We start from the raw sequence: 57,671 nt of genomic DNA on the forward strand, positions 1-57,671 counted from the left end.
GGGGGGGGTATAATTACACATATCTTTTATAAGGAGCAGGAGATGGCGACACCAAAAAATAGAGTAGGAAAAAACGGCGATAAAAGAGGAAGAGCAGGAAGTTATAGAACTCCCGCTCAAAGAGCCGGAGATAAAAAGCGTCGTAAAAAGTAGTGATCTCGCGCCGAAATTGGGTGCAAGATTAAAATTTAAAGCGCTGCGAGCCGAAACTCTCGGCGCTTTAATAAATTTTAAATCGTGCAAACAACCAAATGAATAAAATTTTAAAATTTCATCGCAAGAGAAGTTTATGAAATATGAAATAATCGACGTCCATACCGCGCTAGAGATCGTTTTTAAAAATTTTAAATGGACTTTGCTCATTGGAATTTTGCTGTTACCATTAGGCGTGGGTGCCGTGATTTTAGTGCTTTTGCCGTTTCAAAGCATTTTGATTTACAATAAAAACAAAAGATACTTGATCGATATGCAAACAGGCAAAATCACCTTCCCTAGAAGCGATGTTGAAAATAGCATTGTAGCCGTTTTGCTCTGCGCGCCGTATTGGAATTTAATGCGCAGCAGAACCGTCACGGCAGATCAAATCGAGGATATGCGCTTAGAGAAAAAAGAGGTAAAAAGCGCAAATATTTTTAAAATTTTCCTAGCGGTGACTAAATTTTTTAGGATGAGTTCCAAAAATGCTAAAACAGCTAGATTGGGGCGGCGCATTAATGACATCCAAACAAGATATTATCTCTACGTCTTAGGAAACTTCGGCTCGACGGGATTATATTTTTACGATAAACAAAAGCGCGACGAGGTACGTAGCGCCATACGAGAATGCGTGCTTAAATTTAGCGCCAAAAATATAGATAGGAATTTATTCTGAGATGATAATTATAAATCGAATGTTTTCTGGCGGCTATTTGAACGAGAGCTTGGGGCACGAAATCATCAATCTTTTTAAAGCAGACAACGGTAGACACTACATCTACGTAAATCCTTACGGCACGATAAACGAGGATGCGAAGAATGCGCACAAAGTCCTTTTAGTGCGTGCTATCTCGAAGCATTGTTTTGAAATTTTAGCTTGCGCTAGCGAGTTAAAGCCGCTTTTGAGCGATGAGCTTTTTGTCTGCGGCAGAAAGCGCGACGCTAAAGAGGAGCTTAAAAGACAATCTGAAATGATTGAAGCACAAAATATCGCTTACGGCGGTGTGCCTCTAAACGAGCTATTTGAAAGCGAAAACGATAGCCCCAATGCGGCGTATATAACATTTGAGACGTCGAATTTTAAAAAACCAAGATTTAAATTTTACATCGTTGATGATGAGAAACTGATAGACGAAACGCATTTTTTAGTGCCATTTAAATTTTCCTCGCAATCTTTGAAGCAATATGTCCGCCACGAAAGCGTACTGGATAAAATTTTCGCGCCCGAGCTTTGGCAAGAGAACGATACTACGAAGCGGATCGGGCTAAATGAAATTTTAAATTTTAAAGCTAAAGAGCAAAATATCTTAGAGATAATCGGCAAGATGGACGATGAGTTAAGCTTTTCAAATTGGATAGTCTATTATCTGCGAAACGATGCGGAACTATTTTTAAAATTTGCAAGTGAAATTTTACGGCTAAACGTAAGCGAGGATGCGCAAATTTTAAGAGAATACAAAAATATAGATATTTTCATAAAAGATCAAAACCACGCAATCGTCATCGAAAATAAGATCAAATCCGGTATCAACGGGATAAGACACGATTTGCAAAGCGGCGCAATACGCTCTCAGCTAGATAAATACTCAAAGATTGCCGATCAGCAGGATTCAGGCGGCAGAGCAAAGTGCTTTTTGCTTCTACCTGATTATAGCTATGCAGATAAAGAGTTAGCGAAATTTGATGAGTATGGACGCTATTCGGTCATAAGATACAGTGCGCTTTTAAAATTTTTTGAAACTCACGAATGCAGCTTGAAATTCTACGACGAATTCAAAGACGCGCTGCGAAAGCATGCGAGCGAATACAAAAAGGATTTTTATGAAATCATGGGAGAGCGGCTAATTATGATAATTTTGCGGCATAAAGGCTTATCGTCGTAATTTATATTGCGGTGCACAAAAGACATCCTAACATGCATAAATAAATTCCACTATTGATCGATCTGCATAAAGTCCCATATTTCTTAAATAGATTTAAAGCAACATTTAGCTATTATCACGCTTCATTTTTTCACAAAGGAAACCTAATGTTAGAAGGTATCGTTAGAGATAGTATCGGTAAAAGGGCTTCAAAATCCTTAAAACGAGATGGTTATCTAATCGCTAATATTTATGCGAAAGGATTTGAAAATATTAACGCAGCGTTTAAAGTAAACGACTTTATCAAAGCTATGCGCGCAAAAGAAGATCTTCCTTTCGAGGTTAGCGTGGGCGGTAAGACATATCGCGTCATCGTGCAAGAATACCAAAAGCACCCCGTCACAAATACCCTAACTCACGTAGATTTGCGCGTAGTTCAGGATGACGTGGTAAGTAAATATCTAGTGCCGGTTAAGGTAACTGGCGTCGCTAAAGGCTTAAAAAACAAAGGTATTTTGGTGCAATCCAAGCGCCGTATCGCCGTAAAATGCGCAGGCAAAGATCTACCAAACGATTTTACGCTCGATGTGAGCGATCTTGACGTAGGCGATTCGCTTTTGATCCGAGACATTCCGGTAAAAGAGGGCGTCAGCATCATTCTAGACGGCTCGGTAGCGGTAGTCGGAGTTACTTCGGCTAAATAGGGGCGCCTATGATACTGATCGCAGGACTTGGGAATCCTGCTCAGAAATACGCAGACACCAGACACAATGTCGGTTTTATGCTAATCGACGAAATTTTAAAGACGGGCGGCTTTAGCGAGCTTAGTTCGTCTAAATTCCAAGGCGAGCTTTTTAAAAAGGGCTCGCTGCTTCTTTTAAAACCCCAAACTTTTATGAACTTAAGCGGCAACTCCGTAAAGGCGGTGAACGATTTTTATAAGCCCGAGCGCATCATTGTAGTGCACGACGATATAGATTTGGATCTAGGCGCCGTTAAATTTAAAAAAGGCGGCAGTAGCGGCGGGCACAACGGCATCAAATCGATCGATGCGCTAATCGGTGCGGATTACGAGCGCGTGCGTATTGGCGTGGGCAAAAAACAGCAAGGGCAGGATGCGGCAAATTTTGTGCTTGGAAATTTTAACGAAAGCGAGCGCGAGAAGCTGAGCGAGATTTTACCCTACGTCGCGCGCGCAGTAGAGGAGCTCATTTGCTCGGATATAGAGCAGATCGCGCAAAAATTTACGATTAAAAAGGCTAGGGTGTGAAGTTATACGTAAAATACTCGGCTCTTTCCTATCTGAAGTATTTTTTTATCCTTCTAATAGCCCTTGAGTGCTTTTACGTAGGCATCGATGTGCTTACCAATCTCAAAGATTTTCCCTCAAGCGCGAATACCGCTCTTTTGTATATCGCTCTAACCGCAGCGGTCGCGCTTAGTTACACGCTGCCGCTAAGTCTTATTTTTGCGCTTATTTTGATGGGCTTTAATATGATCCGTAGCAACGAGCTGGTGAGCTTTTATGCGCTTGGAGTTAGCAAAAACGCGCTGATAATCCCTCCATTTTTGATCGCACTTGCGATTACTGCAGGCTTTATAGCTTTAAATTCCACCCCGTTTGCATACGCATTAAAATTTCAAAAGAATTTAACCGATTTATCGCCTACGGGAGGAGATATGTTTTTGAAATTTGAGGGTAAATATATCTACATCAAAGCTCTAAACGGCAAAACCGCAAATGATATAACGATCTTTGATATGGGGGATAACTCTGTTGCTTCACGCTCGCGCGCAAGCTCTGGCGAATACGCAGGTAAAATTTGGCATCTGCGCGACGTAAATACTACTACTTTACCAGCGCAGCTTAAACTTGGAGGAAGTGGATTAAAAAGTAAGCTTAGCGCGCAGAGCGAGGCGCTTAAGGGCTTTGATCCAAGCTCAATTGCAAGCGTTTATGATACGAGTAATGTATATTCGATCAGGGATGCTTTGCGTTCGATCCGCACCTTTTCGCATCAAGGCGTGAATATCTCCACTATAAAAGCAAGTTTTTATAATATGATATTTTTTCCGTTATTTGCGCCTTTAGCGGTATTGGTGCTGTATTATTACCTGCCCGTTACGGGGCGATTTTTTAATCTCGCGCTGCTAAGTTTTGGATTTTTTATCGCTACGCTATGCGCCTGGGGCGTGCTTTTCGTGTTAATTAGGTTTTCTCTCAACGGCGTCATCATCCCAGAACTTGGTATTATCGTGCCCATAACAGCGTTATTAGGCTTTGCAGCATTTTTGGTTTTTAAGCATCGTTAAGCCTTGATTTGTTAGAATGGCGCAAAATTTATCGGTGGAAATTCTATGGATTATTCAAGCTTAGCCTGCAAATACGGCACCCCCTTATACGTTTACGATTTTAACGAGATACAAAAGAATTTCATAGCGCTCAAAGAGGCCTTCGCAGCGCGCAAGTCGCTCGTCTGCTTCGCGATTAAAGCAAGCTCGAATTTGAGCATTTTAAAATTTCTATCAGATCTGGGTAGTGGCTTTGACTGCGTCAGCATCGGCGAGCTGCGCCGCGCTCTGTATATCGGCGCAAAGAGCTATAAGATCATATTTTCAGGCGTCGGCAAGCAAGATGGCGAGCTCGAGTTTGCGCTTCAATCGGACATCTTGCTGATAAATTTAGAAAGCGAAGCCGAGATGCTGCGCCTGGAGCGGATCGCGCAAAAGCTAAATAAGCCCGCTCGCATCAGCATCCGCGTAAATCCGAACGTTGACGCCAAGACCCACCCCTACATATCCACGGGGTTAAGTGAGAACAAATTCGGCGTCAGCATCGAGACCGCGCGCAAAATGTATATCTACGCCAAAAAGAGCAAATTTTTAAATCCCGTCGGTATCCACTTTCACATCGGTAGCCAGCTTACAGACATTTCTCCGATCTGCGACGCCGCAAAAATAGTAAGCGATCTACTGCGCGAGCTGAGAGCCCTTGAGATCGATATAAAATTTTTCGACGTGGGCGGCGGAATCGGCATCCGCTACGAGGATGAAAAACAGATCGTGCTCTACGACTACGCGCAGGGGATCTTGCGCAGTCTAAGCGGGCTAGACGTCACGATCGCGTGCGAGCCGGGGCGCTTCATAGCAGGAGCTTCGGGCGTCCTCCTTACCCGCGTACTTTACGAAAAACAAAACTGCGGTAAGCGCTTCGTCATCGTTGACGGCGCGATGAACGATCTCATACGCCCGAGCCTCTACGGCGCGCACCATAAAATCGAGCTTGTAAGCGAGCGCAATTCCGACTGCGAAAGCTGCGCGAGCCAAAGCGACACCGAGAATTCTACGGCGCAGAATTCCACGCCGCAAAACGGCGTTTCACAAAGCTTGCAAGGAAATTTCGCGCCACAGAATTCCTCTAATCTAAGCTCCGCCGTGGATAATTCTGCGCCGCAAAGCTCTGCAGAGAGCTTAAGCCTCTGCGACGTCGTGGGCCCGATATGCGAAAGCGGCGACTTCCTAGCCAAAGGCGTTGTTTTGCCGCCGCTGAGAAATGGCGATCTGCTCGCGATCAAAAGCGCCGGCGCCTACGGCTTTTCGATGTCGAGCAACTACAACACCCGCTGTCGCGCCGCAGAGGTTGCGGTTTACGACGGGCAGGACCGCCTGATTAGAAAGCGCGAGAGCTTTGATGATCTAATCGCGCTCGAAAAGGATCTCGTATGAGCCGCGCGGCGAGCCGTCTAAAACACGGCGCGATCTTAAATTTCAAATCCGAGCGCGCAGCGGCTTTAAATTTTAACGCAGCAGCAAGCACGGCCCTAAATTTTAACGCAGCAGCAAGCACGGCCCTAAATTTTAAACACACCGCTGCTTTAAATTTCAAATCCGAACAAAATGCGTCTCTAAATTTTACGCCAGAACAAAGCCCCGCTTTAAATTTTAATCTCGGCTCTTTAAATTTCAAATCCCGCTGCGACGAATTTTATCGCGTCTTCTTAGCGCGCGGAAGCTACAGCGCAGTAATTGCAAGCGATGAAATTTTAAGTTCGCGCGTTAAGAATTTCAAAGCACAAAGCAGCAAGAGCGGCGGCATGAAATTTCTAAAACCGAAATTTAGGGGCGAGCAGAAGGAGGGTTGTGATGCAAAACATCGATGATCTGCGCGTTTGTATCGACAGGCTGGATGATGAAATTTTGCGCCTTATCGACGAGCGCATGGGGTTTGTCAAAAAGATCGGCGAGCTAAAGCAGACCGCGGGCAGCGCGATCTACCGCCCGGAGCGCGAGCGCTCGATCATCAGCAGGCTGGACGGCGGAAAGGCGCGAAATTTAAGCAAAGAGGCGATCGAGGCGATATTTTTTGAAATTTTCTCGGTTTCGCGAAATTTAGAAAAGCCGCAGATCGTCGCGTTTTTGGGGCCTTTCGGCACCTATTCGCACCAAGCCGCCAAGAGCCGCTTCGGCGCGGTAAGCTCCTATCTGCCGCTCTCAAACATCGAAGCCGTTTTTAAGGAGCTTGATAGCGGCGAGGCCAAATACGGCGTCGTGCCGATCGAAAACAACACCGAAGGCGCGGTGGGAGCGACGCTTGATTGCTTGCGAAAATACGAAGGCGTCAAGATCGTCGCTGAAATTTATATGGATATCCACCACTGCTTTGCGAGCCACTGCGACGACGTAAGCACGGTAGAGCAGATATTCTCGCATCCGCAAGGATACAATCAGTGCCTTAAATTTTTAGACGATCACGGCCTTAGCGGCGTTAAATTTACCGCGACCAAATCGACCGCGCTTGCGGCGCAGATGGCAGCCGCCACGCCGCACTGCGCCGCGATCTGCTCCAAGATCGCCGCCGATCTTTACGGCGTGCCGATGATGTTTCAAAAGATCGAGGACAACTCCGCCAATCGCACACGCTTTTTCGTGCTGAGCGACTTTAAAAACCAAAAGAGCGACCGCAACAAAACGAGCATCCTAGCCAAAACCGACGACCGCCCGGGCGGGCTCGTGGACTTTTTGCAGATGTTTCGCAACGAGGGGATAAATTTAACCAAGCTCGAAAGCCGCCCAGTCAAGCTTAGGGATTTTAAAAGCGTCTTTTATATCGATTTTGAGGGACACATCGACGACGAGCGGGTGGCGCGCGTTCTGCAAAACGCGCAGAAAAATGGCCACGAAATCACATGGCTGGGAAGCTATATAAACGGAGGGGAGTGATGAAATTTAACGAATTTGTAGAAAATTTAAGCAATTACGAAGCGGGCAAGCCGATCGAGCTTGTGGTGCGGGAGTTTGGTATCCGCAAGCAGGACGTGCTAAAGCTTGCCAGCAACGAAAACCCCTTCGGCACGAGCGAGGCGGTGCAGGAGGCGATCGCGCAAAACGCGGCACGCGCACATCTTTACCCCGATGATTCGATGTATGAGTTAAAGGGCGCGCTCGCCTCGAAATTCGGCGTAGAGCCGCAAAATATCATCATCGGCGCGGGCAGCGATCAGATCATCGAGTTTGCGCTGCATGCCAAGCTCAATTCGCGCCGCGCGATACTGCAAGCGGGCGTTACCTTTGCGATGTACGGCATCTACGCAAGCCATTGCGAGGCTAAAGTTTACAAAACGAGCGCGCAGGAGCACGATCTAGCTGAGCTTTTAAAAATTTATAACGCGCACAGGGATGAAATTTCGGTCATCTTTTTGTGCGTGCCGAACAACCCGCTGGGCGAGTGCTTGGATGCGGAGGCAGTGTATGAGTTTGCTCGTAGCGTGGATGAGAACACGCTTTTGGTGATCGATGCTGCGTACAACGAATTTGCGGCGTTTAAAGATGAGCGTAAAAAGCTCGATCCGAAATTTTTAATTCAAAATTTTAAAAACGTGCTCTATCTAGGCACCTTCTCGAAGGTCTACGGCCTAGGCGGCATGCGCGTAGGCTACGGCATCGCGCCGCGGCAAATCATAAGCGCGCTTTATAAGCTGCGACCGCCCTTTAACATCACGACGCTTAGCCTCGCAGCGGTGATTGCGGCGCTAAAAGACGAGGCTTTCGTGCAAAAGAGCCTGCGAAACAACGCCGCACAGATGAGCCGCTTCGAGGATTTTGCGCGTGAGCGAAATTTAGAATTTATCCCTAGCTACGCAAATTTCATCACGTTCAAACTTAGCCCGTCGCTAGATAGTAGCGAGCTTTGCGAGCAGCTTCTGCGCCGCGGCATCATCATTCGAAATTTAAAAAGCTACGGGCTAAACGCCGTACGTATCACGATCGGCACGCCCGAGCAAAACGATCGCGTCTTTGAGGCGCTGGGAGAGATTTGAGTGGATATTAAAAATAAAAGTATAGAGGAGCTACGGGAGCTCTGCACGCAGATCAGAGCACGCATCATCGAAGTCGTGAGTAAAAACGGCGGCCATCTAAGCTCAAACATGGGCGCCGTCGAGCTCATCGTGGCGATGCACTACGTATTCGACGTCACGAGCGATCCGTTTATCTTCGACGTGAGCCACCAAAGCTACGCGCATAAGCTTTTGACGGATCGCTGGGAGGAGTTCGGCTCGCTTAGGCAGTTTGGCGGTATCAGCGGCTACACGAAGCCTAGCGAGAGCAAATTTGACTACTTCGTGGCGGGGCACGCCTCGACGTCGATCTCTTTAGCCGTAGGCGCGGCAAAAGCGATAAACCTAAAGCGCGAAGATCGCGTGCCGGTCGTACTCATCGGCGACGGCTCGATGAGTGGCGGCATGACTTACGAAGCGATGAACGAGTTAGGAGATCTGCGCCTGCCCTGCATCATCATCTTAAACGACAACAAAATGAGCATTAGCAAGCCTATCGGCGCTTTTAGCAAATACTTAAGCCAAGCGATGGCGGGCGAAACATATCAAAAATTTAAATCCCACGTAAGAGAGCTGCTCTCGCACGCTCCGCAAAGCGCTACATACATGGCAAAGCGCTTTGAAAATTCCCTAAAGCTCATTATACCTGGGATGTATTTTGAGGAGCTGGGGCTCGAATACATAGGCCCTGTCGACGGCCACAACCTAGCCGATCTCATATCGGCGCTAAAGACGGCAAAAAGTGCGCGCAAGCCCGTAGTCGTGCACGCTCAAACGATCAAGGGCAAGGGTTACGACAAGGCCGAGGGCTATTTGGAGAGCTGGCACGGCGTAGGGCCTTTCGACATTCAAAGCGGAGAATTTAAGAAAAAATCCGCCGCCAAAAGCGCCACGCAAATTTACGCCGAGGCACTTTTAAATTTAGCCGCTAAGCATGAAAACGTCGTGGGCGTGACCGCCGCGATGCCAAGCGGCACCGGCATGGATAAGCTGATCGAGAAATTTCCCCACCGCTTCTGGGATGTCGCGATCGCCGAGCCTCACGCGCTAAGCTCGATGGCTGCGATGGCGCGCGAGGGTTTTAAGCCGTACGTTACGATATATTCGACCTTCATGCAGCGCGCATTCGATCAGATCGTCCACGACGCGGCGATTATGAATCTAAGCTTAGTCCTTGCGATGGATCGCGCGGGCATCGTGGGCGAGGACGGCGAGACGCACGAGGGGGTCTTTGACGTGAGCTTCTTAAATGCGATTCCAAACGTCAGCATGTGCGCGCCGCGAGATGAGGCGAGCTTTAAGCGGATCGTCGAGTACTCATACGTGCACGAGGGGGTTTTGGCGATCCGCTATCCGCGCGGAAGCTTTATTTTGGGCTGCGATGAGGCCAGCGCATCTGCAGTAGAGCTTGCGAAATCGGTGTTTTTAAAGCGCAGCGATAGCGCGCGAGTGGCGCTGATTGGCTACGGAAACGGCGCGGGCAGAGCATATAAAACGGCTGCGGCGCTGGAGGGGCAGATAGAGGCGGACGTCGTGGATCTAGTCTTTGCAAAACCTTTAGACGCCGAGTTTTTGCGAAGCTTAGCTCGCAAAGATAAAATTTGGTACGTCTTTAGCGACAATGCCAAAAAAGGCGGCGTCGGTGAAATTTTAAGCGCATTTTTGCAAGAAAATGAAATTTCGTACGTAAAGATCGTAAGCTTCGAGTTCGGCGATATCTTTTTACCGCACGGAAAGACCGCCGACGTGGAGCGTAGCTTGGGCTTGGATATCCAAACTCTAACCGAGCGAATATTAAGTGATAAAAAGTATTAGTTAATATCAACTTTGTTTAAAGTAAAATTTGATAATATCACTTTAAAATTTTTTGAAGGACAAAAATGAGCCACGTAGAACTACTCAAAACTTGCGGTTTGAAAGCAACTCCTCAAAGATTGTGCATCCTAAAGGTGCTAGATCGCCACGAACATCCAAGTATAGATGACCTATACGAGGGGATCAAGGAGGACTATCCATCTATTTCGCTAGCGACGGTTTATAAAAATTTAAACACCCTGCTTGACGAAGGCGTCGTAGTCGAGGTCAATGCGCCGAATAAAAAGAGTCGCTACGACATTTATCAGATGCCGCACATCCACGTCGTATGCGAAAAATGCGGCAACGTCATGGATCTTTTCATGGATGATGCCTTTAATAAGGACGTTTTGAAAAACATCGAGCGCAAAGCTGGCAATTTCATCCGCAAGCTAAATATCACCGCTACGGTCGAAGACTGCGAAAGGTGTAGATAGTTTAAAGAATTTTCTGCTATTATTACCCACTTTATTTTTGGAGCGGGTATGCAAACTAAGCGTAAATTTTTATTGAGCGACGATTCGATTCTGCGGACGCTAGAGCGTGCGGGGCTGAAATGTCGCAAGGTAAAGATCGCTTGGTTTTATACTTCGTTCTATCCTGAAATTTACTACATCCGCCAAAACGATGAGTGCTCTTTACACCACAAAAAAGAGGATCTCGACAGACAAACTCTAAATTTTAAAATTTCAAAAGATGATTTCAAAGAGGCTTTAAAAAGCAGGATCGCTCGCGTCGTGCAAAAAAACCGCTACGGCTTTGCTAACGACGAGGCGGAGTTTTGGCTAGAGCTTTACGGCGGCGAGCTAAGCACGCTCGCGATTTTACGAGCGAAATTTCAAAGCGAGGCGGCAAGCGCAAATTTCGATTTTGCAAAAACCTTCGGCAGCAGCGATTTTTGCGAGATCACCGACGACTACCGCTACAAAAGCCGCTATCTGGCGCGCTACGGCATCCCGCCGCGATCTCTTGATTTCGCGCACGCCCGCAGCGTTTTTGAAAAATTTAACCGAGTTAAATTTTTCGCGCCGCCCTATGCGGACAGCGTTAAGCTCGCGCGTTTGGCGCTTGAGCTGGCATGGACGAGGGCGTGCGGCGCAAAGAGCGAATATCAAAAAAGCCTAGCCCCCGAAGCTCTTCACGAGCTGCGCGTGCAGATCCGTAAATTTAGAGCCGTTTTGAAGCTATCCGCGCCGCTTTTCGAAGCTGAAAAAAAGGATGAAATTTTAAAACTGCTCGCAGAATTTATGAGCCGCACCAATCAGCTGCGAGACCTTCACGTTTTTGCGGAGTTTTTAAAGACCGACGATGCGCCTGCGAGCTTTTTACAGCAGCTAAATCTTATCACAAAGCGCTCGGAGGATAAAATTTTAGAATTTCTCTCTAGCGCGGAATTTACGAATTTAAGCGGCGCTATTAGCGGCTTTTTAAACGGCGCGGACGGCATCTACGCACGCAGCGAATATGAAAAAATTTCAAAAAAGTTCGCCTCCGCCCGCCTTTGCAAGATAATTAAAAACTTGCGCGCGGAGCTAAAAAATTTAAAGCAAGGCTCATTGCTACAGGCATTTCACGACGCGCGCATAGGGCTAAAGAGGCTACGATACGCGCTTGAAATTTTTGCAAGAAGCTTTGATGAAGGCTGCGTCAGGGAGCTGTTTAAACGCGCTAAGGCCGCCTGCGAGGATTTCGGCGCGCTGCAAGATATCAGCGTGTGGCAAAATTTCATCGCGATCTATCAAAAAGCAAGCGATAAAAGCGGCGTCGCGTTTGCGTACCTGCTGGCTCTGGACGCCCGCTTAAACGACCGCCGCGCCGAGCTGGAAGAAAAAATTTTAAATGAAAAAGAGCCTCTTTTGCGCGCTCTGAAAAGATCGCTGCGCAAAATCAAAGCATACGAATAAGGAAAACCCGTGCAAAAACAGGAAAAAATCATAAAGATGTTCGATGAGATCGCGCCTACCTACGATCTGGCAAACCGCGCCATCAGCTTCGGCGTGGACGTTTCGTGGCGCAAAAAAGCGGTCGAGCTGACGCTTGAAAAGCTTAAAGGAAAGCTCGTGAGTATCGCCGACATCGCGTGCGGCACGGGCGATATGATAAGCTCGTGGCGCGACGGCGCGGCGCAGCACGGCGTGCAGATCGAGCGGATCGTGGGGATCGATCCTAGCGAAGGGATGCTCGAGGTAGCGAAGCAAAAATTCCCTGGCTGCGAGTTTATCAAAGCAACCGCGGGCGCCACGACGCTAGATGATGCAAGCGTGGATATTTTAAGTATCAGCTACGGCATAAGAAATGTCGTGGAGCTGGACGCGGCGCTTGCGGAGTTTAATCGCGTCATCAAACCGGGCGGTTCGCTCGTGGTTTTGGAATTTACCAAAGCCGCAAGCGGCGGGCTCGCGTTTAAAATCAGAGATTTTTACGTGAGTAAAATTTTACCCAAAATCGGCGCCTTCATCTCGAAAAACAAAGAAGCCTACGAGTATCTGCCAAGCTCCATTGACAGCTTCCTAGACGCCGCGAGCTTTAGCGAAAAGCTCAAAAACGCGGGCTTTGAGCTGCGCGTGCAAAAGGGCTTCAGCTTCGACGTCAGCACGCTTTTCATCGCGGAGAAAATCGCGCAAAAGAGCGACGATGCTTAGCGTAAGCGAGCTAAACGCCCAAGCCAAGGCGCTTTTAGAGACGAGCTTTAGCTTCGTCGAGGTCGAGGGCGAGATCTCTAAGCTTAGAATTCAAAGCACGAGCGGGCATTGGTATTTCACGATCAAAGACGCGAGCGCGGCGATCGATTGCGCGATGTTTAAATTTAACGCCGCGCGGATAAATTTTATCCCCGCCGTCGGCGATAAGCTCATCGTAAGCGGCAAGGTCTCGCTCTACGCTCCCACGGGCGCGTATCAGATCCAGGTCTCAAACATCCGCAAAAGCGGCGAGGGCGAGCTGGAAGCGGCGTTTGCCGCGCTAAAAGAAAGGCTTAGCAAAGAGGGGCTCTTCGATGCCGTGCACAAAAAACAGCTTCCGAAATTTGCCCAAAGCATCGCGATCATCACAAGCGCGGGCTCAGCGGCGCAGGCGGATATGCTTCGCACGGCGCAGGGCCGCTTCGCGCTTTGCAAGATCGATCTGTATAACGCACTAGTGCAAGGCGAAGGCGCGCCTGCTTCGATCATAAGTGCGCTGCGCGCAGCCGACGAGAAGGGCTACGATGCGATCGTCATCGCTCGCGGCGGCGGCTCGCGCGAGGATCTGTGGTGCTTCAACGACGAGGCTCTGGCGCGCGCGATCTACGCGGCCAAAACGCCCGTCATCTCGGCGGTCGGGCACGAGATCGATTTTAGCATCAGCGATTTCGTAGCCGATCACCGAAGCCTCACGCCCACCGCCGCGATGATCGACCTGCTGCCTGATATTTGCGCGATCTTTCAGAGCCTAGACGGCATAAGTGACGCGTTTGATAGGCTGATAAAAGATAAAATTTCATCCGCACAAAACGTGCTGAGCCTTGCAGCTTTAGAGCTTAAATCAAAATCGATCGAGCCAAAAATTTCAGGCTCGCTCGCGGGGCTTTTAAATTTCGAGCTTAAATTTAAAAATTTTATCGGCTCCAAGCTAAGCGCCGCAGAGCATACGCTAAGCGCTAAGGATGAGCTTTTGGCGCAAAAGGCGAAATTTTTTGAGATCACCAAAGACCTCGTTCAAATCCAAAAGGACGGCAAAACGGTGGCCCTAGGTGAGCTTGCCGCGGGCGATGAGTTCGTCCTTTGCTCGCAGCAGCTCAGCAAAAACGCGAAAATCATCTAAAGGAGGCAAAATGGATAGAATTTTAAATTTTAGCGCAGGACCTAGCACCATCCCGCTGGGCGTGCTAAAGCAGGCGCAAGAGGAGCTGCTAAACTACGCGGGGCGCGGATTTTCGATAATGGAGATCTCGCACCGCACTAAAATTTTCGAGGAAGTTTTGCATAGCGCGATGAGCCGCGTGCGCGATCTCTACGGTTTTTCGGATGATTTTACGATTTTGTTTTTACAAGGCGGCGCGAGCCTACAATTCGCGCAGGTACCGATGAACCTATACGCAGGCGGCGTTGCAGAATACGCCAACACGGGCAATTGGACGAGCAAGGCGATCAAGGAAGCAGGCGTGCTCGGCATAAACTACCGCGTGGTCGCAAGCAGCGAGGATAGCAAATTCGACCGCATCCCCGAGGTTAAATTTTCTGACGGCGCCGACTACGGCTACATCTGCTCGAACAACACTATCTACGGCACGCAGTATCCGCAGTTGCCACAATGCAAATGCCCGCTCGTAGTCGATAGCTCGAGCGATCTGTTTTCGCGGCCGGTGGAGCTTAGCAACGTGGGGATGTTTTACGGAGGCATTCAGAAAAACGGCGGCCCCGCGGGCGTGACGATGGTTGCAATCCGCAAGGATCTGCTGGATCGCGCGAACCCCAAAACGCCGATGATCCTGCGCTACAAGACGCAGGCGGACGCGGACTCTATGAGCAACACCCCGAATACTTTCGGAATTTACATGCTAAATTTAATGCTCGGCTGGATCAAGGACGAGATCGGCGGGCTCGCGGCGATGCACGAGCGCAACAAGCGCAAAGCGGCGCTACTTTACGGCGCGATCGATGCCAGCGGCGGCTTCTACCGCGGCCACGCGCAAAAAACTAGCCGCAGCCTGATGAACGTGAGCTTTAATATCGCAGACGCCGCGCTTGAGCCCATCTTCGTCGCGCAGGCGGAGGCCGAGGGTATGATCGGGCTTAAAGGACACCGCGTTTTAGGCGGCATCCGCGCCTCTATCTACAACGCGATAAACTACGAGGATGTTGAAAAACTAGTCACTTTCATGAGCGAGTTTGCGCGCAAAAACGGCTAGCGGCGATTAAATTTAGAGGGTTTGAGCGCAGCTCGCGCTTATAGACGAGATTGTTTAGGATCCGCGCTTGCCTTGTTGCTGAGCTGGTATTTGCCGCAGCCCTCGCTTTTATAGCTGGTATTTTACGGCAGAAATAGCTTTGATGCGGCTTAGATTTCGCCGCTAGAATTTTATTGAAGATGAAATTTTATGATGTTAAAATTTTGCTTTGGATGAAGTCTGGTGGCTTCGATTTTGCAGCGGCAAGCAGACTTGGTGCCGCTGGGATTTATTAGGTAGGATTTAACATCTAAAACGCTATTATCGGTGTTCGAGGAGGGTCGGCGGTTTATTTATTTAGGCGCAGGTTTAGCGTATCTGGCGTCTAAATTTAAGCTTAACCCTAAAAACGGGCAAAATTAAACGAAAGGATTTAAATGAGTTTTAAGAGATTTTTTGCAGTAGCGCTTGTGGTGGGCGCTTGCGCTTCGGTGAGCGCAGAGGCTAGCGCTGCTGGGGATTTTTGTATCAAAAACGGCGGCGAGCTAATCGTCCGCAAAGACGGCAACGGCGTGGACTACACCGTTTGTAAGCTGCCCGACGGCACTATGATCGATGCTGAAGAATTTTATAAAACAGGCGGCGATTTGAGCAAATTTAAGAGCGTAAATCGATAGAATTTTATCGATTGTGAGATTTGCAGCAGCGAAATTTCATAAAATTCTGCGTCAAAATTCCTCTTTAAAATTTAGATGAATTCTAACTAGCAAGCGTTAGCACAAGTAAATTATTTGGGTACCTCATACAAAGTGAGGGCAGCAGAGTGATGGAAGAAATTCAATTCTCCAAACATCAACGATGTGCGGAGATTTTGCTCCAGTAAGGTGCTGAAAACGGCGACTACGCAAAGCAGAAATATTTTAAGCGATTTGACGCGACGTGCAGGAAAGCTACTAGATTGCTTGATTAAGACGCAGATTTTTTGGATATGCGATAAGCGTTTGTGTCCTACTTGCTGAACTTAAATTTTAGCCGTTCGTGGGCGTAGCTCACTTCCTTTTTTTTAAAAGGCTCAAATTTTAGCCGCTTGCGGGTGCTCGTTCGCTTCCTTTGCCTGCGTAAATTTAGCACGTGAAAATCACGACCTCGCCGCACATCGATAGCTTCGCATCGAGCTCCAGTACGTGGTTCTCGTATATGGCGCGCGTACTCGAAATTCGTCATTTTCGCCCCTTTAAATTTTGATCGTCAAAGCGTTTGCGTGGAATTTTACCTAAATTTTGCGCATTTGCCGAATTAAAATTTATGTGCGATGAGACTTTTGTAGAATTTAAAATTTAGCGGTTCGGTTTGGGTTCAGTACTGCGACAAAGCGGCGGGCGATGAGCGACGACGGGTTGTCGTGTGGGCGGTTAGTAGCGGTGGATGGGTATCGCGCGGCGGAGGCGTCGCCCGACGACGGCACCTACGGCACGTGACGACGGGCGGTAGCCGATGATCGCGACCGCAGCGCTCGCAGGCTACTTGCTCGCAGAAGCGGACTTTTCGCGCTCAGGCCGTCGCAAAATGGCGGGCAGCGTATTGGATGACCGCAGCGCTTGTAGCGCCCGTGATGAATGCCGTGTTTTTCATAATTCCTCCTTCGGTAGGAATTTTATTAATTTAGCTCGCCCTTTTACCGCTTGCATTAGTAGTGTCTTTCCATCTACTGGCTGTATCGTCGAAGAGGCGCAAACGCAGTATGCAATGTAATTTTACAGATCTTTTTATTTTGGCTAAAATAAGCAAAATTTTAAAGGAAAGATATGCTGATTTCTTACTTGCTGCGAGATAACCGGAAATTCGCTAAAATGAGAACTAGAATTTCGCGCAGAATTTATAAAGGGAACAAGTTCATCCGCGCCGTCTGCGCGATAGATTTGCTTTTCGCTTTTGCGTTTTCGGCTTGCCTTTTTATTTTTGAGGACGATTGGATAGAGTTTGTACGTAAGTACTATGGTGATAAGTCCTGGATAAAGAGCCTAAGAGCGATCTTGCCTACTGCTTGCGCAGTTTTTTATATTTACGCTATTTGCGTTAGATCGTGGCTACTAAATTCCGCGATATACGATAAGAATAAAAATGTCACTTTCGGCGATTTTAGCATTGAAATTTCAGACGATTTAAAGGGGCAATTTATATTAGTAAGTGAGCGAGATACGCTCATTTACGATGCGGAATTTTGTGAGGTGGTAATGGAGCGCGATTTTTTGGTAATTTTGCTGGAAGGAAGTCTTTTTATCGCCGTACCAAACGAAGCGTTTAAAGAAATAAGCAAGGAGGAATTTGCTGCGAAATTAAACAAAACAATAAGTGAGGCAAAAAGCGAAATTTAAAAAGCTATGGGCAGATAGAACGGATATGATTGCGATCACAATGGAATTTTAGCCGTAATGAAATTTTATCCGTTGCTTGCAAATCTTTTGCTATTTTTGTTTTAAAAATTTTTGCTAAAGGATTTTATTTATGCTTACGAGTGCATAGTAAAAGTACCGCACTAAAATTTATTGAGCTCGGTGATGTACTCTTGAGAGTGCGCCTAAAATATTTTTATGCTCACGCTCCGCACCGCTGCGGCGGTGCGGTAATGAGCGGCGATAGATAAGTTGTCGCGCGGCGACGGGCGGTAGCCGATGATCACGACCGCAGCGCTCGCAGGCCGGTCGCTCGCAAAAGCGCTTTTTTGCATTCATAGCGTGCATTGGCGGCGCAAGGTCGGCGGCATTGTTTGATCCGTTGCGCGCGAAATGAAATTTTATCGTTTAAATTCTAGAGTAAGACCCTGCGCCTGCAGCGGCAAATTTGCTTGTATGAATGAAATTTATCGTCCAAATTTAGTAAAAGATAAAATTCCAAATCGCGCGTGAAGTGGTGTGAAATTTTATTTGGTTTTGTTTCGCCGCGCAGCGGTTTGCACGACTTGCTTTAAATTTTACTTTATCCCCGCAAATGCTGCTTTTGCGTCCGCCAAATCCTTCTCGTCCGGGTGCTTCGCAGCCTCCGCCCAGCGCGCAAGTCGCTCGGGAGTGATAGGGTGGGGCGAGTTGCCGCCGGCCGCCATTTTGCGCATCGTCTCAAGTAGATTCGGATCGATCGCGCCCTGGCAGGCAAACTCCCTTATAATCTCGTTGCCGTTTGCTTTAAGCCCCTCTTCAAAGCCATCCAAACACTTACGCGAATGCTCGCCGTCCGGTTCCGCGCCCAGAGTCATGAAAACGCCAAGCTTCTTGTTGTGAATTTTACGTAAAAAGCGCGTAAATTTCGCCTCGGCCTCGCCCTTATCGACGTAAAAGCCCAAGGCTATAAAGTCGTAGTCATCGACCTCGCCTTCAAAGTCGCGGAAATTTAAGCTTTCGCAGCCTAGTTGTTCGGCGATCGCGTCGCCCACCTTTTTCGTGTTACCCGTTTGTGAGGTGTAAAGCACGATTTTTTTCATACAAAATCCTTTTTCATAATGTTTGCTATCTCTTCGTTGATGTTGTTGCCCCAAAAAACTCCGTCCAAGTTCAAGATCGATTTTTCATCCTTAAGCTTCAAAAGCCCCCAGCTTTGAAATTCTTTGAGCTTTTGCACTACTTCGCCGTAAATATTCGCGCTTAGGGCCTCTTTTAGCTCGTTTAAGCTTACGATCGGGTATTGAAATAGATTGTTTAGCACGCTATATTTTGCCTCGCGCTCATCGATTCGCGAGATCATCTTGTGTCCCGACACGCCGTAAATTCCGAAGCCCGCTACGTGTCCGCCCGCGCCGTTGCCGATAGGCAGGATATCCGTGCCCTTGTGGCTTAGCTTGATGTAGCCGTAGTTATCGCGACCTTTTCGAGCAAGCTTAGTAAGCTCCAAAACCTCGAAATTCCCGCTTTGCAGCAGCGCCTCTGCAAAGGCATGGTGCAGCTTTTTATCAGTCGGCAGATCGTAGTAGGAGGTGTCGATCTTTTTGGATAGCTCCGAGCCATCGAAAAACATCAGCGAGTAAAAGCTGGCGCTATCTAGACCTAGCTCATTTACGTAATTAGCATCTGCGATCGCCTCCTCTACGCTTTCGCTGGGGAAGTTGTAGATGATGTCGCAGCAGAGCATGCCGTCAAATTTTTCTCTAAGCTCCTTTAGTCGCTCGATCGCGCGAGCGGGCTTATGCACGCGGTTTAGAAGCGCGCGCCCCTGTCTACTGAAGGTCTGCACGCCGATGCTAAAGCGATTTACGCCGAAGCTTTGCAGAGCGAGCGCTTTTTGCGTATCTAGATTATGCAGCGTGGTTTCTATGCTGATCTCGCAGTCGTCCGCGATCTTAAAATTTTTATGCAGTGCGTCCAGAACCTTTTCAAAGTGCGCTTCGCTAAATACACTCGGCGTGCCGCCGCCGAAGTAGATGCTTTTAACGTTTTTGGTATCGAAGTAGGGCATCTCGCCGTAGTCTTTGATCTGGCGGATTAAAAATTTAGCGTATTCGTCCAGCTCGTCGCCGAGTTTGGAGCGCATCATCGAACAAAACGAGCAGATGTTGTCGCAAAAGGGCACATGCAGATAGATCACGCAATCGCTGTCTTTGGCGGGCTGCTCCAGCGCGTCGAACAGCTCGTTTTCGCTTGCGGAAACGCTCTCGAAAAGCTTGGAGCGGTGGTGGGATTTAATGCGTTCTTTAAACATCTATTTCGTTGCCTCCGCGTAAATTTCATCCACCGTCTCGCCGATCTGCGGGCTGCCCCGCAAGATGAGCGTCGGGGCTTTTAAAATTTTGCCCGATTTTACCGCTTTAGTGTTGCTAAGAATCGGATTTGCCTTTAAAAAATCCTCCGTCTCGCCACCCACGACGACGATTATATCGGGGTTTTGCTCCAAGATGTATTCGGCAGATACCGAAGGCGTGCTGCCTTTTAGGCCGTCTGCGATATTTTTGGCGCCTAGGCGAGCGAAGATATCGCCGATGAGGGTTTTGTCATTGAAAGCCATAGTGGCGTTTGAGCCGAAAAATAGCGCTACTTTTTTACCGCGAAGAGCGGGTTTGTCTGCAAAAATTCCATCCATCCGCGCGCAAATTTTATCCGCCTCGCTCTCTTTTTTTACGATTGCGGCGACCTTTTTTACGTTTTGGCAGATCTCTGCGGTGGAGTTCGCATCCATCGCAAGGCTCTTAAGCCCTAGCTTTTGCAGATTCTCGCTAACGCCTGCGGAGTGAAAGCTCGTGATGACCAGATCGGGCTTAAGCTCGACGATCTTTTCCATATTCGGCTTTATGTAGGTGCCTACGCTAGGCAGTTTCGCGGTTTCTGCCTCCGGGCGGATCTTACTCATCGAGGTAGTTGAGATCGCAGCGATCTGATCCTGCGCGCCTAAAGCGTAGATGATCTCGACTGCAGCGGGGTCGAGCACTACCAGGCCTTTGGCGAGCGCAAAACTCGCCGAAAGCAAAGCTATAAGAATTTTTTTCACATTTTCTCCTTTTGCGGTAAGATAAATTTGGTTCCCAAATTTTCGACTATCAGGGCGTCAAAGCCGTAAATTTCTTTTATGATCTGCGGCGTAAAAAGCTCGCTCGCGCTACCGCGATACCTTACTGCGCCGTCTTTTAGCATCAAAATTTCATCGCAAAAAAGCGAGGCTAAATTTAGATCGTGCAGCACGATGACGCTCGTTAAATTTAGCGTTTTGGTTAAATTTTCGCAGATCTTCATAGCCTCGATCGCGTAGTTCATATCAAGCGCGCCCGTGGGCTCATCGAGCAGTAAAATTTCAGGCTCGCTTACTAGCGCTCTGGCAAGCAGCACGCGCCCGAACTCGCCGCCGCTTAGCTCAAACGCGCTGCGATTTAAAAATTTCTTCACGTCCAAAAGCTCGGCGATTTGCTCTACCTTGTCGCGGTCGCTCGCATCGTAGCCGCTAAATGCGCTTTTTAGGCGGCAAAATCTGCCCGCAAGTAAAATTTCATTCACGTTCAGTGCGGCTGCGAGGGCTGTTTTTTGCGGCACGAAGCCGATGAGCGCGGCAAGCTCTTTGAGGCTATATTCGCTTGCTTTTTTGCCGTTTATTTCGATGATGCCGCTTGCGGGCTTTAAAATTTGCAATATATTTTTTAGCAAAGTGCTTTTGCCGCAGCCGTTAGGACCCAAAATCCCGTAAAATTTACCCCGCTTTAAATTTAACTCTATGCCTCGCAAGATCGCCCGCTTGCCGTAGCTGAAGTTTAGCGCCGAAATTTTCATGCATGCTTCCTAAACGCGAGGTATAGAAAAAATGGTGCGCCGAAAAAGGAGGTCACCACGCCGATCGGAATTTCTACCGGCGAGAGGGCGTTTTTAGCGATTACGTCGCAAAAAACCAAAAAAACTCCGCCGGTAAGCGCGCTAGCGGGGATCAGCACGGCGTTGCTCGCCGTATGAAGCGCCATGCGAAGCGTGTGCGGAATGATGAGCCCCACGAAGCCTATCATCCCCGTAAATGCGACCGAAAAGCCGATGATGAGCGAGGAGACGATGAGCAGGCTCTTTTTGGACTTCTCGACGTTGAGCCCCAGCGATTTCGCCTCCTCGTCGCCGTTTAAGATGATATTTAGCTCGTGGCGCTTTGCGTAAAAATACGCCATGCAAAACAGCAGCGGCGGCAGCAAAAGCGCGATCTTTTGCCAGTTTGCGCCGCCTAGATAGCCCATCATCCACGCCGTAATCCTAAAACTATCCTCTCCGATTAGATAGACCGCGAAGGATGTAAATGCGCCCAAAAACGACGATACGGCGATGCCTACGATCAGCAGAGTAGAGATCGAGCGGGTATGGGCGGCGAGCTTAAAGATCACGAGCGAAAGCCCGCTGGCGGCCAAAAATGCGAAAATTCCATAAAAAACGTCGCTAAGCCCCAGCAGATAGGCTATGACCGCGCCGAAAGTCGCTGCCGAGGCGATACCGATGATGTAGGGATCTGCAAGCGGGTTTAAAAATACGCTTTGCACCACCACTCCCGAAGTTGCCAGCAGCGCGCCTATTAAAATTCCAAGCACGAGGCGCGGCAGGCGCATTTGCAGCAAGATGAGCTCCTTGGTCTCGTCTATCTCGCCGAAGGTGAAAAATTTCGCGATGTCACCTAGCGAAATGCTCGCCCCGCCGCTGCTTACGGCCACTAAAGCAAGCAATATAAAAGCTACGATTAGAAAGAGATAAAATTTAAAGCTCATAGCCCACCAGGCGAACTATACGCGCAGATTTCGTCGCAGCGGATATTTTTAAAATTTAAGCGGTGCCAGGAATTTATACGCGCGGAATTTATGAAATTCTCGCGGCTGGCGCCATCATTTTTGAAGCTTGCATAGCTTTTGATATCAGCGCGAAAAAGTGCGTAGCCGCACACCTGATCCGGCATAAATTTCCTCCTAAAAGTATTCGCGATTTTTATTAAGAAATTAAAATCGTTATCATGGGATTTTATCGCTTGATTTCTTAAACCGCGATAAATTCCGTAACGGCTAAGAGCTGTGGAGTTAAATTTAGGGCGATTAAATGTTAAAATTTCGCGCGTCTCCAAGCCGTCTATTTAAATTTGAAATTCAAAATTTAGGCGGTAAATTTAAACGCCGAAAGAGCTCTTTTTAATTTCGCGATTCAGCTTTAAATTATAAAAACGCCGATAAAATACGCACTAAATTTTATTTAGCGAGCCCCGCTTTAAAGGCGTAAGTCGTTTTGTTAAACGGCAAACTGCGCCCAAGCCGCTCGCTAAGCTTTAAGGAGTGGGCATGAAAACATGGCAAAAGATCCTTTGGGCGGCGGTCGCCGTCATAGGGGCGTGGTGTTTCGGCGTACTTGCGCTAAATAAAGGCGAGAGCATCAGTGCCGTCTGGCTCGTAGTGGCCAGCGCGTGCATCTATCTGATCGGATACACCTTCTACGGGCGCTTTATCGCGTATCGCGTCTTTGAGCTGGACGATCGCCGCGCAACTCCTGCAGTGATCCGAAACGACGGACGAGATTACGTCCCTACAAACAAATACGTCCTTTTCGGCCACCATTTCGCCGCTATCGCGGGCGCCGGACCGCTCGTAGGCCCGGTAGTGGCCGCACAGATGGGCTATTTGCCCGGTACCATTTGGCTTTTGGTAGGCGTCGTGCTCGCAGGCGCGGTACATGATTTCATCGTGCTCGTGCTATCTACGCGACGCGGCGGCAAGAGCCTCGGCGAGATGATCAAAGAGGAGATGGGCAAGCTCACGGGCGGCATCGCGATGATCGGGATTTTTTTCATCATGCTGATCATCGTGGCGATCTTGGCGATGGTCGTCGTAAAGGCGCTCGCGAACTCGCCGTGGGGGCTTTTTACGATCGCGATGACGATACCGATCGCCATATTTATGGGAATTTACATGAGGTTCTTGCGCCCGGGCAAGGTCAGCGAGGCATCGATCATCGGCTTTATTTTGCTGATGCTTTCGCTTTGGGGCGGGCATTACGTCTCGATCGATCCGTACTGGCACGACGTCTTTTCGCTAAAGGGCGAGACGCTCGCGCTTCTTACGATCGGCTACGGCTTTGTAGCGGCGATCTTGCCGGTGTGGCTGCTGCTTGCGCCGCGCGATTATCTAAGCACTTTCCTTAAACTCGGCGTCATCATCGGCATGGCGGTCGCGATAATTTTCGTCGCGCCCGAGCTTAAAATGCCCGCTACGACGAAATTTATCGACGGCACGGGCCCCGTTTTTGCAGGTCCGATATTTCCATTTTTGTTTATCACGATCGCATGCGGCGCTATCTCGGGCTTTCACGCGCTGATCTCCAGCGGCACGACGCCGAAGATGGTCGAGCGCGAAACCCATACTCTTTTCATCGGCTACGGCTCGATGCTTATGGAAAGCCTCGTGGGCGTAATGGCGCTTGTGGCTGCGTGCATCCTAAGCCCTGGCGAATACTTCGCTATCAACTCGCCAGCCGCGGTACTCGGTAAAGACGCGGTAAGCGCCGCAGCGTATATAAGCTCTATCGGATTTAGCATTACGCCCGAGCAGATCGGCGCCTTGGCCTCAAACGTCGGCGAAACCACGATGATGAGCCGCACGGGCGGCGCTCCTACCTTTGCGATGGGGCTAACGATGCTGCTGCATCAGATCATCGGCGGCAAGGAGCTGATGGCGTTTTGGTACCATTTCGCGATTCTATTTGAGGCGCTGTTTATTCTGACCGCAGTCGATGCAGGTACGCGCACGGGGCGCTTTATGGTGCAAGAAATTTTAGGCAACGTCTATAAGCCATTCTCCGATACCAAAAATTTTCTCTACGGCATCATCGCGACGGTGATCTGCGTGGCGGGCTGGGGCTATCTGCTCTACAGCGGCGTTACCGATCCTATGGGTGGAATTTACACGCTGTGGCCGCTTTTCGGCGCGTCCAATCAGATGCTCGCGGGCATCGCGCTGCTGCTTGCGACGGTGGTGCTTTTTAAAATGGGCAAGCAAAAATACGCCTTCGTCACGATCGCTCCTGCGATCTGGGTGCTTATAACCACGCTTTATGCGGCGATCTTGAAGCTGATGCCGGCTAACGGCGAGCGCGTGCACGACGCGGTAAGCCACGTAGCTATCGCGCAAAATACCGCCGCCAAGCTTGCTAGCCTAAGCGATCCCGCGGCGATCGAAAAGGCGCAGGCTATCATCAGAAATAACGTCATCGACGCCGTGCTATGTGCTCTTTTCGTCGTCGTTACGATCATCGTCATCACTCAAACGATCCGAATGTGCCTTAAAATTTCAAAGGGCGGCGCGAGCGAGGGATATTTCAAGCTAGCAGAAAGCGAGTACGTGGACAGGGGCGTTTATGAAAAAGTTTAAATTTAATCCGCTCGCAGCCCCGAAGGCCGTGGCGAGGTTTTTGGCGCGCGCGGATGCCGCACTTGCGCCGCTCATCGGGCTCGGCGATTACGAGGGCTATCTGAGCCATTTCAGAAGCGTTCATCCGGACGAAATCCCGCTAAGCAGAGCGGAATTTTTTCGCGCGATGCAAGATAGCAAGGCAAAAAACGTCAAGTGCTGATAGCGGCGAAAGGGCGCGGTCGCGCCGTACTCATCGCCGGTCTGCGACGCTTTGCCGTCTTGTCGTAAAATTTCGCCGCGGGTTTGAAATTTTAATTTAGACTAGGGCGCGGATAAAGTGTGCGAACGAGGTTAAATTTAGCACGCCGCACAAACCGCCGCCGAGTGAAATTTAGACTAGCCGCGCGGCGTAAATTTTAAAATGATTAAATTTCAAGGCGCCGCGAAGCCCGCAAGTCTTTTCTGTGGTAGCCAAAAGCTTGCAGGCTTTAAAATTTGAAATTCCAAAATCCGTAAAGCAAGATTTTACGCCGTATCGTTTCGCGGGCGAGATTTATGCCGCAAAATTCGGCGCGCGCAGGGTAAATTTACCCTGCACCGAAGGCGCAAAGTAAATTTAGAATACATTAAGAATATAAGAAAGGAGGAGGGTTTAATATTAAAATTATTTCCTGGCTATTTTTTGATATTCTTTAATTCGAACGCGGTGCATCTGGTATTGCCAGACGATTTTTGGATCTGCTCAAGAAAATAGCGTCATGAGCATGTCTTAGATTAACAGCTTCAACACTATTTTCATCGGCTGGAACTTTCTCTTTATATTTTTCTATGATAGCCTTAGCTTCGTCCAAGTGCTCCATATAATACTTAACCGAATACGCCATACCCTTTTCCTCTACGACCGTTTTGGCATTCACGCAATTCTTATACGAGTTGCTGCCATCTTTAAGAGTGTTGAAATCACACTTTGCCAAAACCTCTTTGGCTTCGTCCAGATGTGCGTCGTAATACTCCTTGGTCTTTACCTCGGTATCATCGCCGCAACCAACTAAAAAAGCAGCTAACACCCCCCCCAGAGGAACATCTTAGGATTTTTCATTTCATTCTCCTTGTTTGAAATTTATCGATATTTTACTATCCGTTTACTTTAAAAAATTTGAATTGCGCGCGCACGCGCCGTTTTAACGCGATTAGTTAAAATTCCGTTTTTAAAATTTACTCGCGCGACGGAATGCGACGTTTTACGTGGTGCCGCAAGATGGAGACCAAACGCGCGCAGTGTAAAAGGACGGCAAAGCAAAAAACTACGAGACGCAAAAGGGCGGCGTAGCAAAACAGCGCGAACGCTTAAAATCGCTCTGACGTGTCCGTAGTAGGCGTCTAAACCGCACTTGTAGCGAAACGATGGCAGGGCAAAACGTAACGCGGCAAAATCGCTCGCGCCGCTACTGCAACAGACGCTACTGTAGCACCTTTTTTAGCGCCAGCGCAAATAGCACGACATAAAGGACGAGCAGCCATTTTTTCTGCGTTTCGCGCCTTGCGTGGTGAGCTTGAGAGGTGCCGAAATACACGCCCAAAAGCCCGCCCACGGCTAGCAGCGCGCCGGCTAGCTGCTCGCCGCTTGCAAGCGAAAATTTTCTAAGCTTCATCTGCTTTTGCTCGTCGTTATCGCCTGCGTAAAATGCGTGATCACCCATTATTAGGACATTTTCGCCGATATCGCGAAGTCTGTTTTGAAGCCTACTTTGCCATAAAATTTTCATCGGTCGCTCCTTCTGTATGCGCGTAAAGAACACAGCGCGATTTATCGATTTTAATTTGCGCTAGCGGTTTTATCGACGTGCATGCTAATACTTGAATTATTGCTTTTAAATTTACACTATTTGCGCGGCGCTCGGTACCTATCAAATCGGCATCTGAGCCGTGCCTTGCAGGCAAATTTATCCGCACAGAGTTTTGACCGGGCTAGAAATAAATTTAACCGCGCGCTGTTTGAGCGAAACCGTAAAATTAGCCTCGCAAATTTAGATCATTTTTTCGGTTTATTTTCTTTGGTATAGTCCACGGCGATGCGCTGGCAGGCGATTTTATCGTTCTTTTCGAGGCATAAAGTCTCCAGCTCCTCGCGGCTGAAATTTTTATAATCTTTGATCGTCTTTTTACCGCCGTCGCCCATCACGAAGTATATGAGAGCCGCTAAAATCGCCATCGCAGCGATTAATCTAAGCATAATTGCCTCCTAAATTTCATAGATTTTTCGCCAAATGTGCGAGCGAATTCGGCGCGTATCTGTTTAAATAGGCAGTCAAATTCTATGCCGTTCGGATTTTGCGAGCAGCGCATTTTTAAATTTAAAGCAAATTAATCTGCTTCGGAAAGTACCTATCCAGCGTCTGCACTACCTGCTCTAACCAGACCTTTCGCTCAGCTTCGTCGCTATCTGCGACCACTCTAAACATCAGCCGCTCAAAGGTTTTCACGCCGCAAAAATCAAAAATGCAGCTTTTCCAAATTTTTTCCAGCGGATCGCCGAATATCTTGTTTTCTCTGGCCTCGGGGGTGTTGGAGGTGTTGAAAACTACGGCGGCTTTAGCCTTTAAAAGTCCTATCGGAAGCCCGCCGCCGTTATCGCCCGGCGCAAAATCGTAGGCTACTCTCTGCCTTAGCACACGGTCAATCCAGCCCTTGAGGATGGCGGGCGGCTCGCCCCACCAGTTCGGATGGACAATCACGATACCATGGGCGTTTGCTATGTCTTTTTGATGCGCCTTTAACAGCTCGTCGTCGCTTTCATCGCTCACGAGCTCAGCGCCGCTAAGGATCGGATTAAATTTCTCCTTATATAGATCGTGAAATTTAACCTCGTAGCCGCTATTTTGCAGCTTTTCTACCGCTACGTTTGCAATAGTCGCTTTAGGCTTATCTCGTAAGGATGTGCCAGGATAACAGAAATTTGCTCCATTTTTTTTGCTTTATTTCATATTGCTATTCAATTTCTAATTTTTTTATAATTTCTCTAGAGAATTTTGCATATTGACTTGATGTATATGGAAAATTATCTTTTGAAAAATCGAAATCTAACTTACTTAAAAGGTTATCATAAAATTCAAAATCTTTAATTCCATATTTATCAATAAGTGCAAGATAACTCATAATAAACCCATTTATAGATATTACAGATAATATCTTAGATTGAGGATCATGCCATTCGCTCTTGAAATGCTTCTTTATTGCCTTAAAATATATTGAAATTTTTTCTACGCAAAATTCCTTATATTTATTCAAGGATGCATCATCCATTTTTTTTAGTGCCTCTTTATCGCCATCCCAGTGAAAGAATAGATTTTTTCTACCATCTTTGGGATCTAAAGTTATTAAATAACGCAACGCAAATTTGATTATTGATGCAATTTTAATTTTGTTTTCATCCAATAATGACATTTCAAATTTATTTAGAAAAATACTCTTTTTATTTAGGAGATCAATGATTGACCTAGATAAACCAAAATCTGAAATAGGATCTTTAACCATTTGAATATGTAATAATACATCTTGAGATACCGGTTTAGCATTGGAATTAATATCTAAAAATATTTCACTCTGTATCTTTATTTTTTTAGTATCCGACATACCTTTTGGAAAAATAAGACCCGTAACTAATAAGTGTAACTCTTTTCTTAACTGTGATATTTTAGGCTCATCACTATCTGTTTCTAAACCTTCATAATGAGCATAAATACGATGTTGTCCATCAATAATACATATACTATTCATACAATTTGGGATAAGCATAGTGCATACGTCATGCTTATTGATTTCATCAATATTAATAGGTATATTATCTTTTTTGAAAGAAATATCTTCAGGCAAAGCTACAATAATATTATTATAAAAAGCTTCTTTATTTGTTACTAAAAATTTTCTTATACTGTTAATTCTTTTATCCTGAATTAGACGTTGATAAAGCAAAGAAGAATCTTCCCAGTTATCTTTTCTTAAGACATAAGAGTTTTTTATTAATGTTTCTGCAGATATCATGAAAGACACTATTCTTACATTATCTTTAATGCCAGTAAAAGATTTAGGAGTAATTATCGTAGTTTTTATCTCTTTCGGACTGCTTTCTGCAGTAATAATACCTATATCATCATCATTTAGCCCCAAGAACCTAAAAATTTCATACCTGGCCGACTTTTTTATACATTTTGACATTTTAGATAAATACATTAAAGCATTATGGTCAACGAATTTTATCAATGGGTATAATTTATAATCATCATCGCTAAAATCAAGTTTTTCTTGGGAAAAATATAAAAACTTGATTTTATATCTATCTAATGAATATTGTTTAATAAATGAATCTTGAAAATTATCATATAACCATTGGTAAAAGTTTGTTAAATTTTTATTTATTTCTACAAATCCTTCATGCTTTTTTCTAACATGATCTTTAATATTGTCTGTTTTTGTTACAGTATCCTCACAAATCAAAATTATATTCTCATAAATAAATATAAAATCTAATTCTACGGTTCTATGCCCTATTTTAAAGTGTTTATTTTGAGTGTTTAAATATTTAAAACCCGCCATAATAAAAGTATTCTTTATACCATTTCTAAAATTTCTAGATAATCTTGCCTTTTTTATTTCTTCCGGAGATTTTTTTGATTTTCTAATACTTTTAGACATTTATGCTTGTCCTTCTCTAATTTTACGGAATTCTTCTGGCAACATCGCAACCGAACTATTTAAGTCAGGCTCCATAACCGGTACATCCTTTCTGACTTTTATAACCCCATCAATAGCTTCCTGAATACGCGTTTTGGCAATATTAAAGTATTCTTTTTGTATCTCTGCCCCCACAAAGCACCTCTGCTCTAGTATGGATGCTACACCTGATGTTCCAGAACCCATAAACGGATCCAAAACTATTCCATTGATGGGTGTCAATGCTTTAATTAACCTTTGTGGAATAGCAATTGGGAATTGGCATGGATGCTTTGTTTTTTCTATATGGTTGGCCTTAACATTTGGTATATCCCACACATCCGATGGGTTCTTACCCAAAGGGTTACCGCTAAATTCCCCTTTATTCTCTCCTTTATATGAACGTTTGCCTGGGTATTTTTGTGGTATACGTATATTGTCTAAATTAAAATTATATTCTTTGCCTTTTGTAAACCATAGTATTGTTTCATGTCTTCCACTAAAACGTTTTGAACTATTTAGCCCATGTCCAAAAGTCCAAATTAATCTATTTCTTAGTAGGAGCGGATATTCTAAACTACGGTTATTTTCACTAAATATCTGATAAACATAATAATCCAAAGGAATAACCTCTGATTTGCTAATATGATAACCGGTTTGCCAACATAGACTTCCTCCTTTTTTTAATACACGATAAATGTCACCAAATATAGATGACTGTTGTTTTTTAAAAGTTTCAATATCGTCGTGCAAATTCTCATACGCTTTATTCATACAATATGGGGGGGAAGTTATAATTAAATCGCAAAATTCATCTGGTATATTCTTAAGTAATTTAATACAATCCCCATTAAATATTGTTATACTATTATTTTCATTAAATTTTTCAGCAATTTTTATATTTTCCAAAGTTCGTCAACCCCTATAAAAATAATTAAAATATTCTCACTCCCACTCTATCGTTGCGGGCGGTTTGCTCGAGATGTCGTAAACTACGCGGTTGATGCCGTCCACTTCGTTTATAATGCGGCGAGAGACGTTTTCTAGCAGGTCGTACGGCAGGCGCGAGAAGCTGGCTGTCATACCGTCGCTAGCGTCCACTACGCGTATGCACACGGCGTTTTCGTAGGTGCGGTTATCGCCCATGACGCCGACGGAGTGCACGTTTAGCAGTACGCAAAACGCCTGCCACGTTTTGTTATACCAGCCGCTTGATTTTAGCTCGTCGCGTAGGATCACGTCGGCTTTGCGCAGTAGCTCGAGGCTCGGCGTATTTACCTCGCCCATTATGCGGATCGCAAGGCCAGGTCCCGGGAATGGATGGCGGAAAACTACTTCGCGCGAAAGACCTAGCTCAAGCCCCAGCTGGCGCACTTCGTCTTTAAAAATTTCGCGCAGAGGCTCGATTAGTTCAAATTTCATATCTTTTGGCAGACCGCCTACGTTGTGATGGCTTTTGATCGTCTTGCTCGAGCCTGCGACCGAGCTTTCGATGATGTCGGTATAGAGCGTGCCCTGGGCTAGAAATTTTACGTTTTTGTATTTTGCCGCCTCTTTGCTGAAAACCTCGATAAAGGTCGCGCCGATGATTTTGCGTTTTTGCTCGGGATCGATCACCCCTTTTAGCCTGCTTAAAAATAGCTCGCTAGCATCGACTACGTCTAAGCTCACGCCGAGTTTGAGCCTAAACATCTCCTCTACCGCCTTGCGCTCGCCAGTGCGGAGTAGTCCGTTATCGACAAAAACCGCTATCAGGCTCTGCGGCACTGCGTGCGCCAAAAGCGCCGCTACGACCGAGCTGTCCACGCCGCCGCTTACCGCGCAAAGCACTTTGGCGCTACCTACGCGCTCTTTTATTTTGATCATCTGCTCTTTGGCGAAGCTGCCCATATTCCAAGTGCTGGTTATTCCGCAGATCTCTTTGGCAAAATTTTTTAAAATTCTATCTCCGAACTCGCTGTGGCAGACCTCCGGGTGAAATTGCAGCGCGTAAATTTTACGGATCTCGTCGCCGAATACGCACCACTCACTCTCGTCCGAGCTTGCCATCACCTCAAAGCCCTCCGGCAGGCTTTCGACCTTGTCTGAGTGACTCATCCAGACAGTAGAGTTATCCTCCACGCCGCCGAATAGCTTGCTAGCGCGAAGCAGCTTTAAAGAAGCTTTGCCATACTCTTTTTTACCCGCAGGCACGACGCTGGCGCCAAATTTATGCGCGATGAGCTGCATGCCGTAGCAGATACCTAAAATAGGAATTCCAAGCTCAAAAATTTCATTGTCGCAAAAATACGCATCTTTGGCGTAAACGCTAGCGGGTCCGCCGCTTAAAATAAGGCCTTTGGGGTTTTTTGCTTTTATCTTATCGATCGGTGCGTCGTATGCGATCAGCTCGGTGTAAACGCCTTGTTCGCGCAAGCGCCTAGCGATCAGCTGGGTGTATTGGGAGCCGAAATCCAGCACTAAAATATCTGCCGTTTGCATGAAATTCCTTTGTAAAAATTTTTAAAAGTATAACAAAGCAAAGCTAAAAGTAGGCTATTTATTGCGTAAAATTCTAACGCTTCCTCTACCATCGCTCGTATTATTGGCGTCCGTATTTTGGGCAGTAGCGCTAGGGCTCTGCTCGTCTTCTGAGTAAAACGGCGGCGCTTTGTATCCGCAGCCGCTAAGCAAAACTAAGATAAAAAATGCTAAAATCCGCTTATGGAAAATGCAAGAGAAATAATAGCTCATATCAGAAAAGATCCTTTATATGCCAAGATGCGAGAAAGAGGCGAGTTCTTGGCGATTTTGCCGCTTAGTTGGCAAAGGCTGATCGCCTTCATCTACGTCAAAGATGGCATTTTGATGATAGCCGCGAAGCACCCGGCTGGGCTTTGCGAACTAAAACGCGATAGTAATATAAATTTAATAAAAGACGTATTAAAGCGATTCGTAGCCGCTAGAGAGACGGCGGAGCTTTGCGGCGTGCGCGATATAAAATTTTTCGTCGCAGATAGAATAATGAGCAGAAGAAGGGCGCAAATTTATAAAGCTCATTTGCGTCCGGGCGGCAAAATTTTATCTTCAGAGCGTGCAAAAGGAGAGTTTGAAAACAAAATCCAAGATCCGCAAATTTATAAAATTTTTGAAGAGATAAGAGGGCTGATCCTTGCTAATAGAGGAGATTAAGAGCCTGCCTGCCGCGCCGGGCGTGTATCAATACTTTGACGCCGCGGGCAAGCTGCTATACGTTGGCAAGGCAAAAATTTTAAAAAATCGCGTCAAAAGCTACTTTTCTTTCACGCCCGCTCTCGCTCCGAGCCCTCGCCTAAGCGCGCGCATCGCCAAGATGATAAGCGAGGCGGCGCATTTAGAATACATCGTAACGCCCAGCGAGAGCGACGCGCTGATACTAGAAAATTCCTTCATCAAGCAGCTTAAGCCCAAGTACAACATCCTGCTGCGCGACGATAAAACCTATCCTTATATATATGTAAATTTAGACGACGATTTCCCGCGCTTTGAGATCACGCGAAAGATCATAAAGGGCAGAAACATCAGATACTTCGGCCCCTATTTTCACGGCGCGAAGGAAATTTTACAGACGCTTTACATGCAGTTTCCGCTCGTGCAGAAGAAAAATTGCGTCAAGGGCAAAAAGGCCTGTTTGTTCCACCAGATCGGGCGCTGCGCCGCTCCGTGCGAGGATAAAATTTCAAAGCAAGATTACGCTCGTATCGTGCAGAGCGCGCTTGCCGCCCTAAAAAATCCGCAAAAGATGGTGCCGCAGCTTTTGGAGCGGATGGCACGGCTCGCGCAGAGCGAAAATTTCGAAGAAGCCGCGCAGATCCGCGATACGATCGAAATTTTAAAGCAGATGAACGTAAAGGTGGAGGTCGATCTGGCAAAACTCGATGATTTCGAGGTCTTTGCGATTGCTGCACGCGACGGGCTCGTCTGCGCCGTGCATTTTAGCATACGCGAGGGTAAAATTTCAGCCTCAAGCTCGCATATAATCAACTGCAAAGCCCCGAGCGCCGATGATATCGCAAACGCCTACAAGCAGATGATCTTAAGCGCTTTTCCTGCCGCAGCCCCCGTGGCGTGCGCTAAAATTTACGTTTACGACGAGTTTGACGATGCGGATCTGGTATGCGAAATTTTATCCAAGCGGCACGAAAGAGCCTTTAAAATTTACGCGCCTAAAATTGGTGAGAAGCGTAAAATTTGCGAGATTGCATACCAAAACTGCGAGATCAATATCAAAAAACATCTAAAAACGCACGATTACGCATTTTTACAGGAACTGAAGGATTATTTTGATCTTACGAATTTGCCCGTAAATATCGAAGTTTTCGACAATTCACATATGTTCGGCGCCGCGGCCGTGGGGGCTATGATAAGCTTTCAAGACGGCGAGTTTAACAAGCAAAACTACCGCCACAAGCACCTTAGCTCAAATAACGACTACGATCAGATGCGCGAGTACCTAACTAGCCGCGCGCTTAAATTTGACGAGCTCGCAGCACCCGATCTGTGGCTCATCGACGGCGGAACGGCTCTGTTAAACTTGGCGGAGGAAATAATCTGCAGCGTCGGGGCAAACATCGATATAATCGCTATCTCTAAAGAGAAAATCGACGCTAAAGCGCACCGCGCAAAGGGGGCTGCGAAAGATAAAATTTGCACGAAAGGCGGGATTTTTTCGCTGCCTACGGATGATAAAAAGTTGCAGTTTTTTCAGCGCCTGCGCGATGAGGCGCACCGCTTTGCGATCTCGTTTCACCAAAAGAGCAAACGCAAGCTCGATCTGCAAAGCTCAAAGCTGCTAAGCTTGGGCGTTAGCAAAGGAAGCCTGAAGAAGCTTTTGGACTTTTACGGCGATTTTGAGAGCATTTATGCGGCGAGCTTCGATGAGATCAGATCGCTTACGAATATCCAAACCGCGGAAAAAATTTTAAACAATCATTAACAAAAACCTAACGCAAAAAGCTATATTTAAAGATTTGTTTAGTAAAATCACCCATTAACTTTGCAGGACGGCTAAATCGTCTCCGCCTAGCGTGACGGAAGCGACTTCGTTTCTCCGGTTGAATAAAATTTAACGTCGCGTAAGCTGCGCTTTGAAGGATTTTGTATGAATTTAAATACTACAAGTGCTTTGAGACTTGTTAGCGGTATTCCGTTACTTTTGATTTTCGCGTTTGCATCATATTTCTTGTTTATCTCTTTGCAGGATTATGCCAGAGTGGGAATTTTGCAGCAGCAAATTGCTAAAAATAGTAATCTCGCGGCGTTAGTAGAGCAGGTAGATAAAGAGCGCGGTATCACTTCGGCGTTTTTGGGTAGCGAGGGAAACCCCGGTATGGGAACCCTTCTATCGGGTCAACGCAAAAAAACCGACGATGCGCTTGCAAAGTATAAAGAAAGCAAAAGTATCAGTGAAAATGTCGTAAAAAAGACTATTTTTGATATTTTCGCTTACGGCACCGGTAATGACGAGCTTTTGGCTGCCGAGACCGATATAGACGGTTTATTAGACAAACTTCCGCAGGTAAGAAGGGATGTCGATGCTCAAAGCAAAAGCTTCGGTGAGCTTTTCAGCTCATATTTTCAAAAATTCGATGATGATGTAAAAACAATCCAACGAGTGCTAAGAGAGGGTCTTGTAAGCTCAAATATTACCGTTTGGACGGTTTCGTTGCTTAATACTTATGAGGCGATGGACGCCACCGCATCGGAGCGTGACTATATTATCGAATACATTATCGGTAGCAAGGCGATGAATCAGGCGCAGCTAAGGACTTGGGCTAGCTTCAACCTATCTAGTTCGCTCCCTAATTACTACTTCTTGCCGGAATCTGATGCTAGAGCTGCAATTTTAAAAATTCTAGACGGAGAGGAATTTCAAAACGCATTAAGAGAGACTGCTAAAATTTCAGCCACATTGCAGCAAGAAGCGGACGAGGGACACTATAGCGTACCTTTTCAAGAGTGGTTTGCCTCTACTACACTTAAATATAAAAAGCTAAGCGAAATTTCTGAAAAGATCAATGCTGAGCTTGCGGCGCATGCCGACACCTACCTAGCGCAAAGGCTAAGAAACCTATTTATCGCTCTTGGTATATGGGTTTTAGCGGCTATTTTGGTCGTTTTTGCCTTGGGTATTACAAGACGTTTAAGACAGAACGTTACCGACCTCGGCAACGTGCTTAGCCGAATCGGCGATTTGACGAATCAGCACGAGCATATCGACGTTAGGACTAGTGAAGGTGTTAATAAGGCGTATTCGCTTATCGAGGACGCGCTCGATCTGATTGCGTATCAAAAGGGCGCTGCGGAGGATGCCAACAAGGCAAAATCGATCTTTTTGGCCAATATGTCGCACGAGATCAGAACGCCGCTTAACGGCATCATCGGCTTTACGGAGCTTCTTAAAAATACCGATTTGGATGAGGAGAAGCGCGATTACGTTGATACCATCGAAAAATCGTCCGAAAACCTTCTAACGATCATTAATAACATTTTGGATGTCTCTAAGATCGAGAGCAATAAGGTTGAGCTTGAGGATATATTATTTAATCCTATCCAAGATTTCGAAAGCGCAGTTGAAATTTATGTCGCCAAGGCTGCCGAAAAGAATATCGACATCTTGCTTTACATCGATCCTACACTCGTGCACCACCTATACGGAGATATTACGAAGATCAAAGAGGTTCTTATCAACCTCATGTCAAATGCTGTCAAATTTACCCCTGAGCACGGCACTATCGTGGTTGAAATTTTAAGGGAGCCTAGCAAAGCTCCTGGAGAGGCGATCGTAACGTTTAGCGTCGAAGATACCGGCATTGGAATTTCTGAAGACAAGCTCGCAAATGTATTTAACGCCTTCTCTCAGGCCGACTCTACGATCACACGCAAATATGGCGGAACAGGTCTTGGACTTACGATTTCGTCTAAATACGTAGCGATGATGGGCGGTAAGCTTCAGGTTAAATCTACCGTAGGAAAGGGTACTAGATTTTACTTTACCCTTGCTTTTAAAGAGACACAAAAAACTGATGCGGACGTAGTATTTGAAAGCATCAAAGGGCTAAATTTCGCACTTTTAGCCGATAGCGCCGATACGATGTATAATGATATCGTTAAGAATTACATCAGCAAGCTAGGCGGTAAAATTTCGATATTTAATACGAACGCGCAGTTCCGCTCAGCGCAAAATAATAACAAATATGACGCCCTTATCACTAGATTTAAGAATTACGGCGAGGTTAGCGATATATTGAGTATGCCTACGATCTTAACTCTTAAGCCAAAAGAGCTTCAAAGCATTAGTATTTCAAATTCCAAAATTTTTACCCTCACAGAGCCTTTTAACTTAACTAAATTCGTTAAGACGCTAGATAAAATTTCAAAATCCGGAATTGCTCTAAGTAGATCGGATTTTGCTCCACAGACGCATGAGATTAAGCTGGATACCGAGGTAGAAAAGCCTATCGTCGCCGATGAAATGATTATGGAAGAGCCGGTAGTAAAAGAAAGACCTATCATCAACAAACTCGATGAATTACGACATGCCAGTGCTTCGTCGGCGGACGAGCTACGCGCTATCTTGCAAAGCAGAAGACGTGCGCATGATGCCGAGGCTCATTCTGCGCATAAAGAGGAAACTGTTAGTAAGCCTAGTATTGCTCAAGAGCTCAAAAAAGAAGCTCCTAAAGCAGAAGAGCCGATCATTAAGCCTATAGATATCGAGCCTATGAGTGATATTAAGATTGAAAAGACAGAGCCTGAATCACCAAAGATCAATATAGATATTCCTGAAATAGTAATTCCACACGCAGAAAAGCCAAAGGTAGAGCCTTCAAGCACAAAGGATGCCCAGACCAATATCGATGAACCTATATCTTTGGAAATTCCTGATGATTTTGTGGGGCTCAAAACACATGCGACGCAGACCCAGGCTCCTAAAGCTGAAACTCCTAGCATCGATCTTTCTGATATCGAGATAGAGCTTCCTAAGATCAAAAAAGAGGAAGAAGAAGTAAGGGTTGAGCCTGCAAAAATAGAAATTCCAAAGGCTAAGGTTGAGACGCCTAAGGCCGAGATTGAAATTCCTGATATAGATATCGATCTTTCGGATATCAAACCGAGCGCCAAGGTGCAAGAGCCTGCCGAAAAGATTGAAATTCCAAGCGTAGAAGAAGAAATTCCGGTAGCCATTAAAACCGAGCCTGAAATTCCTATCGCTAAAGCTTCGAAGCCTGATACTTCAAGTGTTTCTGCTCATGAGGATGAAATTTCAAATGTTAAACTTTCAGAACCTGAAATTCCAACTAAAAAGATAATTGAACCAGAACCTATCGCTGTTGAGCCAGAGCCGGTAGCAATTGAGCCTGAACTAAAACCTATCGAGCTAAAACTTGAAGAGGTTAAACAGGGACCTTCAAATATCGAGTCTGAACCGGTAACACCAGTAGTAGAACCAGCGGCTCAAAATATTCCTGCCGAAGAGCCGAGTATTGAGCCGGAGCCTGTAGATATTCCGAAGGTGGAGCCTGCTACTCAAAACGACCATGTCGAAGAGCCCGAGATCGAGCCTGTTAGCGTAAAAGTCGAACCGGTAGTGATCCCGCAGCCCAAGGAAGAGGAGATGGTCGAGGTGCCCGTTACCGTGTACGAAGACGAGCAGCAGGAAGAAACCATTATGGTTGAAGAGGATGTCGAAGTCGAAGAAGAGGTTGAAGTGCCGGTAGAGCGAAATCCTGCCGATGAAAATGTACCTTTGGTCAATAGAAAATATAACGCCAAAATCCTTATTGCGGAGGATAATGAGATCAATCAAAAGCTTATGAAGCATACGTTAAATAGCTTTAATATGAATTTGACGATAGTTGAAAACGGACTTTTGGCGCTGGAAGCCAGAAAAGCTAATAACGACTATGATCTCATATTTATGGATATTTCGATGCCTGTTATGGACGGTATCGAATCTACAAAGCAGATCAAACAATACGAGCACGAGAATAATCTCCGCCACATCCCGATCGTGGCTGTTACTGCCAATGCGCTAAAGGGCGATAGAGAGAAATTTATGGCAGCAGGGCTTGACGAATACTGCACCAAGCCGATCAAAAAGGATATCTTAGCCCAAATGCTAGATAATTTTATCGGTGATAAACGATCTGATGCAGCGCCCGCCGGTGGAACTACAAAGAAGCTGGTTAAAAAGCTTGTCAAACGTCAGGTGCCTAAGACGGTCATTAAAACTGTCAAAGTGCCAAAGACGATAATGAAGCTAGTTCCTAAAAAAAGCATAGTTTCCGATGACGTAGTGAAAGCTAAAGGTGCGCGAGTGCCGACAAAAGATATACTTATATGCAAGGCAAACATTATGGAAAGTAAAATTTTTGCCAGCATATTAAAACACCAGTATAAAGACGTAGAAATTGCGGGCAATTTCGACCAGCTTATTTCTATGGCGGCTACGGGTAGTTATAAGCTTGTTTTGATTGATAAAAAGCTAGCGGGGCTAGACTTAGCGGCGTTAGAGAGCTTGCGCCGAAAAGCGTCTGCGACCAAGCTAGTTCTGTTTTCTAACGACAACGATGAAAATCCACTATTTAGCGAAGTCGCTAGTTACAATATCACCAAGTCGGGTCTTGAGAAACTCGCACAAAAATATATATAAGGATGAGGTCTTAAATGAGAGATTTGAAAGTTTTAACGGTTGATGACGACGCTATAAATTTGAAGCTACTTGAAGTTATGCTAAAAAAATACGGCAAATTCCAAACCATACTCCAAGCCAAAAACGGCTTGGACGCCCTTGCCGTACTCGAAGTTCAGCCCGTTGATTTGATTTTATTAGATATCGTAATGCCTGTGATGAATGGGCTGGAATTTTTAGATAATCTTCACGCTAGAGAAAGTATAGCTCATATCCCCGTCATCGTCCTTACGACGGACGAGACCGCTAAACGAGAGGCTTTAAATAAAGGTGCTTATGACTTTATGACAAAGCCCATCAATGACAAAGATCTTCACAAAAAACTAGACGACGTTATGAATATTATCGGCGATTAAATTGCCGATTTTTGTCCTCGTAGCTCAGTAGGATAGAGCGCAAAATTCCTAATTTTGAGGCCACAGGTTCGAATCCTGTCGGGGACACCATCTATCAAATTTTCCCCCTATTTTTAGTTTTTTGATTTTTTTGAAAGCCCTGCATTACGGGTTTTTCAAAACGGCTTTTTCAAATTTTTTAAAAAAATTTCAAATCTTAAAAATGCTAGACTATGCAGTAGGCTTAAGAGAAACTATTATATATTAAAAAATGTATATTAGTTCTAAACTCTTTGAAAACTTTTATAATCTCTCCTATGAAAATATATGAAATTTTAAAGGATAAGCGGTTATGAAAGTTTTTTCTAAGATTAAAGACGATCCGGCTTTTAAAACGAACCCCGATAAAGTCATCTAGACACATTGTTCGCTCTTTTTTTATTGCGCTTCGCTTTTAAAATTTTCATAATGCACATCCGCTCCTTTGTGATAGATTTTGTGGTAAATTTAAAGATTACCGCTCCTATTATAATGGGAGAATAAAAAATGGTAGGAAGCTTTGTTATTCTTTAGGAGCCTCGTTGTTTTTCAGAAGTGTCATCGTTTCTTAGAGAAAAGCTTGGTGGCAAAATATTGAAGCCTAATATCATATACGTTTTTGTAAAATTTAAGAGAGAAGGGCGTTTGTTTTTAGATTGCGTTTTGCATGGAGGATTTTTATAAAAAGATCGAAATTGCTGGTATGATAAAATATAAAATCTCAATTAGCACTAAAATCCAAGAAGCCTTGCCCGAAAATTTAAAAAATTAGTGTATCATTACCAGTTTTAATCGCTAGCCCATAGTGGAAGATTAATGCCTATAAAAGCGATATACGCCAATAGACACTTTTGTCATGCTCAAGCTATAAGGTTTTCTTTTGCGGCAATATTCCGATCGTAAAAAATGGGCGCAATCGATGTTTAATCAAAAACCATTATTCTATCTCGACGATAGTAAATTTAAACGAGCCACTTTGCAACCCCGCGGCGTCAAGCTTAAGCTTATTCTAGCTTCTATCTTTATAGGTTTAAGCTTAGCTCCTAAAGCGATTATGGCTCCCCCTGCCGATATTTCTGGCGCCATAAATTCCGAAGAGCAAAGAATAAGATCAATTAGACAAGGCGTAGAGGATCCCTTTATAACGATACACAGCGAGCAATCTTCCGCTTCAAGCGTAACCGCAGAGCCCAAGAAAGCAGGAATTTGCTTTAAAATTTATGAGATCAAACTGATTAACGCAGAAGCGCAAGATGAGCAGAAAAGTAGCGCAGATTCTAAATTTAACAAAGCGGATTATAAATCTAAAAACGAAGATGATCTAAAAACTCCTGCCAAAGCTACCCATCCTGCCCCTTTTGCCGATCATTCCGTTCCGCCGGGGTTTGAAAGAATTTTAAACTCCACTCTAAAAGAGCTTAAATTTAAAAGCAGCGACTGCTTGGGAAGCGATGAAATTTTAGCTCTGGCAAGAGCGTATAACAATAAAATCATATCTGCAGGCTTTATTACTACCTCCGTTTCCATCCCCCAGCAAAACATCTCCTCGGGCACCCTTCTTTTAGCTCTGCATCCCGGACGCATAGGCGAGATATCGCTTGAGCCCGACTCTGAAGCTAAGAATCAAAGGAGTATCTTTACCGCATTCGGTGGCGATAAGAGGGGAGAGATTTTAAACTTAAGAGATCTGGAGCAGGCTATGGAAAATTTCAATGCCGCTTCAAGAAGCGAGGCGGAGATAAGCTTAAGCCCTTCCGCAAAGCAGGGCTACTCCGATATTAATATTTCTAAACAGCAAAGCTTGCCTCTGCTGTTTAGACTAAGCGCGGATAATCTGGGCTCTAAAGCTAGCGGCAAATACCAAGGCGCGACCATGCTTTACGGCTTAAATTTGCTTGGATTAAACGAGAGCGTATTTGCTTCTTACGGTAGGAATTTTTTAAGAGGAGATAAAAAATCTTTAGGAGATGATAGCAAAAGCGGCAGATCGGCTAACTACTATGCGGGCTTTAGTATACCTTTTGGATACTTCTCTCTATCCTTTTGGCAGAACAGATACACTTATGATCAAATAGTGCCCGGAGCTTATGAGCTTTATACCTATAGTGGAAGCAGCGTTAGAAGAAATTTGGATCTTAACTACGTATATTTTAGAAATCAAAACTCCAAAAATTCTCTGTTTTTTAGAATTTGGCAAAAAAAGTATAAAAACTATATACAAGATTATGAGCTTAGCAACCAAAGAAAACGCGAGGGCGGCTATGAAGCGGGGCTAAAATCCAAGGTATTTTTTGATAACTCTTCAGTAGAGATGATGCTTTCGTACCTAAAATCCACGGGGGCGTTTAACGCCCTAAGAGCGCCCGATGAAGACTTCGGCGGCGGAAGCTCAAGGTATCATTTGATAAACGCTGCGTTAAATTTTAAAACTAGATCCTCCGCTATCCCTTTAAGCTACGAGTTGGAACTTTACGCAAGAAGAGCCAACACCCATCTTAGCCCTATAGATAGGCTAAATATCGGCGGATACTATAGCGTTAGAGGATTTGACTCTCAGATGAGCCTGCTTGGAGATAGCGGCTTTTATATAAGAAATACCTTGGAATATAAGTATTTTAAAAACAACGGCGTTTACCTGGCCTTTGATGTCGGCAAGCTTAGTTCTAAGGGAAAAGATTATCCCTTGCAGGGTGAAATGCTTAGCGGAGGGGGCGTAGGTTTGAGAGGAAACATCTCGGGCTCTTTTAGCTATGATCTTTTGGCAGCTTTTCCTATCAGCAAACCGGAAAATTTTAAAACGGATAGCCCTGCTTTAAATTTCTCTTTAAGCTACGACTTTTAAATTTATCGTTTAAAAATTTAGTGAAATTTTATCGGCGCTTCTTACGGCGTTTAATATAATCGAATACGATATAACACTTGCTAAATTTAGCTAACTATTTTTAGCGTAGATATACCCTGCTAAGAGCCGAGAAATAGCAGTCCTGCGCCTACGCCGAACCTTAAAATAAATTCAAATGAATTTTAAATAAAATATTTGAAATTTACTATTTTTTTAAGAAAGTATTCAAGAAATTTAAGATATAAAACCATCGCAATCGGAGGATATAAGTATGCAAATTTTATGTTTAAGCTCTATTTTTAATGGCTCGGGGCGACTTGGCGCTTCTACTGATACAAAAGAATATTTCGGCGTCTTTACCCAAGCAAAGAAACGCCTTGCCGCTCTTTTGCTTATTGGTTTGCTGGCTCCTTGTTTTTCATATTGCGAGATAATACCCGATAACTCCGCTCCCGTAAATCATAGAGCTTCGGTGTCTCAAACTCCGAATGCTCCCGCCACTCAAATAGATATAGCCTCTCCTAACGATAAAGGGGTTTCTATCAACGAATACTCTAAATTTAACACTCCCAAAGAGGGTACGGTATTTAATAACTCTCAAGCAGGATCCATAAGTAAAACTGCAGGCTATATACCGCCAAATCCGAGGCTCAATCGCGGCGAAGCTAAGCTTATAATCAATCAGGTAAACTCGCCTCTTCCTTCAAATTTACAGGGTAATATAGAAATAGCGGGCAGAAAAGCCGATCTTATCATCGCTAATCCTAGCGGCATCAACGTAAACGGCGCTACCATAATAAATTCCTCCTCCACTACGTTAAGCACCACCACACCCACCTATGAAAACGGACATCTTAAATCCCTAAACATAAGCAAGGAAGGCTCTATAAATATAGGAGCGGACGGCCTAAACGACAACGGAGATTATCTAAACGTAATATCTAATAGTCTAAAGCTGGAGGGTAAAATTTACGCAAACGAGATCAACGTAGTAGCGACGGATGGTAAGGTATCTTTAAAAAATACAGACTCCGGATTGAGGCAGGATAATCTAAAGATCGAGCAAGGAGGGGGATCGCATCCTAGGGGTGTATCCATAGACTCCTCGGCTCTAGGCGGAATGTACGCGGGTAAGATAAATATAATATCTACTAAAGATGGAGCGGGCATCAATAATAAAGGGGCTATCTTAGCGGACAGCTCTTTAAAGATAGACGCTAACGGAGATCTGATAAATGAAGGAAAGCTGGGTTCCAACGGACAGACTCAAATCGGCTCAAAGACCATCTCCAACCAAAAGGGCTCTAAAATTTCAGCCTCCAATCTGGGTATAAAAACCTCCTCGGTAGAAAACAGAGGAAATATACAGGCTAATACTCTAAAGCTAAAAGCGGATAGACTAGATAATATAAAAGGCACCATAAGCTCAAGCTCCGCCTTAAAGATAGAGGCTAGAAGCCTAAGCAACAAAGATAGAGCCGTAATAGGAGCGGCTAAGAGCGAAAGGCTAAATGAGCTGGGCTTGGATGAAGCCAAAGATCCTTCCAAAGCGGGAGTTGTCCCTCCCTCCAAAAACGAGCTTAGCGTAATAAGCGCGGAGCACATATCAAATATAGGCGGAGCGATACTTTCAAACGAAAGCTATTTGGATATAAAAGATAGCCTTTTAAACGATAACAGCTTGATGGTATTAAGGGCGCTGGATTCCGAAATTCCAAATTTTTATAACCTTTCAGGTTCTACCTTTATAGTACAAGAGGGCTTAAGCTTGCGCGGCAACAATCTACGCAACGAAAGCTCAAAGATCATCTCCTTAGGAGGCGCTCTTTTAGGCTACGACAGTATAGATAACTCCAAAGGCTCTATCCTAAGCGGAGGAAATTTAATCATAAACAAAGGCGCTCTTAATAATGAAGAGGGGCTGATAAGCTCCAAAGGGGATCTCGCTTTAAACCTAGATAGTCTTAGTGCTTTAGGTAAGCTAAGCTCTGACGGTAGTTTATATCTGGGGCTAAAGGACGATTTGAGCTATAACGGAGGGATCTACGCAAGCGGCGATATATACTTGAACTTACAGGGAAGCTTCATTGCCTTGCAAAGGCTGATCTCCAATAAAGATCTGATTATAAACGCAAAGGGTATCAAAAACGAAAGCATCATAGCAGCGCTTGGGAATTTGGCTTTAAAAACAAAGGAGCAAATTTCAAATTTAGGCTCTTTAATCGCAGGGGACGAGCTGATAACAAACTCTGAAAGCCTAATCAACAAAAAAGCTCTCATCTATGCGCAAAACGGCATAGCTTTAAACGCTAAAAATATCCTCAATCAGGACGCGTCCAATATACTTAGCGGAGGGGATATAGTTATAAATACGAGCTTTCTTAGCAACGAAGCGCTATCTAACATCATCTCTCAAAGAAATTTAAATATTTTTAATGAAAGAGGCGGGGAGGGCAAGGCAGACGAGATCATTAACGCCTCCTCTTTGATATATGCAAGGGGTGCTCTTAATATCGGCGCTAAAAAGCTAAACAACCGCTCGGTTAACGAGCCCGTAAAGAGGGTTCAAAGCACCGGTTATAATATAGATTTTACCTGCAATGGGGATGGTTGGGGTTGCAGCGGCGTAGCCATACCTTTAAAGGTCAATGCAGCCGAGATAAAAGAGCGCATCCTTAAGCAAAATCCCAATATTAGCCAGGACGAGCTAAACGCTAAGATCATGGAAGAGCTTAGCGAGCAGGATATGAATCTATATGTATTAAGCTTATATAAAGATACTAGGCTTCCAGGGGAGGATACTAGGCTATATGACGCTATAACGTTAAGCTTAAAAGATAATCTCTTCGGCATAAGAAGAAGTAAGCCTCATAAGAAGGAGAGATTAAGGCAGATAAGCTACAGCATCAATAAAGAGTATATAACGGAAGATAGCCTAAGTAAATTTATGGGCTCAAACATAATCTCCGCAGGGGATAGCAACCTTAACATAGATGAGCTAAATAACGATAAGAGCGTAATTTATGCCTATAACGATCTGCTCTTAAATGTAAAGAGCCTAAACAACCGCTCTTTAAGTCTAAATCATAGCATGATAAGTCAGGCGGAATATAGATGGAGAGGCAAAAAGCGCAAAATGCACGGTGGCTATAGCGACCAAAAGAATATCTACTACTCCCAGCCTGCTATTATCTCCATAATAGGAGCTAAAAAAGATATAAAAGGCTATGCGGGGGATATTTCAAATTTAAACTCACACGGGCAGATAAACTCTGCTAACGCTCCTACTCTTATAAAGGAAGCTTTTTCTAAAATAGATTACTCTCTAATAGGCAAGGGGCTCCTTAATCCTAACGCTTTAAATCTCGATAAAAACGATCTTGCGCCTAGCCTTAATAACGAAGCGGATATGCAAGATATCATTAGGCCTAGCTATATAAACAATCTCTTTTCGCCTATAAGCAGTAAATTTTATAACACCTTCTACGTTTATAGCGAGCTGATACCGGATTTTTCATATATGCACAATAAGCTAAGCTTGCTTTATGATAAAAAAAGGATCTCCTTGAACTCTTCGGAGGAAGATGACGGCACTCTACTTAGATCCGCACCTTCTTTGATATACGCAGGAGGCAGCATAGATCTAAGCGTAAACGGCGATCTTAGAAACAAAGGGATAATCTACGCGGGCTCTAATATGAGCCTCAAAGCGGGCAGCGTATCAAATTTAAACTCCGCCTCCATCATCGCCGCGAACGCCCTAAGCATATCGGTCAAAAAGGATATAATAAACGCATCCTCTTTGATACAAGGACGTAGCGTAAGCTTAAACGCCGGCAGAGATATAATACATAAAACTCTAAGTAAAGAGATAAACCTAAATAGAGCCTACGGCGATCAAAGCAGCACCTATATAAGCACTATCTCAAATATAAAATCTACCGAGGGCAGCGTAGCATTAAATGCGGCTCGCGATATAAGCCTAAGCGGAGCGAGCATAGACTCGGCTGCAAATTTAATCCTAAACGCCGCAAAGGACGTAAATATAAATAGCGCAGAGGAGAAGCTAAGCTATAATTTTAAAAGCAAGGGCGGATACTATAAAGAGGATATCGTTAAGAATACAGGCTCCAAACTTAACGCCAAAGATAATATCCTAATTAAAGCAGGCGGTATAGCCATAAGCGGAGCGGATATTAATGCGCGCAGCGGTGATGCTTTACTGCAGGCAAAGAACTCCATAAATCTAAGCGGAGATATCGATAGCGCCTACTACGAGAGCGAATTTAAAGAGAAGGGCTTTGTGTCTAAAAAAAGCACTACTACTAAAATTCTAAATCAAAGCGTAGTACCTACCAGCATAAGCGCTAAAAATATAATGCTTAGCTCGCAAGAAGCGGATATCAATATAGCGGGCTCTACGTTAAAAGCTAAAGAAGCCATAGATATGCAGGCGGGAAACAATATAAATATATCGCCTCTAAGCTATAACTTTTTAAACTATAAAAATAGCTCCAAATCCTCTTTAGGCGGATTGAAAGCTAGTATGGATATGCACTCGCTTTATAAGCAAAATTTACAAAGCTCCTCCCTGTCTAGCGAAACAGCAGATATAAGCTTAAGAGCAAAGAACGATCTAAGCCTAATATCCGCGGATATTTCAAGCGGACGCAATCTAAACTTAGGCGCGGGAAATTCCATAAATATCCTAGCGGCCAAGGAGTATAAAGAGGAGCTAAGCGCCCATAAGAAAAGAAGCTTCAATCCGCTCTCGGTGTTCAACTATCCGGTAGCGATAGCAGCTTCCGTAGGGGCAATGGATAATATCGCATTAGAGGCCGGGATAGAAAAGATAGGCGGTAGTAGCCTTACCGAGGTATATAGGTCGGATTATAATAGCAAGCAGGTAAAAGAAGGTATATCGAAACTATCCGATATCAAAGCTGCGGGCGATATAAATTTAAACTCTCCTACAGCTTTTATAACTTCAAATATGAAAGCGGGCGGAGATATAAATGTAGATGCCAAAAACCTAACGATATCCGCTGCCGCTAACGAATACAGCGAACAAAGCTCGCGAAAAAGCACCTCCGTATCTATTACTAAAGCGAAAGACTCGCTAAATCAGATGAAGCCTAAATCCTTGGACGAGTTTAAAAAAGATACCAGCCTTAAAGCCAAAATAGCGTCCGCCTCATACGATAAATCCAATACGAACTTATACGGTACCGAGACCGTCTCTTCTAATATGGAGGCTAAAAATATAACTCTTAGAGGAGATAATGGCCTAAGCGTTATAGGTTCAAATTTAAAGGCCGAAGAGGATCTTAACTTAATATCTAAAGATGGAAATATAAATATAATAAATTCCACCGATACCGCAAGCTCCTCATCTAGCTCTAAACATCTGGAAGGATCCCTATCTCTTACCGTACAAAACGAATACGCCCAGCTCGCTCCTGCGGCTATTGCTTTAGCGGAAGCAATAAAACAGCTCAATCAGACCAAAAAGCAATACAAGGAGTATAAGGATCAGAAAAATGCTCTGCAGGACAAGCTTGTCGAGTTAAAAAACCGCTATAAGGCTAAAGAGGTAGGCATAGACTACTCCGATATTGAAGACCTACAAAACATCATAGAGGACGTAAAGGACGAGGAGAAATACTATCTATCAAATATCGCTCTGGCTACTGCCAACGTAGCCTCTAAAACCGCCGCCCTCATCTCTCAAGGATCTGCCGCATCCTCTAGCTGGGTTACCTGGGGCTTTAGCGTAGGCGCCTCCGCAGAGCTTAGCGGAACCACTTCCAAAGATAGCTCTAAATCAACCAGCTCCGTAGCCTCTAATCTTAGCGGCAAGAATATTAAAATTTTAACTGATAGCAATAAAGATACCGCTATAAATATCAAAGGCTCAAATTTATATGCTAGTAACGATATATATCTAAACACTCATAATCTCTTTATCGATGCTTCGCAAGATAGCTATGAAGCTAAACAAAGCTCTAAAACCATAAGCGGAAGAGTATCTGCCACTATGTATGGAGGCGGAGGAGGAAGCGCAGGGCTTGATTACTCTAAAAGCAATATGAAAGAGGAAAGCCTTAGCCACAATAACGCTAAAGTTTATGCAGGACATAATATATATGCCTTAGCTAGTAACGACGCTTTAATAAAAGGAGCTAACCTTAGAGCGGATAACGCTTTAGCTTTAAAGGTAGGACATGATCTAAGCCTAGCAAGCTTGCGAGATAGCTATAATTACGATAGCAAATCAAGCTCTATAGGGGCAGGTATAGGCATAAGCGGAACTAAAACAACCTCCGATCCTTCTCGTCCTTATGCCATAAGCAACAACATAGTAAGGTATAAGGATTCCAAGCTTTCAAGCATAAACGCTAACTACTTTAGATCCAAATCAAGCACTATGGTAAAACAGACCGTGCTATCTAGCATAACCGCTAAAGAGTTAAACATAGAAGTAGGAGCTAACACAGATCTAAAAGGATCGTTAATAGCCGCAGGCTACTATGACGAGAATGGAAATTTCATAGATAACGGCAAGCTTAGATTAAAAACAGATACCCTAACTTTTTCAAATTTAAGCAACACCAGATACGACAAATCAAATTCTTTAAGCATAGGAACCAATTATGCTTTTAAAGATCCGCAACAGGGAGAAAGCGGAAGTAAAGATGGAGGTAGCCAAGCTAGTGATAGTAAGAGCGCTCAATCTAAAGAGAGCAATACCGATCCTAAGTCTAAAATTTCATCGATTAACTACTCTAATAATAGAAACCTATCCTACTCTATGAGTAAAAGCCTAGCTACTATAGGAAAAGGAGAGCTTATAGTAGGAGATAAAGATATAAGCTCTTTAAGCAAAGATGAGCTAGCTTCTTTACAATCTGATCCTAACAATAAAGCTCTATATAACTCAGACGATCTTAGAAGATTAAACAGAGACAGCTCCAAGCTAAATAAAGAGCTATACTCTACCAAGCTAAACTCTAACGTTGATGCAAGCGTGGATATGAGATTGTTTAGCGAAGGGGGAAGGAAGGAGATAAAGGATGATTATAATCGCGCTTCTATGATAGGAAATGTCGGATATAATATATTGATGGGAGACATATCGTTTGATAAATATTTTACGGAGCTTGGTAGATATAATACAAGCTATGAATTCGATAAAGAATTTGGTGAATCTTTTGCTAAAGCTATGAGTGATAAAAGCCTAAGCCTAGCAGAAAAGAAACAAATTCAAGAGGCATATATGAATGCCAAGAACTATGCTATGGGTTTAAGAACGGATATCACAGCGGTATATCTAGCGAGCCCTGATGGTAAAAATAGTCAAGTATTAATGGGAAATTTTAATCCCAAAAACCAAACTATTACAACTGTATTCTCTACAGATAAACACAATAATATAAAAACCGATTTTAGCAGTTTTTATTTTGTACAGTCGCATGAAAACAGCCATTTACAAGATTTTAAGGATGGAATTTATCGAGCCGATATGAATGGTAATCAGGAGACAAGAGCTAACGCTAGGGCAACAGATAGCCTCAATTATTTCAATAAGGCTCTAGGCATAAGCTCAAAAGGAAATTCCAACATCGGTCTATATAGTTTTTCGGCTAGTAACTCTATGGCGAATAAAAGCACATTGATAAATAACTTGCGAATTTTCTCAGGACTCGATTATTCAAAAAGTAGGAATGTGGATATAAATAAATTGGGTCCGAAATCAAATAGAAATATTATATCGCAGCTTATAGAAAAGGTTAATAAAATAGGTATGGATAAATATAACCCTTCCGATAAAATAACCTATGCAGATCATGGTATTTCAGATAAAGAAGGCATTACATTATTTAGTTTTCCTAATGATTCAGCCATAGAAACTGCAAAAAAGCTACAGCAAGAATTTCTAAAATTAGAAAAGTATAAAAATAATCCCAACATGCCTATAGAGTTGACTGTATGTTATATTGGCGGAAGCGATATACAAAAAGAATTGAGTTTATTAGAACCAGATAGAGAAATTATAGCCTACAAGGGCTACTATTATGTTGTACCGCATATAGGTTCTGATAAAGTAATATATAAAAATGGGAAAATAGTGAACTTAGGAGAATAGACAAATGATAAAAAGCAAAATCATTAAAGCATTAAAATTTATAATTTGCACCATAGTAATCTTGTTTTTGTTTTTAATTTATATGTGCGATACGTCCGCGAGGTGCGATTATATGTTTTTTGCAGAGGAGAGGTTGATGGGTAGATTATTGATAGCAATCGATACGAAAGATATAGATTTAGTAAGATATATTACCGCCGAAGGTAGAGTTTGCAAAAAATTTAATGTTTATCATAGAGCAAGCAAGGAATTAAGAAAAATGGAATCAGAAAACAATAGCACTCAATGAGTAGATAGATTTTAAAAAATTCTAAAATTTATGAAAAATAGATATATAAAAGAGATGAAATTTATAAAACGGCTTTCTTACTTTACCCTTGCTCTTTTAACCGCCGCCCTCATCTCTCAAGGATCTGCCGCATCCTCTAGCTGGGTTACCTGGGGCTTTAGCGTAGGCGCCTCCGCAGAGCTTAGCGGAACCACTTCCAAAGATAGTTCCAAATCAAGTAACTCCGTAGCCTCTAATCTTAGCGGCAATAATATTAAAATTTTAACGGATAGCAATAAAGATACCGCTATAAATATCAAAGGCTCAAATTTATATGCCAGTAACGATATACACCTAAGCACTCATAATCTATTTATGGATGCTTCGCGGGATAAAATTAACACAGGAACGTATTGTGGACCAAGAAAAGAGCTTCAATAATCCTGCCTTTGGCGAGGAGCTAAATAAATTTTTAAATGTTATGCTAAAGCATGAGTTTCCCGGTAAGGATAAACTTATTAAGCAGCTTAATAATTTAAGAATTAAAAAGATTGAGGAGGACGCAGGCTTTAAGGCCTTTGTCTTTGAAGTAGTGGATCAAAATTTACTAGATTATGAAGGCATACCATATCCGGCGATAGATATGTTAGTATCCAGCGATTCACACTATGAAACGGAATTCCTACTTCACTGGGGTGAATGTGTAAAAGAGCTGGAGATTTTTAACGTCGCAGGAGAGGACTATCTTGAATTAGAAAATTTTGAGAATATTCAATTTTATAATTTTGATGAAAATAAATATGAATAAGTGCTTGAAATTAATAGTAGCCCTATTTTGTATCAATATAATGGCTGCGAGCTTAAAAGCAAACAACATAGTAAGGTATTCAAATTCTAAGCTTTCAAGCATAAACGCTAACTACTCCAGATCCAAATCAAGCACTATAAAATTTAAAAATTCCCAACAAGGAAATAAAATGAAATTTTTAAGGCAATACAAAAACATTATTCTATTACCATTTTTGCTGATTATTTCGTTTTTTGTTTTTCGTATGATTTATACGGAAATAATTAGCGAGTGCGCCCCAATAAGGCTTTTTTCAAAAAATTCTCTAAGCAATAGTGATTATGTTGAATTAAAAGCAAAATGTATAAAAAAGGCTCTGGAAAATAGCGATAACCACCTTATTATGCAGTATTTTAAAAGAGAAACGAGCGAGTGTCTTGAGATTATTGATGAATCGTCAAAGATCCCACATAATCTGATTAGAGTTAATAGCTTTGAAGAATGGAAAAAATTAAGACTTACAGATGCCGACAATATAATTTGTCCTATCGGTAATTCTAAAAAGAGCGATATTGGCAATGAAAGCAAATAAATTTATAAATTCTTCAAATTTACGAAGTTGGGGCTACTCATCAAGCAAAACATTAGCCGCAATTTGAAGTGTAAATTTTAAAATTTACTATTTTATGCCGCGCGTTTTTTGCGGCTGCATATCTGATAAATTTAGAAGAGCGTCGCAAAAGGTGCCGTCAAAAAAGCGAAATTTAACGCGAAATTTTATATAATCTTGCGATTTAATGTGAGGAGATAGGATGAATAAAAAGGCGTATTTCGGGAGTTTCGGCGGGCAATTCGTGCCGGAGACGGCAATGTTTGCGCTCGAGGAGCTGGAGGATGCGTACAATACCATAGCGCAGACGAAGGAATTTAAAGACGAGCTAGGTTACTTGCTGCGCGAATATGCGGGGCGTCCGACGCCGCTATATCACGCCGTGCGCCTTAGCGAGCACTACGGGCATGAAATTTATCTAAAGCGCGAGGATCTTAACCACACGGGCGCCCATAAGATCAATAACGCCCTAGCGCAAGCGTTGCTCGCCAAAAAAATGGGCAAAAAAAAGATCATCGCCGAAACCGGCGCAGGTCAGCACGGCGTAGCGACAGCGACGGCAGCGGCGCTATTTGGGCTTGAATGCGACGTGTATATGGGCGAGACCGACGCTGCGCGCCAGCAGCTCAACGCCTTTAGGATGCAGCTTTTGGGCGCAAATTTGATTAAAATCGGCACCGGTCTTAAAACGCTCAAAGAGGCGACCACCGCGGCGATTCAGGCGTGGGTGAACGAGATCGAGAGCGTATTTTATGTCATCGGCTCGGCGGTCGGACCGCATCCGTATCCTAAGATGGTTAGGGATTTTCAAAGCGTCATCGGCACCGAGACCAAATCGCAGCTTGCGAGCAAGGGGATCAAGGCCAATTACGTCCTAGCCTGCGTAGGAGGCGGAAGCAATGCGATAGGAATTTTTAGCGCGTTTGTGGATGATCCTAGCGTGCAACTCATCGGCGTCGAAGCGGGCGGCTTGGGCGCGCATACCCCTTATCACGCAGCGACCATTACCAATGGGCGCGCGGGCATCATCCACGGCATGAAAACGATCGTACTGCAGGATAAATTCGGCATGATCGAGCCTGTTCACAGCATCTCGGCGGGGCTTGATTATCCCGGCGTGGGTCCGGAGCACGCGCATCTGCACGAGATAAGTCGCGCAAAATATGAAGCGGTAACCGATGATGAGTGTATCACGGCGCTTAAACTGCTCTGTAGGCTCGAAGGCATCATCCCCGCGATCGAAAGCGCGCATGCGTTAGCGTATTTGCAAAAGCTCTGCCCACAGCTAAAGGGCAAAAAAACGATCGTCGTAAACGTAAGCGGCAGGGGCGATAAGGATATGGATACCGTGATGAATTACAAAAAAGGAACGATTTATGGATAAGATCAAGGCGGCCTTCACCGCCAAAAAGGCAAACATCGGCTACATCGTGGCGGGCTACCCGAGCCCCGCGCACACGAAGGAGTTTTTGTCAAATTTAGACGAAAGCGCGATCGATCTGCTTGAGATTGGCATCCCGTATTCCGATCCGCTCGCAGACGGTCCGGAAATTTTTAAGGCGAGCTTCTCCGCGGTGCAAAACGGCGTAAGCGCGGAGAAGGTATTTGAAATTTTAAAAGGGGTGCAAACGCGCAAGCCGCTCGTGTTTTTGGTCTATTACAACGTGATCTTTGCCTATGGCGCGCGCGAGTTTGTAGCGCAGGCGGCGCGCTACGGCATCAGCGGACTAATAATCCCCGATCTGCCGTATGAAGAAAACGAAGAAATTTTCGCGCTTTGCGAGGAGTTCGGTATCGCGCTCATCCCGCTTATTAGCGTTACGAGCGAGCACCGCGCCGCGCGAGTTTTGAGCCGCGCGCGGGGCTTCATCTACGGCGTGGGCGCTATCGGCGTGACCGGAAGCAAGCAAACTCCGATCTCGCGCCTTAAAAATATGGTCGCAGATCTTAAAAAAATGAGCGATCTGCCCGTAGCGATCGGCTTTGGCATTCGCAACTCTAGCGATGTTCGCGCCACCAAAGAATACGCAGACGGCGCTATCATCGGCACTGCGATCGTAAATTTGTGCGCGAACTATGGCGGGCGCGAGCTGCAAGACAAGATCGCCGAACTTTTTAATTAACGGAAAGAGTATGAAAAAGATATTTTTGATTTTAATCGCAAATTTTTGTCTCGGCGCTAATCTAATGCAATATGATCTTTTCAACCACGACGACAGCGTGGACATCGCCTTGGCGTTTGACTCCGCATACAAGCCCGACATCGTGCGCCGCGTCGATGGGCAGTCGATGAGCCTTATTTTAAAAGGGCTTGGCGGCGACGAGAAATTTAACGAAATGCGCACCAACCAAAAGGTCTTAAAAAGCTTTACGATCGCGCCCAAGGGCAAAGATATCGAGATCAATTTCCCCACAGGAGCCGATCTATCAGTCGATGCTCTTACTCAAGACGGCAATTTAAAGCTAATTTTGCGCGTAAAAAACCCTGCTTTTGATCAAAGCAAGATGAGCGTCAAAAGTGAGGCTAATGAGACGACGCAAAGCGGTAGCAGCGGGGTTTCCGTGATGCCGATAATCGTAGCATTACTTCTTGCGGCTGCGGCTTTCGTCGGCGTGCGAAAATTTTTATCGCACAAGCCGCAAAAAAGTATCGACGAGACATGGCGGGTTTTTGAAGACGACGCTAGCACGGAGGGCACCGATGTGGACGTGACGGGCATAGATGAAATTTTAAGCGACTCCTCTTTTAAAAATCAGAGCGGATCAAAGAACGCAAATTTTACCAATTCAAAAAGCGTAGATGGTGCAGATTTTTTAAGAGGTGAGAACGTGAGCGAAGAGAGTGCACACGATAAATTTTACGATGAAGTTGCGCGTGCCGAGCGTTCGGAAGCTACGGAGGCGGACGAAAACTATGAGAGCGCCGAGAATATAAGAGCAGCGGATAAAATTTCGCCGCTTAAAGTAAGCTCTGCCGAGAGTGGCGCGATGGAATTTCGCGAGGGAGCAAAAGAAAGATCGGATGCAAAAGAGCCCAAGGTTTCGGCATTTAGAAGCATTTTAGAAAATGAGCTGCTTAGCTCGGATACCGCAAGACCTAGCGACGTGCGAGTAGAGCTGGTGCGCGAAATCGACGAAAATAATGCTGCCGTAGTGCTAAGCTTCGCGGGCAAAAAACATCTAGTGGTGTTAAAAAGTTCCAACGCTATCGATTGATGAGGCGTAGAATTTCGCAACTTGCGGGCTTTGTGACCCATAAAATTTTGCAGTTTGTTAAATTTTAAAAATTGCGGAATTTTATAGCGCTAGAAATTTATGCTACATTTAAGCCTCATCGCCAAAAGGTCGCGATGAGGTTTAAATTTGAAAAGAAAGAATGGCGAAAGCTCGGGTAAGTTTTAAAATTTAACCCGCGCCTCGCCCGTATAAGCTTAATCTAAAATCTTACTTCCAAATCGACGTAGAAATTTCGTCCAGCACCCACCACCACAGTCTCGCGCGTGCGGTTTGCGTTGATATAATGCCGATCGAAAATATTATTTACGCCGAAGCTCACGTCCGCGCCGTCAAGCACCGAAATAACGCCGTTTTTGATCTTGTAGCTTCCTCTAAAATTAGCGATCGTAAAGGACTTATCTACATAAAAATACTCCCTCCCGCGTGCAAAATATGAAGCGGGTTTGGAGTGAGGTTTGAAATAGTGGCTCACCTGAAATCCTAGACTCAAATCTTGCAGCGGCGAATAATCTATGTTCGCGCTTAGTTTTTTGGCGTGGTTATTGATGTTTTCGTGCGTCTTTTTATTGTAAATTCTAAGTCGTTCGAAACTCGCGCCGAAATCAAAGTCCTGCGTTTGGTAGTTTGAGCTAAGCTCAAAACCATGTCTTTTGGCTTGATCGATATTTTGATACTGTCCGTATTGTTGCGAAAAGCCGCCCGGCGGTACGCCAAGATGCGGTAGCGGCTTAACGTCAATCATATCTTTGATATTGCCGTTAAAGTAGATAAATTTCATATTGAAGTGATCGTCCGTAAAAATTTCATCCTGTTTAAAGCTAAATCCGACCTCGTACTCTTTGACGGTTTCAGGCTTTAGATCGGGATTTGGGATGTAATAATACATTCGGTTGATAGGCCCTGCTTGCGATGTCTCGTGCGGCGTAGGCGCGCGGAAACTCTCGCTGTATCCCGCTAAAAGAGTAAATTTATCAAAGAGAGTATAGGCAATCGCCGCGCGCGGAGAAAATCTGGAATCTTTAAATTTAGCCGATCTGCCTTTGATGTCGCGATCGAATCTATCGTATCTACCGCCTAAGGTAAGCTCTAAATCATCGTGCAAGCGGATCAGATCTTGCGCAAAAAGTCCGTAGCTATTATATTCGTTCGGAAAGGAGGCGAAATCTCTTAGCGCTCCATTTTGGATAAAGATCGCATCCTCCTGCCTGTTTTCGTAATCGCCGCCGAAAGCGAAGCTATGATTTAAAAAGCCCGTGTCGAATTCCGAGATATTTTTGATCTCTAGTCCCTTACGATCGTCTTTGTTCGTGTAGCTGCCGGTATCTGCGCCGTCGATATAGCCGCGTTTATACTCGGCTCTGCTTTTGTAGGCCTTAAAAGACATATCCACTAGCGGGCTTTGCGGCGTAAAGCTCCAATCAAAAACGTAATCTATCTGGCTTAAATTTCCGCTTACGAAGAGATCTGCATCATTTTGCCATAGTGTCTGCCACATCGTGTGTAAATTTTCGTCGTAATCAAAGGCGCTGAAGCTTATGCGGTGATCGTCCAAATTCGCGCCGATCTTAAAAAATCCAGTATCGATATGCTCGTTATTAAAGCTCTTGTCGTAGTCCGGGGCGTAGTACGTGCCGCCGTCTGCGAACTTAACGTTGCCGTAGCTTGCGCGCTTGCCGTAGAGTAAAACGTCGATCGGAATTTCCTCGCCCTTGCCGTAAATCGCGCCGCGCGTGCTATGCATATTGTTTGATTCAAGCCTCTGTCCTAGCATCAAGCCTACGCTTTTGCCCTCGCTTAGATAATCGCTCGCGCTTTTGGTTTGCATATTTACGATACCGCCGATTGCGCCAGAGCCGTGAAGCACGGACGAGGCGCCCTTTATGACCTCGACGCGCTTTAGGATGTCGCTATCGGTGCGGAAGGATGAGATCATATTTGAGTACATCCCCACGCTCCTGCGCACGCCGTCTTGTTTGATGATGACGCGCTCGTCGCTTTGATATCCGAATCCGCGGATCTGAAACTGCCTGCCGATCTGCCGCCCCA

General features: G+C 44.9%; 48 protein-coding genes and 1 tRNA gene (1 of these 49 running past the window's edge). 34 read left to right on the forward strand and 15 right to left on the reverse strand.

The genetic code is table 11. The features are described 5' to 3' along the window. Positions 1-289: 289 nt before the first annotated feature. From Q0600_RS00875 to Q0600_RS00955, 17 genes are all read left to right on the forward strand, one after another. Positions 290-871, forward strand: coding sequence for a hypothetical protein (locus Q0600_RS00875; RefSeq protein WP_298755787.1), 582 nt, complete (start codon positions 290-292; stop codon positions 869-871). A 1-nt stretch (position 872) separates the two neighbouring features. Beyond that, positions 873-2,078, forward strand: coding sequence for a PD-(D/E)XK nuclease family protein (locus tag Q0600_RS00880; RefSeq protein WP_298755791.1), 1,206 nt, complete (start codon positions 873-875; stop codon positions 2,076-2,078). Positions 2,079-2,224: 146 nt separating this feature from the next. Further along, positions 2,225-2,761, forward strand: coding sequence for a 50S ribosomal protein L25/general stress protein Ctc (locus Q0600_RS00885; RefSeq protein WP_177388523.1), 537 nt, complete (start codon positions 2,225-2,227; stop codon positions 2,759-2,761). Positions 2,762-2,769: 8 nt separating this feature from the next. After that, on the forward strand, positions 2,770-3,327 hold the full coding sequence (gene pth, locus Q0600_RS00890; RefSeq protein ID WP_298755794.1) for an aminoacyl-tRNA hydrolase: 558 nt from the start codon (positions 2,770-2,772) through the stop codon (positions 3,325-3,327). Next, a complete protein-coding gene (locus Q0600_RS00895) occupies positions 3,324-4,370 on the forward strand; it encodes an LptF/LptG family permease (protein WP_298755797.1) in 1,047 nt (348 codons plus the stop codon). The genes pth and Q0600_RS00895 overlap by 4 nt, the downstream gene beginning before the upstream one ends. Positions 4,371-4,415: 45 nt before the next feature. Next, positions 4,416-5,783 carry a diaminopimelate decarboxylase gene (lysA, locus tag Q0600_RS00900; protein ID WP_298755800.1) on the forward strand — a complete coding sequence of 456 codons (1,368 nt, stop codon included), beginning with the start codon at positions 4,416-4,418 and terminating at the stop codon, positions 5,781-5,783. After that, positions 5,780-6,217, forward strand: a complete 438-nt coding sequence (locus Q0600_RS00905; RefSeq protein WP_298755803.1) for a hypothetical protein — start codon at positions 5,780-5,782, stop codon at positions 6,215-6,217. Before lysA ends, Q0600_RS00905 begins: the two co-directional genes overlap by 4 nt. Then, positions 6,201-7,277 carry a prephenate dehydratase gene (gene pheA / locus Q0600_RS00910; RefSeq protein WP_298755806.1) on the forward strand — a complete coding sequence of 359 codons (1,077 nt, stop codon included), beginning with the start codon at positions 6,201-6,203 and terminating at the stop codon, positions 7,275-7,277. The genes Q0600_RS00905 and pheA overlap by 17 nt, the downstream gene beginning before the upstream one ends. After that, the gene (gene hisC / locus Q0600_RS00915; protein WP_298755809.1) at positions 7,277-8,374 is read left to right on the forward strand and encodes a histidinol-phosphate transaminase; all 1,098 of its coding nucleotides are present in this window, start codon (positions 7,277-7,279) and stop codon (positions 8,372-8,374) included. Before pheA ends, hisC begins: the two co-directional genes overlap by 1 nt. Next, the gene (gene dxs, locus Q0600_RS00920) at positions 8,375-10,207 is read left to right on the forward strand and encodes a 1-deoxy-D-xylulose-5-phosphate synthase (RefSeq protein WP_298755812.1); all 1,833 of its coding nucleotides are present in this window, start codon (positions 8,375-8,377) and stop codon (positions 10,205-10,207) included. Between the two features lie 65 nt (positions 10,208-10,272). Further along, positions 10,273-10,683, forward strand: a complete 411-nt coding sequence (locus Q0600_RS00925) for a Fur family transcriptional regulator (RefSeq protein WP_298755815.1) — start codon at positions 10,273-10,275, stop codon at positions 10,681-10,683. Between the two features lie 48 nt (positions 10,684-10,731). Beyond that, the gene (locus Q0600_RS00930; RefSeq protein ID WP_298755818.1) at positions 10,732-12,150 is read left to right on the forward strand and encodes a CHAD domain-containing protein; all 1,419 of its coding nucleotides are present in this window, start codon (positions 10,732-10,734) and stop codon (positions 12,148-12,150) included. Positions 12,151-12,159: 9 nt separating this feature from the next. Beyond that, positions 12,160-12,888 carry a bifunctional demethylmenaquinone methyltransferase/2-methoxy-6-polyprenyl-1,4-benzoquinol methylase UbiE gene (ubiE, locus tag Q0600_RS00935; protein ID WP_298755822.1) on the forward strand — a complete coding sequence of 243 codons (729 nt, stop codon included), beginning with the start codon at positions 12,160-12,162 and terminating at the stop codon, positions 12,886-12,888. Further along, positions 12,881-14,047: an exodeoxyribonuclease VII large subunit gene (gene xseA, locus Q0600_RS00940; protein WP_298755825.1), complete on the forward strand. Its 1,167-nt coding sequence runs from the start codon at positions 12,881-12,883 to the stop codon at positions 14,045-14,047. The genes ubiE and xseA overlap by 8 nt, the downstream gene beginning before the upstream one ends. A 10-nt stretch (positions 14,048-14,057) precedes the next feature. Further along, positions 14,058-15,134, forward strand: coding sequence for a 3-phosphoserine/phosphohydroxythreonine transaminase (serC, locus tag Q0600_RS00945; RefSeq protein WP_298755828.1), 1,077 nt, complete (start codon positions 14,058-14,060; stop codon positions 15,132-15,134). 416 nt (positions 15,135-15,550) lie between these two features. Beyond that, the gene (locus Q0600_RS00950) at positions 15,551-15,790 is read left to right on the forward strand and encodes a DUF333 domain-containing protein (protein ID WP_298755831.1); all 240 of its coding nucleotides are present in this window, start codon (positions 15,551-15,553) and stop codon (positions 15,788-15,790) included. 1,128 nt (positions 15,791-16,918) lie between these two features. Then, positions 16,919-17,488 carry a hypothetical protein gene (locus tag Q0600_RS00955; protein ID WP_298755834.1) on the forward strand — a complete coding sequence of 190 codons (570 nt, stop codon included), beginning with the start codon at positions 16,919-16,921 and terminating at the stop codon, positions 17,486-17,488. 596 nt (positions 17,489-18,084) lie between these two features. On the opposite strand, the gene Q0600_RS00960 is transcribed toward Q0600_RS00955, so the two are convergent. From Q0600_RS00960 to Q0600_RS00985, 6 genes are read right to left on the reverse strand one after another with little or no spacing between them, the layout of a single operon-like run. Then, positions 18,085-18,588 (reverse strand): flavodoxin family protein, encoded by a 504-nt coding sequence (locus Q0600_RS00960; protein ID WP_298755836.1) that lies wholly within the window; start codon positions 18,586-18,588, stop codon positions 18,085-18,087. Further along, positions 18,585-19,799, reverse strand: coding sequence for a radical SAM protein (locus tag Q0600_RS00965; protein WP_298755839.1), 1,215 nt, complete (start codon positions 19,797-19,799; stop codon positions 18,585-18,587). The genes Q0600_RS00960 and Q0600_RS00965 overlap by 4 nt, the downstream gene beginning before the upstream one ends. Continuing rightward, positions 19,800-20,582 carry an ABC transporter substrate-binding protein gene (locus Q0600_RS00970; protein ID WP_298755842.1) on the reverse strand — a complete coding sequence of 261 codons (783 nt, stop codon included), beginning with the start codon at positions 20,580-20,582 and terminating at the stop codon, positions 19,800-19,802. Beyond that, a complete protein-coding gene (locus Q0600_RS00975; RefSeq protein ID WP_297962248.1) occupies positions 20,579-21,352 on the reverse strand; it encodes an ABC transporter ATP-binding protein in 774 nt (257 codons plus the stop codon). The genes Q0600_RS00970 and Q0600_RS00975 overlap by 4 nt, the downstream gene beginning before the upstream one ends. After that, positions 21,349-22,317, reverse strand: coding sequence for an iron ABC transporter permease (locus tag Q0600_RS00980; RefSeq protein ID WP_298755846.1), 969 nt, complete (start codon positions 22,315-22,317; stop codon positions 21,349-21,351). Before Q0600_RS00980 ends, Q0600_RS00975 begins: the two co-directional genes overlap by 4 nt. Beyond that, complete coding sequence (locus Q0600_RS00985) at positions 22,314-22,502, reverse strand: hypothetical protein (protein WP_298755849.1); 189 nt, start codon at positions 22,500-22,502, stop codon at positions 22,314-22,316. Before Q0600_RS00985 ends, Q0600_RS00980 begins: the two co-directional genes overlap by 4 nt. A gap of 373 nt (positions 22,503-22,875) precedes the next feature. Between Q0600_RS00985 and Q0600_RS00990 the strand changes: the two genes are divergently transcribed. The 3 genes from Q0600_RS00990 (at position 22,876) to Q0600_RS01000 (ending at position 25,553) form a co-directional block, all read left to right on the forward strand. Then, positions 22,876-24,957 (forward strand): carbon starvation CstA family protein, encoded by a 2,082-nt coding sequence (locus tag Q0600_RS00990; RefSeq protein WP_298755851.1) that lies wholly within the window; start codon positions 22,876-22,878, stop codon positions 24,955-24,957. Continuing rightward, positions 24,944-25,159 (forward strand): CstA-like transporter-associated (seleno)protein, encoded by a 216-nt coding sequence (locus tag Q0600_RS00995; protein ID WP_298755854.1) that lies wholly within the window; start codon positions 24,944-24,946, stop codon positions 25,157-25,159. Before Q0600_RS00990 ends, Q0600_RS00995 begins: the two co-directional genes overlap by 14 nt. A 244-nt stretch (positions 25,160-25,403) precedes the next feature. Beyond that, positions 25,404-25,553 carry a hypothetical protein gene (locus Q0600_RS01000; RefSeq protein ID WP_298755857.1) on the forward strand — a complete coding sequence of 50 codons (150 nt, stop codon included), beginning with the start codon at positions 25,404-25,406 and terminating at the stop codon, positions 25,551-25,553. Positions 25,554-25,631: 78 nt separating this feature from the next. Here Q0600_RS01000 and Q0600_RS01005 read toward each other — a convergent pair whose 3' ends face one another. From Q0600_RS01005 to Q0600_RS01040, 8 genes are all read right to left on the reverse strand, one after another. After that, the gene (locus Q0600_RS01005; protein ID WP_298755860.1) at positions 25,632-26,006 is read right to left on the reverse strand and encodes an EexN family lipoprotein; all 375 of its coding nucleotides are present in this window, start codon (positions 26,004-26,006) and stop codon (positions 25,632-25,634) included. Positions 26,007-26,399: 393 nt separating this feature from the next. Further along, entirely contained in the window at positions 26,400-26,705 is a 306-nt protein-coding gene (locus Q0600_RS01010; RefSeq protein WP_298755863.1) for a hypothetical protein, read from the reverse strand. A gap of 266 nt (positions 26,706-26,971) precedes the next feature. Next, positions 26,972-27,172, reverse strand: a complete 201-nt coding sequence (locus Q0600_RS01015) for a hypothetical protein (RefSeq protein WP_297915840.1) — start codon at positions 27,170-27,172, stop codon at positions 26,972-26,974. 121 nt (positions 27,173-27,293) lie between these two features. Beyond that, entirely contained in the window at positions 27,294-27,848 is a 555-nt protein-coding gene (locus tag Q0600_RS01020; protein ID WP_366517528.1) for an NAD(P)H-dependent oxidoreductase, read from the reverse strand. Between the two features lie 79 nt (positions 27,849-27,927). Next, a complete protein-coding gene (locus tag Q0600_RS01025) occupies positions 27,928-29,631 on the reverse strand; it encodes a DGQHR domain-containing protein (RefSeq protein ID WP_298755866.1) in 1,704 nt (567 codons plus the stop codon). Continuing rightward, on the reverse strand, positions 29,632-30,558 hold the full coding sequence (locus Q0600_RS01030) for a site-specific DNA-methyltransferase (RefSeq protein ID WP_297926702.1): 927 nt from the start codon (positions 30,556-30,558) through the stop codon (positions 29,632-29,634). Positions 30,559-30,594: 36 nt separating this feature from the next. Continuing rightward, a complete protein-coding gene (guaA, locus tag Q0600_RS01035; protein ID WP_298755868.1) occupies positions 30,595-32,130 on the reverse strand; it encodes a glutamine-hydrolyzing GMP synthase in 1,536 nt (511 codons plus the stop codon). Positions 32,131-32,184: 54 nt separating this feature from the next. Continuing rightward, positions 32,185-32,382 carry a hypothetical protein gene (locus Q0600_RS01040; RefSeq protein ID WP_298755870.1) on the reverse strand — a complete coding sequence of 66 codons (198 nt, stop codon included), beginning with the start codon at positions 32,380-32,382 and terminating at the stop codon, positions 32,185-32,187. Positions 32,383-32,430: 48 nt separating this feature from the next. On the opposite strand from Q0600_RS01040, the gene Q0600_RS01045 reads away from it, so the two are divergent. The 14 genes from Q0600_RS01045 to Q0600_RS01110 all read left to right on the forward strand — a co-directional run bounded on the left by Q0600_RS01045 (position 32,431) and on the right by Q0600_RS01110 (position 55,604). After that, positions 32,431-32,820 carry a hypothetical protein gene (locus Q0600_RS01045; RefSeq protein ID WP_298755872.1) on the forward strand — a complete coding sequence of 130 codons (390 nt, stop codon included), beginning with the start codon at positions 32,431-32,433 and terminating at the stop codon, positions 32,818-32,820. Next, entirely contained in the window at positions 32,801-34,603 is a 1,803-nt protein-coding gene (gene uvrC, locus Q0600_RS01050; RefSeq protein ID WP_298755874.1) for an excinuclease ABC subunit UvrC, read from the forward strand. Before Q0600_RS01045 ends, uvrC begins: the two co-directional genes overlap by 20 nt. Before the next feature lie 165 nt (positions 34,604-34,768). Beyond that, positions 34,769-39,322 carry an ATP-binding protein gene (locus Q0600_RS01055; protein WP_298755875.1) on the forward strand — a complete coding sequence of 1,518 codons (4,554 nt, stop codon included), beginning with the start codon at positions 34,769-34,771 and terminating at the stop codon, positions 39,320-39,322. A 14-nt stretch (positions 39,323-39,336) separates the two neighbouring features. Then, entirely contained in the window at positions 39,337-39,717 is a 381-nt protein-coding gene (locus Q0600_RS01060; RefSeq protein ID WP_005869488.1) for a response regulator, read from the forward strand. Positions 39,718-39,730: 13 nt separating this feature from the next. Next, positions 39,731-39,807 (forward strand) — tRNA-Arg (locus Q0600_RS01065). Positions 39,808-40,654: 847 nt separating this feature from the next. Beyond that, positions 40,655-42,577, forward strand: a complete 1,923-nt coding sequence (locus tag Q0600_RS01070; RefSeq protein ID WP_298755878.1) for a ShlB/FhaC/HecB family hemolysin secretion/activation protein — start codon at positions 40,655-40,657, stop codon at positions 42,575-42,577. Positions 42,578-42,848: 271 nt separating this feature from the next. Then, the gene (locus Q0600_RS01075) at positions 42,849-50,723 is read left to right on the forward strand and encodes a hemagglutinin repeat-containing protein (RefSeq protein ID WP_298755882.1); all 7,875 of its coding nucleotides are present in this window, start codon (positions 42,849-42,851) and stop codon (positions 50,721-50,723) included. Positions 50,724-50,859: 136 nt separating this feature from the next. Beyond that, a complete protein-coding gene (locus Q0600_RS01080; RefSeq protein ID WP_298755883.1) occupies positions 50,860-51,012 on the forward strand; it encodes a hypothetical protein in 153 nt (50 codons plus the stop codon). Between the two features lie 54 nt (positions 51,013-51,066). After that, positions 51,067-51,432 (forward strand): hemagglutinin repeat-containing protein, encoded by a 366-nt coding sequence (locus Q0600_RS01085; RefSeq protein WP_298755886.1) that lies wholly within the window; start codon positions 51,067-51,069, stop codon positions 51,430-51,432. After that, positions 51,407-51,799, forward strand: a complete 393-nt coding sequence (locus tag Q0600_RS01090; RefSeq protein WP_298755889.1) for a hypothetical protein — start codon at positions 51,407-51,409, stop codon at positions 51,797-51,799. Before Q0600_RS01085 ends, Q0600_RS01090 begins: the two co-directional genes overlap by 26 nt. Positions 51,800-51,968: 169 nt before the next feature. Continuing rightward, positions 51,969-52,370 (forward strand): hypothetical protein, encoded by a 402-nt coding sequence (locus Q0600_RS01095; protein ID WP_298755891.1) that lies wholly within the window; start codon positions 51,969-51,971, stop codon positions 52,368-52,370. Positions 52,371-52,590: 220 nt separating this feature from the next. Beyond that, positions 52,591-53,772 carry a tryptophan synthase subunit beta gene (gene trpB, locus Q0600_RS01100; protein ID WP_298755894.1) on the forward strand — a complete coding sequence of 394 codons (1,182 nt, stop codon included), beginning with the start codon at positions 52,591-52,593 and terminating at the stop codon, positions 53,770-53,772. Beyond that, positions 53,765-54,511, forward strand: a complete 747-nt coding sequence (gene trpA, locus Q0600_RS01105; RefSeq protein ID WP_298755897.1) for a tryptophan synthase subunit alpha — start codon at positions 53,765-53,767, stop codon at positions 54,509-54,511. Before trpB ends, trpA begins: the two co-directional genes overlap by 8 nt. 10 nt (positions 54,512-54,521) lie before the next feature. Then, positions 54,522-55,604, forward strand: coding sequence for a hypothetical protein (locus Q0600_RS01110; RefSeq protein ID WP_298755900.1), 1,083 nt, complete (start codon positions 54,522-54,524; stop codon positions 55,602-55,604). 220 nt (positions 55,605-55,824) lie between these two features. Here the strand turns inward: Q0600_RS01110 and Q0600_RS01115 are convergent, their stop codons facing one another. Then, on the reverse strand, positions 55,825-57,671 hold the 3' portion of the coding sequence (locus Q0600_RS01115; RefSeq protein ID WP_298755904.1) for a TonB-dependent receptor. It continues 244 nt past the right edge of the window; 1,847 of the gene's 2,091 nt are visible here — the last part of the coding sequence; its start codon lies beyond the right edge, outside the window — the gene reads right to left on this strand; its stop codon occupies positions 55,825-55,827.

It is taken from the genome of uncultured Campylobacter sp. (assembly GCF_938041645.1).
GTDB lineage: Bacteria > Campylobacterota > Campylobacteria > Campylobacterales > Campylobacteraceae > Campylobacter_B.

Excerpts from the sequence above, each read along its gene's own strand:
- Q0600_RS00975 (WP_297962248.1), bottom strand. The coding sequence starts at position 21,352 with ATGAAAATTTCGGCGCTAAACTTCAGCTACGGCAAGCGGGCGATCTTG.
- Q0600_RS00930 (WP_298755818.1), top strand. The coding sequence starts at position 10,732 with ATGCAAACTAAGCGTAAATTTTTATTGAGCGACGATTCGATTCTGCGG.
- Q0600_RS00985 (WP_298755849.1), bottom strand. The coding sequence starts at position 22,502 with ATGCCGGATCAGGTGTGCGGCTACGCACTTTTTCGCGCTGATATCAAA.
- Q0600_RS01040 (WP_298755870.1), bottom strand. The coding sequence starts at position 32,382 with ATGAGCTATTATTTCTCTTGCATTTTCCATAAGCGGATTTTAGCATTT.
- Q0600_RS00980 (WP_298755846.1), bottom strand. The coding sequence starts at position 22,317 with ATGAGCTTTAAATTTTATCTCTTTCTAATCGTAGCTTTTATATTGCTT.
- Q0600_RS00960 (WP_298755836.1), bottom strand. The coding sequence starts at position 18,588 with ATGAAAAAAATCGTGCTTTACACCTCACAAACGGGTAACACGAAAAAG.
- Q0600_RS01060 (WP_005869488.1), top strand. The coding sequence starts at position 39,337 with ATGAGAGATTTGAAAGTTTTAACGGTTGATGACGACGCTATAAATTTG.
- pheA (WP_298755806.1), top strand. The coding sequence starts at position 6,201 with ATGCAAAACATCGATGATCTGCGCGTTTGTATCGACAGGCTGGATGAT.
- Q0600_RS00875 (WP_298755787.1), top strand. The coding sequence starts at position 290 with ATGAAATATGAAATAATCGACGTCCATACCGCGCTAGAGATCGTTTTT.
- Q0600_RS01025 (WP_298755866.1), bottom strand. The coding sequence starts at position 29,631 with ATGTCTAAAAGTATTAGAAAATCAAAAAAATCTCCGGAAGAAATAAAA.
- Q0600_RS00955 (WP_298755834.1), top strand. The coding sequence starts at position 16,919 with ATGCTGATTTCTTACTTGCTGCGAGATAACCGGAAATTCGCTAAAATG.
- pth (WP_298755794.1), top strand. The coding sequence starts at position 2,770 with ATGATACTGATCGCAGGACTTGGGAATCCTGCTCAGAAATACGCAGAC.
- Q0600_RS01070 (WP_298755878.1), top strand. The coding sequence starts at position 40,655 with ATGTTTAATCAAAAACCATTATTCTATCTCGACGATAGTAAATTTAAA.
- Q0600_RS01075 (WP_298755882.1), top strand. The coding sequence starts at position 42,849 with ATGCAAATTTTATGTTTAAGCTCTATTTTTAATGGCTCGGGGCGACTT.
- Q0600_RS00885 (WP_177388523.1), top strand. The coding sequence starts at position 2,225 with ATGTTAGAAGGTATCGTTAGAGATAGTATCGGTAAAAGGGCTTCAAAA.
- Q0600_RS00950 (WP_298755831.1), top strand. The coding sequence starts at position 15,551 with ATGAGTTTTAAGAGATTTTTTGCAGTAGCGCTTGTGGTGGGCGCTTGC.
- Q0600_RS01085 (WP_298755886.1), top strand. The coding sequence starts at position 51,067 with ATGAAATTTATAAAACGGCTTTCTTACTTTACCCTTGCTCTTTTAACC.
- Q0600_RS00995 (WP_298755854.1), top strand. The coding sequence starts at position 24,944 with ATGAAAAAGTTTAAATTTAATCCGCTCGCAGCCCCGAAGGCCGTGGCG.
- Q0600_RS00990 (WP_298755851.1), top strand. The coding sequence starts at position 22,876 with ATGAAAACATGGCAAAAGATCCTTTGGGCGGCGGTCGCCGTCATAGGG.
- Q0600_RS01010 (WP_298755863.1), bottom strand. The coding sequence starts at position 26,705 with ATGAAAATTTTATGGCAAAGTAGGCTTCAAAACAGACTTCGCGATATC.
- Q0600_RS01110 (WP_298755900.1), top strand. The coding sequence starts at position 54,522 with ATGAAAAAGATATTTTTGATTTTAATCGCAAATTTTTGTCTCGGCGCT.
- lysA (WP_298755800.1), top strand. The coding sequence starts at position 4,416 with ATGGATTATTCAAGCTTAGCCTGCAAATACGGCACCCCCTTATACGTT.
- trpB (WP_298755894.1), top strand. The coding sequence starts at position 52,591 with ATGAATAAAAAGGCGTATTTCGGGAGTTTCGGCGGGCAATTCGTGCCG.
- guaA (WP_298755868.1), bottom strand. The coding sequence starts at position 32,130 with ATGCAAACGGCAGATATTTTAGTGCTGGATTTCGGCTCCCAATACACC.
- Q0600_RS00925 (WP_298755815.1), top strand. The coding sequence starts at position 10,273 with ATGAGCCACGTAGAACTACTCAAAACTTGCGGTTTGAAAGCAACTCCT.
- xseA (WP_298755825.1), top strand. The coding sequence starts at position 12,881 with ATGCTTAGCGTAAGCGAGCTAAACGCCCAAGCCAAGGCGCTTTTAGAG.
- Q0600_RS00905 (WP_298755803.1), top strand. The coding sequence starts at position 5,780 with ATGAGCCGCGCGGCGAGCCGTCTAAAACACGGCGCGATCTTAAATTTC.
- trpA (WP_298755897.1), top strand. The coding sequence starts at position 53,765 with ATGGATAAGATCAAGGCGGCCTTCACCGCCAAAAAGGCAAACATCGGC.
- Q0600_RS01095 (WP_298755891.1), top strand. The coding sequence starts at position 51,969 with ATGAAATTTTTAAGGCAATACAAAAACATTATTCTATTACCATTTTTG.
- hisC (WP_298755809.1), top strand. The coding sequence starts at position 7,277 with ATGAAATTTAACGAATTTGTAGAAAATTTAAGCAATTACGAAGCGGGC.
- Q0600_RS01015 (WP_297915840.1), bottom strand. The coding sequence starts at position 27,172 with ATGCTTAGATTAATCGCTGCGATGGCGATTTTAGCGGCTCTCATATAC.
- serC (WP_298755828.1), top strand. The coding sequence starts at position 14,058 with ATGGATAGAATTTTAAATTTTAGCGCAGGACCTAGCACCATCCCGCTG.
- Q0600_RS00880 (WP_298755791.1), top strand. The coding sequence starts at position 873 with ATGATAATTATAAATCGAATGTTTTCTGGCGGCTATTTGAACGAGAGC.
- Q0600_RS00965 (WP_298755839.1), bottom strand. The coding sequence starts at position 19,799 with ATGTTTAAAGAACGCATTAAATCCCACCACCGCTCCAAGCTTTTCGAG.
- Q0600_RS01080 (WP_298755883.1), top strand. The coding sequence starts at position 50,860 with ATGGGTAGATTATTGATAGCAATCGATACGAAAGATATAGATTTAGTA.
- Q0600_RS01055 (WP_298755875.1), top strand. The coding sequence starts at position 34,769 with ATGAATTTAAATACTACAAGTGCTTTGAGACTTGTTAGCGGTATTCCG.